We start from the raw sequence: 56,097 nt of genomic DNA on the forward strand, positions 1-56,097 counted from the left end.
CCATGGAGACGAAGCCGGAGCAGTCCTGCCGGTACCCGTCCCGCCAGTAGTCGTCCATGCTGTACGGCACCTGCGCGTCGATCCAGGTCATGGCCCGGCTGAGGATCGCGGCCCGTGTGGTGGCCGGCGCCCGGACGGTGCCGCCGGGCCTCGATGGAAGGGCCGGCTTCCCCGCCGGACCGTGCAGCGGTGTCCGGCGGCCCTGGGGGGTCTCCCCGTGCCCGTCGGCCCGGGGAACGCCGGGCCGGGCGGGCGCGTGCACGGCGGCGACCGCCGGCACCGCGCCGAGGACACCCCCCGCGGTGGCGGCCAGCGCGAGCGCCGCGGAGCTCCGCACCCTTCCCGCCCGGCCGAGGGCCCCGGCCCGGGACGCAGGATGACCGATGGTGCCCGGCGGCCCGAGCCGCGAGGAGAGGGGCAGGACCCGCCGCCAGTGGACACATCCGGGGCAATCGCAGTCACGCGCGGGATCGACTTCCTCGAACACCGGAGTCTCCATGTGGCGCCCCTCACACTCCAGATTGAAATGTCCGCAATTCTGCACGTTCGTCAGTTTCTCAACTGCCGTCGGGCGCCGCACGTTGACGGTCCGAATGATGTACGGGGCCGCCCCGACCTGCCCCGGAGCCGGCCACCCGGTCGAGAGCACCCTCGCCGGTCGGGTAGAGTTTTCTCTGTCAGCAGGCGCCGCTAGCTCAGTTGGTTAGAGCAGCTGACTCTTAATCAGCGGGTCCGGGGTTCGAGTCCCTGGCGGCGCACCGACCGGAGGGCCTCCTCGCGCGAGCGAGGGGGCCCTTCGTCATGCCCCGGCGCCGGTATCGACCGTTTCGGACTTGGCGTCAAAGTGTCTATGAACGACAGCGCTCATCCGCTCTAGGGTGGGCTCAAGTGGTCCGCACCCCAGGTCGGTTGCTCCGGCCCGACCGCGTCCCCCGGTGGACGGGCCCCTGGACCTCCCGCGCCGGCGCCGGGTTACTCCCGCAGCCCGTGCTCCCGCGGTAGAGGACCGGCCCGGTCGGCGGCTTCGGGGGGTTTCGGCCGCCGGCCGGGCCCGGTGACCGCGCGCCGACCGGGCCGGTGACCGTGCCGTCCGCCTTCGGGGCGGGCCGTGTCCACGGTCCGTGGTCCGTGACCGCTGTCCGTGGGCCGTGTCCGCTGTCCGCTGTCCGTGGGCCGGATCAGCCGCGGAGCCGGGACCGGTCCGGGTGCGGCGCGCGGTCGCCGAAGGGCCCGCGCCTCACCGTCCGGTGCCGGTGAGGTACGCCGAGACCACCACGTTCGCCGTGTAGCTGCCGGTGGCGTGGTCGAAGGTCCCGCCGCAGGTGATCAGCCGCAGCTCCGCCCGCCCCCGCTCCCGCACCCCGTAGGCCTGCCGGGCGTCGAAGTGGTCGCGGGGCAGCACCTGCACGTCGTCCACGGTGAACTCGGCGATCCTCCCGTCGTCCCGGGCGACCCGGACGGTGTCCCCGGGCTTGACGGTGCTGAGCCGGTAGAAGACGGCGGGCCGGGTCTCGGTGTCGACGTGGCCGACCATCAGCGCCGTCCCGACGGCTCCCGGCTCCGCCCCCGCCGCGTACCAGCCGACGACACCGGGCTGGTCGAAGGGCGGCGGATCGATGGCGCCCCGGCCGTCGAGCCCACGGGCCACCACGGGCGCCTGCACCCCCATCGACGGGATGTCGACCCGCTGCGGCCGGGCGTCGCCCAGCGGTCTCAGCGCGCGGGGCAGCCGTACCTCCGGCGGCCGTCCGACGGCCGCGATGTCCCCCGTGGTCGGCGCCGACGTCCCCAGCCGGGGATCCGTCACCTCGCGGCCCCACAGCCACAGCCCCAGCAGCAGCACCAGCCAGGCCACGCCGGTCAGCAGACGCCCGGTGCCCTGGGAAGACTCCCGTCCGGCCATGTCAGTCGCGGCCGTCGTCGCCCCGGCGCGCGCTGCGGATCGCCACGGCGACCGCGGCGGCGCCCGCCAGGACCAGGCCGACCACGGCCTGTCTGGTGCCGGGTCCGGCGGCGTGCGCGTCGTGCGCCGCGGCGAGGCGGGCGGTTCCGCCGCCGCCCGCGTTCACGGGCGCGACCGGGGAGGCGAAGGCGGCGACACTCGGGGAGGAGTGCGGCGCCGGGACGGTGACCGTTCCCCTGACCCGGTCGTGGTGGCCGTCGCAGTCGACCCGGACCCCGTAACTGCCGGGCCGCAGCGCGGTCCTGACCCGGGTGTCGCCGACGAGTCCGCCCCCGCCCGCTCCGGCCAGCCGCACGTCCGAGACGAACGCGTCCGAGGCCGCGGTGCCCGTCCGGCCCGCGCAGCCCTCGGCCCGCAGCCGCACGTCGCTCCCCGCGGACGGGGACACCGGGTTCACCGAGACGCCGGCCGGACCCGCGTCGGCCGGACTCGCCTCGGACGCGTACGCGGCGGGCGTGAACGCGGCCGCGGCCATCGCCCCGGCGCAGAGAGTGAGGCGCATCGAACGCATCGTGAAACCTCCAGACATCTGGAGACTCCCCCGCACGGCGGCGGCCCGCATCCCGTGCGGGCCGCCACTGCTCCATACGGGTCCGTGCTGCGCGTCGCCGGTCCGGGTCCGGCGCTCCCGTCCGGCCGCGTCCTCAGACGCGGTCGACGAGGTCCGCGATCGAGTCGACGACCTCCGACGGCCGGTACGGGTAACGCTCGATCTCCTCCGGCGTGGTCAGCCCGGTCAGGACGAGGAAGGTCCGCATCCCCGCCTCCAGACCGGCCAGGACGTCGGTGTCCATGCGGTCGCCGATCATCGCGCTGGACTCGGAGTGCGCGCCGATGGCGTTCAGACCGGTCCGCATCATCAGCGGGTTCGGCTTCCCCGCGAAGTACGGCTGCTTGCCGGTGGCCTTGGTGATCAGCGCGGCGACCGCTCCGGTGGCCGGCAGCGGGCCCTCGGTGGACGGGCCGGTCTCGTCCGGGTTGGTGGCGATGAACCGGGCGCCGCCCCTGATGAGCCGGACCGCCTGGGTCATGGCCTCGAAGGAGTACGTACGGGTCTCGCCGAGGACCACGTAGTCGGGCTCGTGGTCGGTGAGGACGTACCCGATGTCGTGCAGCGCGGTCGTCAGTCCCGCCTCGCCGATGACGTAGGCCGTTCCGCCCGGCCGCTGGTCGTCCAGGAACTTGGCGGTGGCGAGGGCGGAGGTCCAGATGTTCTCCACCGGGACGTCCAGGCCCATGCGCTTGAGCCGCGCGTGCAGGTCACGGGCCGTGTAGATGGAGTTGTTCGTCAGAACCAGGAAGGGCTTCCCCGACTCCCGCAGCTTCTTGACGAAGGCGTCGGCTCCGGGGATGGGCACACCTTCGTGGATGAGGACACCGTCCATGTCGGTGAGCCACGAATCGATCGGCTTGCGCTCTGACATGTGCTGGGTCTCCTGCCGTCCTGGCGTACGTACGCACTCGAACCGGGGCTGCCGGAACGACGCTGTACCGACGCGCCCAGCCTAGTCAGGACGACACGGAGCCGGCCGGGGGCCTGTTGCGGGGGGTGGGCGCAGCCGTTGCTGCCGGGGTCAGCGTCGGCGTGGGCGACTCCGCGGGGTCGACGCGGGCGCTGCTGCCGGGTCGGCTCAGGGCGGTCCCGCGGAGCCGGCTCCGGCGGCTCTCCGGGTCAGCGTCGGCGTGGGCGTACCCGGTGCGCGAGGCTGAACAGCCCCGCTCCGAAGGCGACGAGGGCGAGCGCGAGCGCCGCCAGCGCCGGCCGGTTCGGCCTGCCCGGTCCGGTCCTGGCCAGCTCGTCGGGGGCCAGCACCGCCGCACCGGTCCCGGCGGAGGTGCCGCTCCCCGCGCCGGTACCGGCCGTCGCTCCCGCACCGGCGCTGGGGCTCGCTCCGGCGGACGCCGTGCCGGCCGGGTCCGCCGCCGGGGCGCTCTCCTTGCCCGTCTGCACGTCCCCGTTCCCGTCCCCGGCCGCGCCCTCGATCCGGAACCGGTAGGCGTTCGACTCCCCCACCCAGTCGCCGTCGTCGTCGTGCTTCTGCACGACCGCCGCGTTCGCGACGACGGTGTCCGGGGCGGGCGCGCCGGGGGCCAGCGAGAGCCGCACCTTCACGGTGAGGGTGCGGCCGGGGGCCACGGTGAACCCGGGGAAGCCGTCGTCGAAGGGCCCGACGTTCTCGGCCTCGTCGCTGCGCTCGAACCTCACCGCGTGGGCCCGTTCCCCCTCGAAGAACTCCAGCCGCGCCTGCTCCGGCCGCAGCGTCCGCTTCTCGTCCACGAGGACGACGACCGGATGGATCGCGCCGCACGGATGCGCCGTGGTGTTGGTCAGGTCGATGTACCAGACCGCCGGGTCCCCGCCCGCCCGGTAGGTGTCGGGACCGCCGTGGATCCGGGTCCTGATCGGGAAGTCGTGGGTGTCGGAGGAGACACAGGTGGGACGGGGGTCCAGCGCGTGCGCCGGGACCGGCGCGAGCGTCACGCACAGCGCGAGAGCGGTCGGGACAAGGGCGGTCGGAGCGAGCCGATGGGACGTACGCAGTCGCATGAGGAGCCTTTGGCCGATCGGGAGCGGGCGGGGATCGGGAGGACCGGAAGCGTCAGTCGGTTGCCGGGCAACGGCGCTCGTGACCCTGCCACGTCCCGCCCCGGCCCACGGACCGCCATCCGGGCAGTCGCCCCCGTTCGGCCCCACGAATCCCACCGTCCGGCGGCACCCGACAGCCGGCCGGCCCGCCCAGCCCTGCCCTCACCCGCCCGCCGCCCCCGTGACCTCAGGCGCCTCCGCGCCGGAGGCCTACCCGCGCCGGATGCCTCCCGCGCCGGGGACCTCAGCCCTCCCCACGCCGGGGACCTGAGCCGCCCCGGTCCCCGAACCTCACCCCTCCCCCCGCCCGAACAGCGGGGCCAGCAGTAGTTGAGCCGCGCCCTCGGCCACTCCTCGGGCTCCGCCGGGGGCCGCACGGACCGGTACCGCCGCTTCGCCGCCCTCCCGCCGGGCTCGTTCCTCCAGTACGGCCCCGACCCCCCGGAGGAAGACCTCCTCGTGCGCCGCGACCGTGCGCCCGCCCAGCAGCACGAGGTCGATGTCGAGCAGCCCCACCAGGTTCGCCGCCCCGGCGCCGAGCACCCGGGCCGCCTCGGCCACGGTCCCCCGTGCCACCGCGTCCAGGCACAGCACCTCGATGCAGCCCCGGTTCCCGCACTCGCACAGCGGTCCGTCCAGCTGGATGACCTGGTGTCCGAACTCCCCGGCCCCGGTGCGGGCACCCCGGTGCACGGCCCCGCCGATCACCAGGCCCGCGCCCAGCCCCGTACCCAGGTGCAGATACGCGAACGACCCGCCGCCCGCGGCGCCCACGGGGCCGGGACGGGAGCCGGTGCCCACGGCGACCCCGAGAGCCGCCGCGTTGGTGTCCTTGTCCACGACCACGGGCAGCCCGAGCCGTGCGGCCAGCGCGTCGCGCAGGGCGAACCCGTCCCACTCGGGGAAGCCCGTCACCCGGTGCAGCACGCCCAGGGTGTGGTCGAGGGGCCCCGGCAGCGCGACCCCCACGCCCAGCGGCGTCACCCCGTCGAGCAGGGCCTCGGCCTCCCGGGCCGCCCCCTCGACGACGGCCTCGGCCCCGGCCCCCAGGTCCAGCGGGGCGCGCCGCTCGGCCACCACCGCGCCGGTGAGATCGCAGAGCACCACCGTGAGCTCGTCCCGGTCGAGATGGAGCCCGACCGCGTACCCCGCCCCGGGCACGAGCCGCAGCACCGTACGGGGTTTGCCGCCCGTGGAGGCGCGGCGTCCCGCCTCCGTGGCCAGACCGTCGGCCCGCAGCCGTGCGGTGATCTTGCTGACGGCCTGCGGGGTCAGCCTGGTGCGCTCGGCGAGCTCGAGGCGGCTGATGCCGGAGGTCCCCGCCGTACGGAGGAGATCGAGCACCAGGGCGGCGTTGTGACTGCGCAGGGCGGGCAGGTTCACCCCGGCCGCCCCGGCACCGCCTCCCCCGCCCCCGGGCGCCCCGTGGTGCGCGAAGACCCCGGAGACACCCCCGACCCCGGCCCCGCCCTCGTCCACGAGAACGCCCGGGGTCCGGGGTACACCTGGATTCCCGGTGGTGTCCCGCATCCCGCCCCCACCCGCACTGGTCCTGTTCACATCACCCATTGTCCCCCGCGCTTGCACTTTGGCAACAGCGTTGCGAAAGTAGGACGCATGACAGGCATGACTGGTACCGGTACGCCCCTTCGCGTGGGTCTCGTGGGCTACGGCCTCGCGGGCTCCGTCTTCCACGCCCCGCTGATCGCGACGACCGAGGGACTCGCCCTCGACACCGTCGTCACCTCGAACCCCGAGCGCGAGGCGCAGGCCCGCGCCGAGTTCGGCGACGGGATCCGGTTCGCCGCGACCCCCGACGACCTGCTGGACCGCGCCGACGAGCTCGACCTGATCGTCATCGCGTCCCCGAACAAGACCCACGTCCCGATCGCGACCGCCGCCCTCAAGGCCGGCCTCCCCGTGGTCGTCGACAAGCCCATCGCCGGCACGGCGGCGGAGGCCCGCGAGCTGGCCGCCCTGGCCGACGAGCGCGGTCTGCTGCTCTCCGTCTTCCAGAACCGCCGCTGGGACAACGACTTCCTGACCCTGCGCAAGCTGTTCGCCGACGGCGAGCTGGGCGACATCCAGCGCTTCGAGTCCCGCTTCGAGCGCTGGCGCCCGCAGCTGAAGGGCGGCTGGCGCGAGTCCGGCGACCCGGCGGAGATCGGTGGTCTCCTCTACGACCTCGGCAGCCACCTCGTGGACCAGGCGCTCGTCCTCTTCGGCCCCGCGGCCTCGGTGTACGCGGAGTCGGACGTACGCCGTCCGGGCGCGCTGGCCGACGACGACACGTTCATCGCGATCACGCACGAGAACGGGGTCCGGTCGCACCTCTACGTCTCCGCGACGACCGCCCAGCTCGGCCCGCGCTTCCGCGTCCTCGGCTCGCAGGCGGGCTACGTCAAGTACGGCCTCGACCCGCAGGAGGCGGACCTGCGCGACGGCAAGCGTCCCGGCGACGGCAGCGTCTGGGGCGTCGAGCCGGAGGCCCTGTGGGGCCGCGTCGGCTCCGGCGAGTCCCCGCAGACCGGCGGCGGCCGTCCCGAGCCGACGGTCGCGGGCGCCTACCCCGCGTACTACGCGGCCGTGGCCGCGGCGATCCGTGACGGCGGCCCGAACCCGGTCAGCGCCCACGAGGCCGCCGCCGCGCTGGACGTCCTGGAGGCCGCCCGCCGCTCCGCCCGCGACTCGGTGGCGGTGTCCCTGTGAACGCGCCCGCCGCACCGGAGATCGCCGAGCTGGAGGAGCAGGAACGCCGGCTGACGCTCCAGCGTTTCACCCACGACGACGCCTGGGCCCTCGGCACCCTCCTCGTCGACCTGGCCCGTGAGCGGGAGGCGCCGGTGGCCATCGACATCCGCCGCGGCGGCCAGCAGCTCTTCCACGCGGCGCTGCCGGGTTCCACCCCGGACAACGACGCCTGGATCGACCGCAAGCGCCGGGTCGTGGAGCGCTACGGCTGCTCCTCGCTGCTGGTCGGCTCCCGCTTCCGCGCCAAGGGCACGACGTTCGAGGACTCCTCGCGCCTGGACCCCGACACGTACGCGGCCCACGGCGGCGCGTTCCCGCTCACCGTGACGGGCGCGGGCGTGATCGGCACGGTCGTCGTCTCGGGCCTGCCCCAGATCGAGGACCACAAGATGGTGGTAGAGGCCCTGGAAAAGTTCCTGACCCAGTAGCCCCCGGTTCCCCGCGCCCCGTGAAGGGCGCGGGGAACGGCGCGACGGGCTCCGTCAGGGGCGCGGGGAACTGCGCGACGGGCCCCGTCAGGGGCGCGGGGAACTGCGCGACCAGCCACGACGCACCCGCAGCCGATGAGCGACCCTAGGGGCGCGGGGAACTGCGCGACCGGCCACGACGCACCCGCAGGGACCGCCGCACCCCAGCCCCGCCAGGGGCGCGAGGAACGGCGCGAGCAACCACAACGCCCCCGCACCGAAAGAAACACCCCGACCCCAGCGGACTCCCCAGCGAGCCCAGCGGAGCGCTCACGCCTGGGCAAAGACCTGCCGCTGCCGCCCCAGCCCCTCGACCTCCAGCTCCACGACGTCCCCGGCCCGCAGGAACGGCTTCGGCTCGGGCCTGCCGAGCGCCACCCCGGCGGGCGTACCGGTGTTGATGACGTCACCGGGGTACAGCGTCATGAACCGGCTGACGTACCGGACGACCTCGGCCACGGGGAAGATCTGCCCGGCCGTCGTCCCGTCCTGCTTCAGCTCCCCGTTCACCCAGAGCCGCAGCGACAGCGCCTGCGGGTCCGGGACCTCGTCCGCGGTCACCAGCCAGGGGCCCAGCGGGTTGAACGTCTCGCAGTTCTTGCCCTTGTCCCAGGTCCCGCCGCGCTCGATCTGGAACTCCCGCTCGGAGACGTCGTGCGCCACCGCGTACCCGGCGACTTGCGCGAGCGCCTCCTCGTCGGACTCCAGGTAGCGGGCGGTGCGGCCGATGACGACCGCCAGCTCGACCTCCCAGTCGGTCTTCACCGACCCGCGCGGCACGAGCACCGTGTCGTGCGGCCCGACGACGGTGTCCGCCGCCTTGAGGAAGATCACCGGCTCGGCGGGCGGCTCGGCGCCGGTCTCCCGGGCGTGGTCGTGGTAGTTCAGCCCGATGCACACGACCTTGCCGATCCGGGCCAGCGGCGGTCCGACGCGCAGCCCGTCCGGGTCCAGCTCCGGCAGCTCACCGGCAGCGGCGGCGGACCGGACCCGGCCGAGCGCGGCCTCGTCGGCCAGCAGCGCCCCGTCGATGTCGGGGACCAGTCCCGACAGGTCCCGCAGTGTCCCTTCGGCGTCGAGCAGCGCGGGCCGCTCCGTCCCGGCCGTACCGACTCGCAGCAGCTTCATCGTCACCATCTCCCTCGGTCGCGGGCCGTCGACCGACGGGTGCGGCCGTCAGAGGACCGTGCGATCCTCCAAGCTCGCCGTCCAGTCCGCAAGACCCCGTTCACGGACTGGACCGCCGCCGGAGGGTCGGCAGCGTCAGGCGAGAGCGGCCGCGGCGGGCACCGCGCCGGGCATGTCCCGGTAGAGCACCGCCCGCTCGACCGCGCTCCAGGCCGCGCTGGTCACCACGTACAGCGCGGCGGCCAGCGGGACCACGGCCACGGTGAACAGGGTGAAGAAGGACATGAACGGCATGATCTTGCCGACCGAGGCCAGCGCCGCCGCGGTGGCCTGCTCGCCCTCGCTCCGGCTCTCGTCCGCCACCGGCGCGGCGACGGCGGTCGTCCGCTTCGTGCGCACGTAGTTGAAGCAGGCCACGGCCGTGACGACCGCGAACAGGCCCAGGTAGACGAGGCCGGCCGGTCCGAAGATCCCGCCGTCGCCGAGGGCGTCCGCCCACCGGCCCCCGAGCGGCGCGCCGAACAGCTTGTGACCGAGCAGGGTGTTGGCCCCGCCGCCGATCGAGGAGCTGGAGAACAGGTGGTAGAGCAGGAAGAAGGCCGGCAGCTGGAACAGGCTGGGCAGGCAGCCGGACAGCGGCGACACCTTCTCCTCGGCGTGCAGTTCCATCAGCGCCTTCTGGAACTGCTCACGGTCCTTGCCGTGCTTCTTCTTCAGTTCGGCGATCTGCGGCTGGAGCGCCGCCCGGGCCCGCTGTCCGCGCGCCGCCGCCCGCGACAGGGGATGCACGAGCAGCCGTACGAGCGCGGTGAACAGGACGATCGCCGCGGCGGTGGCCGAGGCGTGGAACAACGGCTGGAGCAGGTCGGCGAGGTGCTCGACCAGGTGCGCGAAGACGGACATGAACGTGGACATGCGGGAGCCCTCCGGGGGTCTCGTCGTGCCTTGACTGCGAGATGCGGCATGACGGCGGACGCGGGTCACCCATGACGAAGCACCACTCGGGGTGGGTCACCGGACGTGCCGGGACTCACCGGGAGTGCGGAGCCGCCCGGGACGGAACGTCACCGGGGTGCGGGAAAAAAGGGGGGTGTCCTACGCGGTCGCCGGGAGGGCGTGTCCGGGCGCCCTGGGGCGTGGCCGTCCACTGGCGTCGGGATCGCGTTGCGGCAGGAAGGCCGTGCGGCGGTCGCGGTCCCGGATGGCCGTACGGATCCGGGTGGGCGTCACGGCGGGCGCGCAGCGCCCCGCGATCAGGGCGCAGGCGACGAACGCCGACCCGGCCGCGGCGGTCGCGGCGACCGCGACGGTGGCGGTGAGGCTGCCCGTGTCGAGCAGTGCGACCTCGAGGAGCAGGAGCAGCAGTACGGCGGCGGGGCGGGCGTCGGCCCAGGTCCGGGTCATCGACCGCTCCTCCTCTCGTCCGTGGTGCGCGCTCGTCCGTAGTGCGCGCTCGTGCGTGGAGCGCGCGCGGATGGAACGCACTCGCGCGTGGAGCGCGTCCCTTCGTTCGTTATACAGGATGGTCCGGCGCGGACCGCCAGGAACCGGACGCGGCGTCCGCCACACCCCCGGGCCGGCGCCCGGCCCCGCCGGCTCCGCTGCCGGCTCCCCCGCCGGCGCCCGTGACGGCTACGCGCCGACCGGCTTGTGCGCGTCCGCGCCGACGGGCTCGCGCGCCTCCGCACCGGGGGATTTCCGGGGGGCGTCGGGGCCGGCCGGCTTCTGCGGGTCCATGTCGACGGGCTCCAGCAGCCGCCTCGGCGCGAGCAGGGCCCGGCTGACCGGGTCCGCCGGGTCCAGGTCGAGTCCGGGGCCGGGTGTCATCTCGACGTCCGGGACGGGCACGACCAGGGCGCAGACAGGGCATTCGCCGTACGGGCCGAGTTCGGTGCCGCACACGGCGTGCCGGAAGTAGCGCAGCCGGCTCTCGCCGAAGTGCTCGCGGCCCCACAGGCCCAGCGAGCGCAGGGTGGGCCACAGCGCGATCCCGCGGTCGGTCAGGACGTACTCGTCGCGCGGCGGCGACTCCTGGTAGCGGCGCTTCTCCAGGATCCCCTCGGCGGTCAGCGCCTGGAGCCGGGCCGCGAGGACGGCACGCGGGATGCCGAGATGCACGAGGAAGTCGTTGTAGCGCCGTACGCCGTAGAGCGCGTCGCGGATGACGAGCAGCGTCCAGCGCTCGCCCACGACCTCCAGCGCACGGGCGATCGAGCACTCCTGCGTCGCGTAGTCCTTGCCCAGAGCCATGACCCCACTGTAGCCACTTTCCGACACGTTGATTCATTGACCGAACCTAGGTGGTACGGTCTGACTCACAGCCAAGGTTCAATGACCGAACCGACCAGTCAGGCGGTACCGACGGTCCTCCCGGGACCACCCGCCCCGCGGCACGGATCCGCCCCCCAAGGGGCCGACCCGCTCCGCGGCACCGCAGGACAGGACCCATCCGGCAGCAACCGACGCAGGGAAGCGAAGGCACGCCATGACCCCGCTCGACCGGCCCGACACCAGGACCCAGCCCGCGCCCCGGCCCGCGGACCCGGCCGGGGCCGTCCAGGCCGCCCCCGCGGCAGCCGCCCCCCGGGCCACCCCGACCCTCGTCCTCACCAGCGCCGCCACCGCCGTGGCCCTGATGACGTACACGGCCCCGATGGTCACGCTCCCCGACACCGCGGCCGCGCTGCACACCTCGGTCTCCGCGCAGGCCTGGCTGCTCAACGGCACCCCGCTCGGCCTGGCAGCGCTGCTCCTGGTCGCGGGCAGCCTCGCGGACGACTACGGCCGCCGCCGGATCTTCCTGGCCGGCACCCTCGCCCTCGGCCTCACCACCGCGCTCGGCGCGCTCGCGGGCTCCACCTGGCTGTTCACCCTGGCCCGGGTGGCACAGGGAGCGGCGAGCGCCGCGATCCTCGCGAGCAGCCTCGGGCTGATCGTGCACGCCTTCCCGACCCCGCGCGGACGGCTGCGCGCGACGGGGGTGTGGGGCGCGTTCGTCAGCGGCGGGATCGCGGCGGGGCCGCTCCTCGCGGGCGCCATCGCGGGCTGGAACTGGCGGATGGCGTACGCCGTCCTGGGCGCCGCCGCCCTGGCCGTCGCCCTCCTCGGGACCCGCGCCCTGACCGAGTCCCGCGCACCGCGCGGCGGCCGGCCCGACTTCGCGGGAGCGCTCACCTTCGGTCTCGCGCTGGTGTCGCTCGTGGCCGCGCTGACGCTGGGCCGCGACGGCTGGCTGCGCGCCCCGGTCGGCCTGCTGCTGGCCGCGTTCCTCGTCCTGATGGCCGCGTTCGTCGCCGTCGAGCGCCGCAGCGCGACGCCCATGATCGACCTCGGTCTCCTCCGGCACCGCCGCTTCCTCGCCTCGTCGGCGGGCGGGCTCTTCACGGGCCTCGCGGTGATCGGGCTGTTCAGCTTCCTGCCGGCCCTGCTCCAGCTCACGCTCGGCATGTCCGCGATGGACACCGCGTGGCTGTTCCTGCTGTGGTCCGGGCTCTCCTTCACCGTCGCCCTCCAGGCCCGCCGCCTGGCCGGCCGGGTCCCGCACCGCCGGCAACTCGCCCTCGGCTTCGCGCTGCACGCGGCGGGCGTCCTGACGATGCTCGGCGCGATCGGCTCCGGCTCCTGGCTCCGCCTGCTCCCGGGCTTCGTGCTCTCCGGGGTGGGCAGCGGCCTGCTGAACGCCGCGCTGCCGCTGCTGGCCGTCGAGTCCGTGCCCGCGACCCGTACGGCGATGGGCTCGGGCGCCCAGCAGACCTTCCGCTACATCGGTTCGTGCGCCGGGGTCGCGCTCACGATCGCGCTGGTGACCACGACCGGAGGACCGGCGCACGGCGCGAACGTGGCGATCGTGGTCTCGGCGGTGCTGGCCGCTCTGGGCGCGGCGAGCGTGCTGGCTCTGCGGGAACGGGCCTGAGCCGCCGCGGCGCGGGACCGGACCTGAGCCTCCGTGGCGCGGGACCGGACCTGAGCCTCCGCGGCGCGGGACCGGACCTGACACCCTCGGCACTCCACGGCCCGCGTCGGCGGGTCCCGGGAACCGGCGCCCGTCAGCGAGGCCCGGAACCCGGCGTCCGTCAGCGGGGCCGCATGGAGGTGAGCGTCCCCCACACCGCCATGCGGTACCGGGAGGTGTACTCGGGGGTGCAGGTGGTCAGCGTGATGTAGTACCCGGGCCGGCTGTACCCGTACGACGGCCGGACGGTGCTGCGCGGCACCGGGCGGATCACCCCGACGTCCCGCGAGGAGGTCTGCGGAAGCGTCCGGTCGACGGTGTACGTGTACACCGCCTCCTTCGTCTCGACGGTGATCGTGTCGCCGCGCCGGAGCCTCGGGAGGTACCGGAACGGCTCTCCGTGCGTGTTCCGGTGCCCGGCGAGCGCGAAGTTCCCGGCCTGGCCGGGCTGCTGGGTCCCCTTGTAGTGGCCGACGTAGCCCTTGTTGAGGACGTCCGCCTTGCTCACCCCCTCCGCGACCGGGACCCGCAGGGACAGCCGCGGGATGGACAGGACGGCGTAGGCCTGGGACCAGCGGGGCCGCGTCCGACCGCTGCCGCCCCCACCCCCACTCCCGTTCCCGTTCCCGTTCCCGGACGAGTCGCTCCGCCCCGCGGTGCCATGGCCGCCGCCCCCTGCCGTCGCGCCGACACCGGATCCCGCGCCACCGCCGCTCCCGGCGCTCCCGGCACTCCCGGTGGCCGGGGTCCCCGACCTCCCCCACTCCCGCTCCAGCGCCTGCACCTTGCGCTCGGCGCCGTGCCGCGCCTGCCGGTTGGTCCACCACAGCTGGTGCGCGACGAGGAGGAGGAGCACCACTCCGACGGTCACGAGGACCTCGGCACCGCTCCACAGGGCTCGCCGGTACGCGGCCCGCCGTCGCCGCGTGCCGTGGTGCACGACTCCCGGAGCCCGCATCCGTACGCCCCTTCCGCCGGGCGCACGATAGGCGCCGCACCGCCAACTCACCAGCCCCGCGCGGCTCCTGTCCGCGCGACCGGGCTTCTCCTGTCCGCACGATCGGCCCCCTCCCGCACGCACGATCGGGCCCCTCCCGCCCGCACGATCGGGCCCCTCCCGCCCGCACGATCGGGCCGGACCGCATCCCGTGCCCCTCCCGGCAGGACTTCCTCCACCGGTTCGGGAAAGGGCTGTCACAACCCTCGACAACCTCAGCCGCCACACCCGATGCTTCCTGTTGGCACCACCGGGACGGGCACGCGCCGGCGGGAAGCGCCCCGGCGTCCGGGTTCGAAGTCGAGTCGACAGTGAAGGCCAACTCCACCGCATATTGCGCGAGTTGAGCCGAGACGGACGGAGAGGTCAGCCATGATGCGACGCAGAACGCTTCTGGCCGCCGCGGGCGGCACGATCCTCGGCGGCGCCCTGGCGACGGGCACGGCCCGCGCCGACGCGACGATCGCGGTCAACCCGGCGTCGACGTACGGGACATGGGAGGGCTGGGGCACCTCGCTCGCCTGGTGGGCCAACGTCTTCGGCGCCCGTGACGACTTCGCCGACCTGTTCTTCACCACCAGGTCGACGACGTACAACGGCACCTCGCTCCCCGGTCTGGGGCTGTCGATCGCCCGCTACAACCTGGGCGCGTGCAGCTGGAACAGCGTGGGCGGCGAGACCATGAGCGCTTCCGCGAACATCCCCGCCTTCAAGCAGATCGAGGGCTACTGGCAGGACTGGAACAACGAGGACCCGACGTCCTCGGCCTTCAAGTGGACGGCGGACGCCACCCAGCGGGCCGCCCTGACCAGGGCGACCGCGCGCGGCGCGACGAGCGAGCTCTTCGCCAACTCCCCCATGTGGTGGATGTGTCTGAACCACAACCCGTCGGGCGCGTCCGGCGGGGGCAACAACCTCCAGTCCTGGAACTACCGCCAGCACGCCTCCCACCTCGCGGCCGTCGCCCTCTACGCGAGGACGAACTGGGGCGTGAACTTCGCCACCGTGGAGGCGTTCAACGAGCCCTCCTCCAGCTGGTGGACGTCGACCGGCACCCAGGAGGGCTGCCACATGGACGCCTCCGTCCAGTCGGCCGTCCTCCCCTACCTGCGCAGCGAGCTGGACAAGCGGGGGCTGACGGGCACGAGGATCTCCGCGTCCGACGAGACGAGCTACGACCTGGCCCGCACGACCTGGGGTTCCTTCAGCTCGACGACCAAGGGCCTCGTCAACCGGGTCAACGTGCACGGCTACCAGGGTTCGGGCGGGCGCCGGGACCTCCTCTACACGGACGCCGTGAAGACCTCCGGCAAGGCGCTGTGGAACTCCGAGTACGGCGACGGGGACGGCACCGGCCTCACCCTGGCGAGCAACCTCCTCCTCGACTTCCGCTGGCTGCACCCGACCGCCTGGGTCTACTGGCAGGTGATGGACCCCACGGCGGGCTGGGGCATGATCAAGTACGACGCGGGCACGCTGACGGCCGGCGCGGTCGAGACGAAGCTCTATGTGATGGCCCAGTTCAGCCGTCACATCCGCCCGGGGATGACGATCGTGGACACCGGCGTGGACTACGCGGTGGCGGCGTACGACGCGAGCGCCCGGCGCCTGGCGATCGTCGCGGCCAACAAGGCCACGTCCGCCCAGACCCTGACCTTCGACCTGTCCCGCTTCACCACGGTCTCCGGCGGCACGAGGGGCCTCGTCCCCCGCTGGAACACCCAGCCCTCCGGCGGCGGCGACCTCTACACCTCCTACGCGGACACCTACCTGAACGGCAAGTCCCTGGCGGTGCCGTTCGCGGCGGGGGCGGTGCAGACGATGCAGGTGGACGGGGTCGTGGTGTGAGGCGGGCGCCGGGGCCCGCGGGAGGGTCTCTGGGGCACTCCCATGTCTCTGGCCAGCAGGTCTCTCTCTTTGGCGGCCCGGCGGCAGTACGGTGTCCCCCATGCGCCCCGACACGCCTGCCGAGAACGTCGACCACACCGCCGAAGCGGCCCGCCTGGAGCGGACCGCCGGACTGTACCCGGAGGACGCCGAGCACCTGCTCCTGCAGGCCGCGGCCCACCTCGAACTGGCCGGCGACCGCCCCGGCGCCACCACCCTCTACGACCGCCTGCTCGCCTCGGACGCCCCTCTGGAGAAGCCGTACCTCGTCCGCGCCCTCAAGGCGTCGAACCTGTGGGAGTACGACCACGAGGCCGAGGCCCGCGCGATCATCGACGGCGTCCGGGCCGCGGCCCCGCGCGACGCGGCCCCCTGGGTGATCGTGGCGGAGGCCCTGGAGTCGCACGACGAGCTGGAGGCGGCCCAGGACACCTTCACCGAGGGAACGACCCTGCTCCTGACGGACGTACCTGAGCCGCCCTACTCCACGCTGCCCCTGCTGTTCGGCCGTCACCGGGTGCGCCGCATGCTGGGCGCGGAGCACGACGAGTGGGACGCGCTGGCCGACACCCTGCACTCGTCGCCGATCTCCCTGGACGAGCTCCACGACCCGAAGCGGGTCTGGTCCCTCGGCTCGGACAACCCGGCGGAGCTCCAGGCCGAGATCACCCGCCTCCAGGCGGAACTGGGCGCCTACCGCGAGGCCCTGTCCCGCCCGTTCCCGGTGGCGGTCCTGCACTGGTCGGCCCCCGAACTGACGGAACTGACCACGGCGTACCCGGACCTCACGACCGAGTACCCCTCGCACGACGAGCACCTGGCGACGATAGAGGCCTCCCTGCGCGAGCTGGCCGGCTCCGGCACCCCGAACCTCGGCATCGTCACGGCCACGGTCCCCTCCTACGAGGCCTTCGCCGCCTCGGAGGCATCCTCCCCCGCGGACACGACCCTGCTCCCCCAGTACGCGACGACCCTGGCGGCCCGAGGCCTGGCAGTGGCGTGGCCGCCGCAGCGGGGGGCGGGGTGCTGGTGCACCTCCGGAACGGCTTATGAGGAGTGCCACGGGTCGTAGACCCCTGAGCCCGGCTCGGAATGCAGGCGGTCACGGCGGCCGGCAACGGAGCCGGGGACTGCCGGCGTGCACACCCGGGCGCCGCGCTCGGCGCCCGGGAACCCACGTCCCGGAGACACACCGGACGTGGCGCCGAGGCGCCGGCACAATACCCCTGTGGCCAATGCTGTTCCCTCCTCTCCCGCGGTGTCCGCTCGCATGAGCCGTCAGGGTTCCCGCGACACCGCACCGGAAATCGCGGTTCGTCGCCTCCTGCACTCCTCCGGACTGCGTTACCGGGTGAACGTTCCCGTGCCGGGCATGCCACGCCGCACGATCGACATCGTGTTCGGCAAAGCCAAGATCGCCGTCTTCATGGACGGCTGCTTCTGGCACGGCTGTCCCGAGCACGCGACCCAGCCCAAGGCCAATGCCGAGTGGTGGCGCACCAAGCTCGGCAAGAACATGACACGCGATCGGGAAACGACCGATCACCTGCTCGCCATGGGATGGACCGTCCTGAGGTTCTGGGAACACGAGTCGAGCAGTGAGGTCGCCAGCACGATCCAGGCCTCACTCGCCGCCCGACAGCCGCCTGCGCGCACGCACCGGCACCCGGAGTCGCGCACACCACCGACAATCAAGAGCAAAAGGGTTCCGAACGGATCAGAAACCCCTCCACAGGGGCACTGAACGTTGAAGCTCGGCAGATGAGACCTCCCTTTCCGCTTATCAATGCCCACCACACGCAATAGTGTGGAGAAGTTGTGTGGGGCACGCCCACTCGCCACTCAGGGCCGCACCCCCACGCGCGGCCGCAGGTGGTGGCCGTGGTGCGGCTCGAGGGAACGAGAGTGGGGGAACGGTCGATACCTGTGACCGACGAATTCGATGACATGTATGGGACGTTCAAGGCTCTCCTGGACGCATTCCCTCCGACGGAAGCGATCAAGCGGCTCGAGCAGTTCGGTATCAGTCCCGAAGTCGTCGAGCAGATCCGTGAGCGGCATGAGCAGCAGACCATCCGCGTCAAGGAACTCGAAGAGCCGCACGCGGTGATTCTGGGCAATCGCGACACCTGGTACACCGGGCCGCAGGCCAGGGACAAATGCTGGCCCGCGATCGTGAAGCTGCTCCGCAAGGACGGCTGGCCCGAGGATCCTTCGATCAGGAGCCTCGACGAAGCCTCGACTCGCATCGTCTCGCTGCTGAACCACCCGAAGGAGAAGGCCTTCTCCACCCGCGGCCTGGTCGTGGGCTATGTGCAGTCGGGCAAGACGACCAATTTCACCTCGGTGGTGGCGAAGGCCGCCGACCGGGGTTACAAGTTGTTCATTGTCCTGGCCGGCATCCACAACGGACTACGGCGCCAGACGCAAGCCCGACTGGTACAGCAACTCGTGGAGCCGAACCCCTCCATGTGGTCCCAACTGACCGGCCTGGAAAAGGACTTCACGCCGCAGGAGAACCCCGCCTCCTACTTCGGCAAGAGCAACAAGACACGTGTGCTGTGCGTCGTGAAGAAGAACGCCACGGTGCTGCGCAAACTCGCCCGTTGGCTCGAGCAGGCGTCCGACTACCTCGAGGACTGCCCCGCCCTGATCATCGATGACGAAGCAGACCAGGCCACGGTGGCGACGAAGTCGATCAACCCTCTGATCCTCGACATCATGGGCTCGCTGCCGAGGAGTGCGTATGTCGGGTACACGGCCTCTCCCTTCGCGAACCTGCTCATCGACCCGAGCGCCGAGGACCTGTACCCCAAGGACTTCGTCGTCAATCTCCCGAAGCCGGAAGGACACTTCGGCACCGAGGTGCTCTTCGGTCGCTATGCACTCGACGGAGAGGATCCGGAAGAGGTCGACGACGGACACGACATGATCCGGTCGATCCCCGAGGACGACGTTCCGTGCGTACGTCCTGAGACCAGAGCCGACGTCGAGGGTTTCGAGCCCGTCATCACCAAGACCCTCCGTACTGCGGTCGAGTATTTCTGGCTGGTCACGGCGGCCCGCCGTGTACGCCGAACCGGCAATCCGCACAGCACGATGCTGATCCACACCAGTGTCAACACGTCCGTTCACAACAGCTTCGAGCGGCCTTTGCGGCACCTGCTCGACCGGTCCGCCCGATCCCTGGCCGACGAGGCCTTCCTCACCCGGTTGCGCAACCTCTGGGAAAGGGAGTCCGGGCGCGTTCCGGCCGAGGAATTCGGCGAGACGAAGGTGGCGTTCGACGAGCTGGTGCAGCAGCTGCCCCAAGTCCTGGACAGCTGTCGCGTCATCATGGACAACTCCGGCAGCGAGGACCGGCTCGACTACGAGAACGGTCCGATCGTGGCGATCGCGGTGGGCGGCAACACCCTCTCCCGAGGGCTGACGCTGGAAGGCCTGTCGGTCAGCTACTTCGTCCGTGCGGTGTCCGCCTACGACACACTGCTGCAAATGGGCCGATGGTTCGGCTTCCGGAACGGATACGCCGATCTGCCTCGAATCTGGATGACCGATGAACTGGCCGAGTGGTTCCGCCATTTGGCCACGGTGGAAACCGAGATGCGCCGCGACATCGACATCTACATGACCGAGGACGAGACCCCCCGGACGTTCGCGGTACGTCTGCGCACCCACCCGAATCTGCGCGTGACCGCCGCCGCCAAGATGCGCGACGCCGTCACGGCGGCTTCGTCGTATGGCGGCAAGCGGATCCAGACCCACTACTTCCACACCAACTCGGACTGGTTGAACGGGAACATCGATGCTGCGCGCGCCCTGGTCGCAGCCTCGGTCGCGAACGCGGTCAAGGTGGAGGACCGCACGGCTCAGGGACGATGGGTCTTCCGGGACGTACCCCACGACGTTGTCGTCGAATTCCTGTCGACCTACCAGTTCCATGAGAAGTCCCCGGAGAACGACGCAGGCCTGATCACGGACTACATCAGGAAGCGAGTGGCGACTGCCGGCTCGCTCCGAAGGTGGAACGTCGCGATTGTGGGAAACCCTCGCGGGGAGAACTTCGACTTCGCCGACAACGTGAGCATCGGGCTCAACCTCCGCGCGCGCCTCGATCTCCCCAACCCCACTCCCGACTTCGCCGACATCAAGACTCTGATGAGCCGGCGCGACGCCGCGGTGGACCTGATGGGTGACACTGCGACGCTGCCCGAGGAAGCGATCATGGGTGAGCGTCGCGTCCAACTCCCGGACACCGGACTGTTGGTTCTGTATCCGATCGACAGGATGTCCGAGCCGAGCCCGTCGAAGAATCGTCGTGCCGCGTTGAACGCCGACGAGCACGTCATCGGCGTGGGCCTGGTCTTCCCCAAACCCTGGGACGAGGACAGCACGGTCAAGAAATACATCTCGGCCGACCTGTCCAAGGTGCGAATCGAGGACGAGGACTACAGCCTGGTCGACGGCGAGGACGCATGAACGACGACGCCCTCCGTGCACTCGTCGAAGAGTGTTGGACCGCGCTCGAGGCCGAGCAGACCACGGGGGAACGACGCCTGCGTGTCGCTCAACTGCCCGGTGCCACCGATGGGGAACCACTGTCCGTGGCCGTCGACCACGACGGCCACCGTCACCTGCTGGTGCCGATTCACTCGCACCGAAAGGTCCGCCCCGGGCTGGACGGTCCGGTACTCAGGCTGAACAGACGAGTACTCGAGGATGAGCAGACCTACCAGGCCTATGCCGACCTGGCATGCCTGCGTGACGACCTCCGCGATCTGTTCACCGAGCTGTGCGTGGACGTCCTCGGTGCAGCTGGTGAGCTGCCCGACAATCAGGTCAAGGCGCTGTATCGCGTTCTTGACAGGTGGAGGGCCCTGTTCAAGTCGCAGGGAGCGCCACTGGGGCCGGACCAGCTCGCCGGCCTCTTCGGAGAGCTCGTCGTCCTCAACCGCCTTCTTTCGGAGGACCCGAGCGCGCATCGACTGTGGCGCGGCCCCGAGGGGCACCGCCACGACTTCTCCGGCGGGGTCAATGCCGTCGAAGTCAAATCGACCACCGAGGGCGAAGGGCGAAGGCCCCGGATTCACGGGTTGGATCAACTCGATGCGCCCGAGGGCGGAACGCTCTGCCTGGCGTGGCTCCGCCTTCACCCCACGACCGCGGCCGGTTCGGGCACGGCCTTCGTGAATATGGTCGAGCAAGCCCTTCACCTGTGCGACGACGAGGGAGCGCTCCTCGAGTTGCTCGCCGGCGCCGGGTTCCACCTTTCCGACTCCGAGCGGTACCAGGACGTGCGCTTCGCGATTCGCGAGGAACGGTGGTACCGGGTCGATGCCGATTTCCCCGGGCTCACGCGCTTGATGCTGAGGGCGGCAGGCCTGTCCGTGTCGGCCCTCGATGTCGAGTACACCATCGACCTGTCCGGCAAGACCCCTGCGTCGTTGCCACCTGACGACATGTCCCGGGTGATCGAGAATCTGATTCGGGAGTCCGTGTGATCAGGCCCTGCTGGTACTCCCAGCCCTATCCACCCGAAGGTGCGAGCGCCGCCGAGGGCATTCGCAACCAACTTGGTCGGCCGGAACTCGATCTCCTCACGATTCTCGTGCGCGAGTCCGCCCAGAACAGCTGGGACGCCCGTGTCAGGGAGTCGGGTCCCCCCGTCGACTACAGGATCGACATGTGGACGGTCGGGCCCGCGCACGCGGGCGCGTGGCGCGAACTGCTGATCGACGGTGCACCCACCGACGCCGAGGCGTTTCCCCTGCGGGACGCCCTGAGGCGCGGCCCCATTCGCGTCCTGGCCGTCTCGGACCGCGGCACGCGGGGGCTGGGAGGACCCACCCGCGCCGACGACGCCGTGGGGTCGGAACGCGACTTCGTCTCCTTCATCCGCAACATCGGGGAACCGCGCGACACCGCCCTGGGCGGCGGCACCTACGGCTTCGGAAAGGGCATCTTCTATCTGCTGTCCAGGCCCGGAACCGTCCTGATCCACTCCCGCTGCCGCACAGCCCGAGGGGGTTTCGAGACGCGTCTCATCGGCTGCACGCTCTGGAAGAGCTACACGGCCGCCGAACCCTCCGGGAGGCGCCGCTACACCGGGCGGCACTGGTGGGGCGACACCTCGGGAGACGTTGTCGAGCCCTTGGTCGGTGAAGAGGCGGAGGCCACCGCTCAAAGGCTCGGCCTCAAGGCCTTCGGGCCGGATGAGACGGGCACGACGGTCGTCGTCGTCGATCCGAACCTGGACGATCTCGACCCCACCGAGGCTGCCGACTACCTGGCGGAGACCATCACCTGGCACCTGTGGCCCAAGATGATCTCGACGACCGGTGCCCCGCCCGCCATGAATTTCACCGTCACCTGTGACGGCGTGCACCATTCGGTGCCGGATCCGCGCGAGACTCGCCCCCTCAACATGTTTGTCGCCGCCTACGAAACGATGACGGGTCCGGACGGCAGTGATCTGCATTGCCTGAGGCCGAAGCGGTACCTGGGACGTCTCGGGCTGGTGAAGAGGATCATGCCGCCGCTGGAACCGACCCGTGCTTCCCGCATGCTCGACATCGAGGACCTCGTCCATCACGTCTGCCTGATGCGCCCCGCGGAACTTGTCGTCGCCTACCACCCCGGCCCGAAGCCTCCCAGCGTGAATCAGGGCTATGCCGGTGTCTTCCGCGCGGACGAGAACATGGACGACATCTACGCGCTCGCCGAGCCGCCCACGCACGACGCCTGGAACCCTCAGTCGCTGGACCGTCCCGAGAGCACCTTCGTCCACACGACATTCACGCGCATCGCCGAGGCGCAGGCCCGACTGCTGTCCCTCGCCGGTGTCGCACGTTCGGGTTCCGCCGGCGTGGCCCTGGGCGCGGCAAGTTCACTGTTCTCCGGACTGGTCGGAGGAGCCTGGGGAATCGGTGGAGCCACGGCGTACACCAAGCCAGGAGGCACGGCCTCGCGAACATCACGGCAGGACGGGGTCGAGCAGGGATCCTCCCCACTCGACCGGCACACCGCAGCATCACCCCGCTCGAGGTCGCTCCCGCAGGTCGGAACGGCCGGCCCGGCAGACATCGAGGTCGGCGGGGGTTCGTTCGCAGCATCACCGGACAGCGGTGGCGCCGGTACGACCCGTCGTCGCCCACGGGTTCAATATCTCGGCGATCCCTACTACGAAGAACGGGGCGAGGCCTCGGTGCTCGTCCAGGACTTCCGGCTGCCCGTACCCGGACTGCAACGGGTGCACATCGACCTCGCCGTGACGCTCCCCGGAACCGGCGGCCGCGAGACCGACCCTCCTCTGGGGGCCGGCATGCCCGTTCTCCTCGGTTGGGAGGACGGCGACGGCCGCCTGCACACCGCCGAGCCGCTCGTGATCGACGGCAGCGAGTCCGTCTGGCGGGCCCTCGTCCGCCCGGCCCCGGACACCATGACCGAGATCGGCATCAAGGTCGAGGCGGTGAAGACCGGATGACTCGGCGTGTTCTGCCGTACCGCGTCCCGGCCGAGGACGTCATGACGGCCGAGAGGTGGTTGTTGGTGACGGAGGACGGCGAAGTCGACCTGCCCGAGGCGCTGCCGGACTGGGACTATCGGATGGACCTGCATCTTCGCAGGACCATTCGTGTCGACCTCGACCGCGCCCGCTCGCAGACGGGCCTCCCGAGCGACACGGCGCTCGTGCTCGCCGTCGTATGGACCGCCACCGGGTCCAACCTGAGCGGACCGGCCCGGCACGTACGACTGACCGCCGACGGGACGGAAACGGTGGAGCTGAATGTCCGCCTGCGAGGCACCGATCTGGGTGGCCTGCTCCTCCTGGACACTGCCCTGGTCCTGGCCGAACGCCGGAGCGACGCCCGCCCCTCGTCGCCCCGACGTGCCGGCTCGGTGCTGTGGAGCGACCGGGAATCCCTGCGTCTTCAGGGAGACGCACCGCAATTTCCCATGGCCGTGATCGACTTCTCCCGGACATCCTTTCCCGAAACCGCGGCGTGGCATCTGCAGATCAGCGGTGGACTGGAGAGCGCCACCATGGGATCGCTGCTCCTGCTGGTCAACGAGAGGAACACGGTCACCGCCACAGCGTTCGAGAACGCCGGCAAGCCTCGCCCGGTCGATCGAATCGTGCTTTCGGCGGTCTACGCGGACGCGGCGCGAACACTGATCGAACACGCTCTGGGTCACGACGACTTCTCCGAGGACGCCGACTTCGCCGACGGCTCCCTCGGCGCCACGCTGTTGAGCCTGTTCGACCAGCTCTTCCCCGGACAGTCGATCAATGACGTCCGGTTGCGTCGACGCCAATCGCCCGCTCTGTTCGCGTCGGACCTGCAGGCGGCGGTCAAGATCTTCGAGGTGTCGTGATGAGCTACCTGTACCCCCGCCTGCTGGCCGAGCAGGCCAGACCGCTCTTCGACGAGTACCGGCACCTGACGACCGTCGAACTGGCCGGTCGCGTCTCGTCGACCCACGAGTCGGCCGTATACGTGGCCACAGGTGGCGACCGGGTCTCCGCACACCGGCTCCAGGAACTGCGTACCGGCGTCCTCGACCTCGCCAGGTCCGCCGGCTTCCCCGACGGGTCCGATCGTGCCCGCAACGCCGAGTTCGACCTCCGGTTGGCGGCCCTTCTGCACGGCGAGATGGGCATGGTGCCCGCCGAAGCCGCCTCAAGGGATGTCTGGGCCTTCCTCGCGCTGGTGCTCCTGCCGGATGTCGCCTTCTGGCGTTATCCGCAGCCCCCAGGGGACCGAGTTCTGGGCACGGACCTCACACGCCATGTCTTCGGCCGGCTGTGGTGGCGGGCTCAACTCGTGCGCTCCTCTGACGCCCCGGAGCCGTACAGCGCGCTCGAGATCCTCGGTGAGGCGGCCTTCGACCAGATCTACGCCCGCCGTGCCGCACTCGGTGGCAGCCCCCACATGGTCCGGGCCATCCTGCGCGTCTGGAAGGACCTCGACCTGTCGGGCCTGAACGAACGCGAGACGCTGCGCGACTTCCTGAAGCGGCTGCTGCGGCTCGCCCCGTTCGTGCTCTTCGACGGCATCGAGGAACGAGCTCTCGACGAAGAGCTGCGGGCAGTCGCAAAGGAGTCGGTCGACGCCCAGCGCTCGGCGCACGCGAACCCCGAGGACCACTCCCCCGGGACCGGACGGGACGCCGATCGGAGCAGCGTCACCGTCGCGCGATCGCCCCTGACGGCGTCTGTCGAACAGCGGCCCGCTCCTTCCGACCCGACGGCGCACGTCGAATCCCGGCGTTTCAGCTCGGTGGAGGTCTGCGCCGGATCCGGAGCGCAGGCGCTCGGGCTCGAACATGCCGGATTCGATCCCGTGCTGCTCATCGACAGCAAGGCCGATGCGTGCTTCACGATCGATCTCAATCGCCCCGGGTGGGACGTAATCTGCATGGACGTCGCGGACTTCCACCCGAACATGCGCCCCGAGGCCCGGGGTGTCGATCTTGTCAGCGGTGGACTCCCTCGGGTGAAGTCCTCCGCCACAACGGGCCGCTCCGAGGACACCGAGGAGCGCGGTGTCCTCAGAGCCGTGATCGGACTCGTACGCGAGATAGCCCCGAAGGGCGTGCTGCTGGAGAACGTTCCGGACCTCGTCGAGAGCCCCGCCTTCGAGGTCGATCGCTCGTGGATCGAAGCAGAGCTGGGCAGCGCGGGCTACCGCTGGAGTTGGCAAGTCCTCAATGCCTCGGACTTCGGCGTGCCGCAGAACCGCAGCAGCGGCTTCCTCGTCGCACTGAAGGAGCCGTACTTCTCTCGATTCGCCTGGCCGGAACGGAGCACGCTGCCTCCCCCGACCGTCGGCCAGGCACTGGGCCCCTCCATGTCCGCGGACGGGTGGCCCGGAGCGGAACGGTGGATCAAGGGTGCCGATCGCGTCGCGCCCGCGCTGGTCGGAGGTTCGGACCGGCGTGGCGGTGCCGACCTCGGTCCCACCGGCAGCAAGAAGGCCTGGGCATCGCTCGGGGTCAACGGCAACAGCCTCGGCGACGCACCCCCCGACGCGACTTTTCCGGCGGACGGGCAGCCCAGGCTGACCGTCGACCAGGCTGCGAGGATCCAGGCCATCCCTGCGGACTGGCGCTTCTTCGGCGGCAAGACGTCCAGATACCGACAGATCGGCCATGCCATGCCACCGCCCCTGGCAACAGCTGTCGGACAGGCCGTCGCAGCTGCCCTCCGAAGCTAAGATCGGCCCATGCACACGTCCCGCCCCCTCGACCCCCGGCCCATCACCGTCCTCGACCTGTTCAGTGGGTGCGGCGGCTTCACTCAGGGGTTTCACGAGTTCCGTCCCGAGGGGGCGAAGGACGGCGGGCCCGTTTTCCACAGTGTCGCGGCGGTCGAGCACGACCTCGCCGCGGCTGCCACCTACGCCGTGAACTTCGGGATCCACCGCCCGGACAAGAGCGTTCCCGAAGCCCACGTGCACCTCGAGGACATCGAGGAGTGGAAGCGGTCGGAGGACGCCCGCGCCCTCCGACCGGACGTGGTGGTCGGAGGCCCTCCGTGCCAGGGCTTTTCAGCCTTGAACCGGAACAAGAAGGGCGTGGAACGCAACCGCCTGTGGGAAGAATACGTTCACATCGTGGCGGAACTTCGCCCGAAGGTGTTCGTCATCGAGAATGTCGATCGCTTTCTCAGGTCGGACGAATTCCAGAATCTGCTCAGCGAGGTGAAACAGGGCGGCCTGTTGAGCGAGTACGAACTGGTCGATCCTCCCGGTCATGTACCGACCGACACCGAGGAGCGCAAGCACAAGCGCTACCTCCTCAATGCCGCCGACTACGGCGCACCCCAGGCCCGGAGGCGCGCGATCGTCATCGGCGTCCGTCGGGACATCGGCGCAAATCGTACGATGTCGTACCCCCCGGTGAGCCACGTGCGACGCCCGAAGGGCGCCGCCGGCCCCTCGGCCCAGCCCCTCGACGGCGTCGAGAGCCGACCCTACTGGCGCTCGGTGGAAGGCGTCTTCGACGAGTCGGAGCGACTCCCCCTGCAGGGGACCGAGCTCCCCGACGGCAAGCAGGACATCGACGATGTGGACGCCGTGGTCCCCGGGATCTTCACGACCCGCGATCTCCATTTCGGACGCAACCCCGAACCGCTTTCACGAGCACGCTACAAAGCGATCCCTCCGGGCGGAAACCGCAAGGATCTTCGCGACAAATGGTTCACGGTGGACGGGAACGGCGAAATCCATGTCTTCGAAACCGGGAATCCTCCGGGCGTGAAGACACCTGTCGAACCCCTCTCCACCGAAAGCTGGGACAAGCACAACACCGGTACCGGGGACGTCATGGGTCGACTACGCATGGGCGAGCCGTCGGTAACCATCCGAACCGAGTTCTTCAAGCCCGAGAAGGGCCGCTACCTTCACCCGACCGCAGATCGGCCCATCACCCACTACGAGGCTGCCCGGATACAGGGCTTCCCCCTCGACTTCCGCTGGTGCGGTTCGAAGACCGACATCGCCCGACAGATCGGGAACGCCGTTCCCATTCCTCTCGGTACGGCCATCGCCTCGGCCATCCACGCCTGTCTGCGCGGCTGACCGACCCGGCTGAGGAATCGCCGCCCGACCGTGCCGCCGGGGCTGTGCCGGCGGACACACTCTCCTTCGGGAGGCAGGGTCGCCTCGGAGCCACCCGCGCGCCCGCTCCGCCGGGGCGGGGCGCTAGCCTCGGGGGACGAACTAGGAGGCAGTGATGGCGAAGGTTCCGGCCGCGGTGGTGGCCGCCGGGGGGCTTGTCGGTGGGTACGGCGTCGCCCGGTGGACGAGGAAGCGGCAGCTCGGCGGGGTCGTGCTCGCCGCCGCCGGGGTCGCCGCCGCGCGGCAGTGGAAGCAGGAGGCCGGAGGCGTGGCCGCCGGGGCCCTGACCGCCGGGTACGTCGCCGCGTTCGCCGGGTCGCACCCCCTGGCCAAGAAGGTCGGCGCCTGGCCCGCCGTCTTCGGTGTCGCCGGCGCCATGGCCCTCGCCTCCTGGGCCGTGGCCGACCGACGCGGCTGATCCGGGCCGGGCACCGCAGGGCAGCCAGGGCTGCGCGGCGCGCCGGAGCCGGGGCGGGCTCGCACCCCCGCCTTACGACGCGCGTTCCTCCGTCCCCCGGAATGCCCTCCGGTACGCGTACGGGCTCGTTCCCACCACTCGTTTGAAGCGGTCGCGGAATGCCGTCGGGGAGCCGAAGCCCGCCTGGGCCGCGATGCGTTCCACCGGGTACGTGGTCGTCTCCAGGAGGTACTGGGCCCGGCGGACCCGGGCCCGGTGCAGCCACTGGAGCGGGGTCGTGCCGGTCTGTTCGCGGAAGCGGCGGTTGAGGGTGCGGGTGCTCATCCCGGCGTGGACCGCGATGTCCTCCAGGGTCAGCTCCCGGTCCGCGTTCTCCTCCAGCCAGTCGAGCAGCGGCTCCATGGCCGTGCCCGCCGGTGCCGGCGGCTGGGTGTGGACGATGAACTGGGCCTGGCCCCCCTCGCGTTCGAGGGGCATCACGGACAGGCGGGCGGCGTGCGCGGCGACGGCGGAGCCGTGATCCTTGCGGATCATGTGCAGGCACATGTCCAGCGCCGCCGACGCGCCCGCCGACGTCAGGACCTGCCCGTTGTCGACGTAGAGCACGTTCGGGTCCACGGTCACCTCCGGGTGCCGGGACGCCAGTTCCGCGGCCGCGACCCAGTGCGTGGTCGCGCGCAGACCGTCCAGCAGGCCGGTGGCGGCCAGGACGAAGGCGCCGACGCAGATCGACGCGATCCGGGTGCCGTTCGCGTAAGCCGATCGCAGCGCCTCCGCTACGCCCGGCGGCAGCGGCGCGGACGGGTCAGCGACGCCCGGAACGACGATCGTGTCCGCCTCCGCGAGCGCCTCCAGGCCGTGGGGCGCCCGCAGCGTGAACGCGCCCGCGCTCACCTCCGCGCCCGCCGTGGCCGAGCACACCCGGGTCCGGTACGCGGGGCGGCCGTCGGGCAGCCGCGCCCAGCCGAAGGTGTCGATCGGGGCGGCGAGATCGAAGGGGATGACCTGGTCGAGCGCCAGTACGGCCACGGTGTGCATGACCAGAGCGTAGGCATCCGACGGGTTCTCGTCACCCGTGCAGGGAGGGTTCCGGGTGGGTACCGGTCAGGGGGTCAGCCGCCGAGTGGGAGTCATGTGTGCTGGTCAGCGGCCTTCCGTCGGGTGCTCGGAGCGAGTCTGCCGGTCAGCCGGGTGGTGGCGGGAATCCGTTGAGGACTGGCAAAAGTGCCACTTCTCGGTGATCCACCGGGCGCCTAACGTCACCCCGTGACCAAGTTCCTCCTCGCCGTCCACGTCATCGCCGCGATCGTCGCCATCGGGCCCGTCACCGTCGCCGCGAGCATGTTCCCGCCCGCCGCGCGCAAGGTGCTCGACGCCCCGGACGACACGAGCGCCCTCGCCACCGTCCGGCTGCTGCACCGCATCTGCCAGGTGTACGCCGTGGCGGGCGTCGCCGTCCCCGTTTTCGGGTTCGCCACCGCGAGCGACATGGGCGTTCTCGGGGACACCTGGCTGATCGTCTCGATCGGGCTGACCGCGCTCGCCGCCGTGGTCCTCGCCGCGCTGGTCCTGCCCCGGCAGAGCGCGATCCTGGAGGGCTACGAGAAGCAGGAGACGCTCAGCGAGGCGGTGCCCGAACGGGCGGTGGCCGACCGCGCGGTGACCGTCCGGCTCGCGATGTTCACCGGGATCTTCAACCTGCTGTGGGCCACCGTCACCGTCTTGATGATCATCCGGCCCGGTTCCACGACGGGCGCCTAGCCGGATCCCGGCGTACATCCGGAGCGGAACCCTCCCCACCCGTTCCGGCCCGTGGCCCGGGACCCTAGGATCCCGCCATGGAAGCCAATCAGCAGCCGTCCGCGGCGAGCACGTACCTGACCTTCGTGGAGCAGCAGTTGACTGCCGACGGCTGTGAGACACGATGGGACGACTGGGCCGGGGTGCCCGTCCTGGTGGGGCGCCGGGGCGAGTTCCGGATGCGGTGGATGGGGACGAAACTGCACCTCTTCACGGTGGCCGCGGCCGTTCCGGAGATAACCGTGCAGGCCATCTCCGGGTTCACCGACCAGGTGATGAAGTACGCCAAGGACAACAAGGGCGGTCTGCCCGTCGGCTTCCAGAACGGCATCGGCGCCTTCCCGCTGCTGGTCAGCGACCGGGTCGACCCGGCGGCCGTGCAGTGGGCCGAGGCCCAGCAGCGGGTGAAGTTCGCCTGCATGACCCGGCCCGTCGTGGTCGACAGTTCACGCCAGTACGTGGGCATGTACCGCGGCAAGCCGATGCTCGGGCGCGTCTACGCCTCGTACTTCAACGAGAAGGGCACGCGGTACTTCTACGGCCAGTAGGAACCGACCCCCGGCCGGACCGGGTCGCCCATCGCGGGACGCCGAGCCGGACCGGGTCGCCCACCGCGGGGCCCCGATCCGGCTCGCCTCTCTCACCACCGGCCGGCCAAGGACAGTTCCTCCTCCGCCGCGTCCACCAGGTCCGTCCTGAACTGCCGTGCTACCGCGCCCGCGACCAGCACCGCGGCCGCTCCGAGCAGCGTCACGGCCGCCCAGGTCAGCGGCCAGGCGTCGGCGAAGCCGTCGGGCGGGCCGGGATGGGTCCGCAGGGACACGTAGAGCAGGACCGCCGGTGGTGCGGCGACCAGGAGCAGGGGCCAGGCGAGCGCGTCCCGGAGCCCGAAGTGGACGGCCAGGAGCAGCAGGACCGCGGCGAGGGCGAGCACGCCCATGCCCGTCACCGGGGTGGTCTCCACGAGGGAGCCGGGTGACGAGGGGCGGTTGCGCAGGTCCCAGGGGAGACAGACGAGGTACGCCGCGCAGGAGAGGGCGGCGCCGAGTACACGCGTCAGCCAGCGTTCCGGCCAGGGGCGCGTTCGCAAGGGGCGGAGCAGTTTCTCGGTCATGCGTACGAGGGTTCCGTGCCCGGCGGGGCCGCGACAGAGTACGCGTACTCAGAAGCCGCGCCCCGCGGGCGAGAACGGACATGTTCTCCCGTACGGCGAACCGGGTCCGGCCGCTCGTACGTGACGGTCCGCCGGATCACGTCGCCTGGGCCGTGGACGTCGACGGCGTGGCACCGGCCTTCCCGGTGGCCGTCGACAGGGGCGCGGCGATGTCCTCCAGGGAGCGGCGCTCGGCCTTGACCGCGAGGAACGCGGCGACCAGGCCCGCGGCGCACATCAGGGAGGCGCCGATCTGGAACGCGAGGACCGTGTCGCCGACGACCCCGGACTTCGTGAGGTCGGCGAAGACCAGCGGGCCGCTGATGCCGCCGGCCGCGGTGCCGATGGCGTAGAAGAAGGCGATGGCCATCGCGCGGGTCTCCATGGGGAAGATCTCGGAGACCGTCAGATACGCGCTGGAGGCGCCCGCGGAGGCGAAGAACAGGACCACGCACCAGCATGCCGTCATCGTCACCGCGTCCAGGGAGCCCTGGTCGAAGAGCCAGGCGGTGACGAACAGCAGCGAACCCGAGAGCAGATAGGTCGAGGAGATCATCACCCGTCGGCCGAGGGTGTCGAAGAGCTTGCCGAGCAGCAGCGGGCCGAGGAGGTTGCCGGCCGCGATGACGGCGAAGTAGTAGCCGGTGGAGCCGGTGGGCACGTCGAAGAACGTGGTGAGGATGGCGCCGAACCCGAAGGTGATCGCGTTGTAGAGGAAGGCCTGGCCGACGAAGAGGGCGAGGCCGAGGACGGCCCGTTTCGGGTACTTCCCGAAGACCGTCTTCGCGATGAGGCCGAAGCCGATGCTCTTGCGCTGCTCGATGGTGATCTCGCCCTCGGCCCGTGGCAGCGGTTCACCCCGTTCCTCCTCGATCTCCTCCTCCACGGAGCTCACGAGTTCCTCGGCCTGCTCACCGCGGCCGTGGATGAACTGCCAGCGCGGGCTCTCCGGAACGTGCCGCCTGACCAGCAGGATCACGAGTCCGAGGACCACGCCGAGGCCGAACGTCAGCCGCCAGCCGATGTCCTTGGGGAAGATGCTCGTGTTCAGCATGACGATCGACAGCAGTGCGCCGCCGATCGCGCCGAGCCAGTAGGTGCCGTTGATGATGAGGTCGACCCGACCGCGGAACCGGGCCGGGATGAGCTCGTCGATCGCCGAGTTGATGGCCGCGTACTCGCCGCCGATGCCGAAGCCGGTGAGGAAGCGGAAGGTGAAGAACCACCAGGGGCCGAACGACAGGGCGGTCAGCGCGGTCGCCGAGAGATACACCGCGAGCGTGATCATGAAGAGCTTCTTGCGGCCGTACCGGTCCGTCAGCCACCCGAAGAACAGGGCGCCCGCGCAGGCACCGGCCACATAGAGCGCCGCCGCGATACCGGTGACCTGCGCCGAGGTGATGGACAGACCGCTGCCGGGCTCGGAGAGCCGGCCCGCGATGCTGCCGACGGTGGTGACCTCGAGACCGTCCAGGATCCAGACGGTTCCCAGGCCGATCACGATCATCCAGTGCCAGCGTGACCACGGCAGCCGGTCCAGCCGGGACGGCACGTCGGTGGTGACCGTGCCGGTGGCAGCGGGGACGGGAGCTGGTGAGGCTGCGGCGGGCATGAGGTTCCCTCTCCGTCGGACGAACCTCGTCCGGGTGCCCACCCCTCGGGCCTTCGGACGAACTCCGTCCGGGTGCCCACCCTTGGGCCGGCTAAGCCCCCAGCGCCCGCGACACCACGTAGATCAGCAGTCCGGCCAGGGAGCCGACCACCGTGCCGTTGATCCGGATGAACTGCAGGTCACGGCCGATGTGCGCCTCGATCTTCCGGGTGGTGTGCTCGGCGTCCCAGCCCGCGACGGTGTCCGTGATGAGCGAGGTGATCTCCTTGCGGTACGTCGTCACGACGTAGACGGCGGCACCCTCGACCCAGCTGTCCACCTTGGCCTGGAGCTTGGGCTCGGTGGCCATCCGGGCGCCGAGGGAGAGCAGCGAGGCCCGTACGCGCAGCCGTAGTTCACTGCGCTCGTCCTCGGCCGCGGACACGATCATCGACCGTACGGCCGTCCACGCGGAGGCGATCAGATCCTGGACCTCGCCGCGGCCCAGCACCTCGCCCTTGAGGCGCTCCACGCGGGCCCGGGTGTCGGTGTCGGACTGGAGGTCGGCGGCGAAGTCGGTGAGGAACCGGTCCAGTGCGCCGCGGGCCGGGTGCGACGGGGAGTCGCGCATCTCGGTGACGAAGCGCAGCAGTTCCTTGTAGACCCGCTCGCCGACCTTCCTGTCGACGAAGCGGGGCGTCCATCCGGGAGCGCCGCCCTGGACGGCGTCCATCACCTGGGCATCGTGGAACACCAGCCAGTCGTGGGCCCGGGAGACGACCAGGTCGACGAACCGTCTGTGGCCGCCGTCCACGACGATCTTCTCCAGCATCTTGCCCATGCCGGGCGCGATCTCCTGGGCGTCCGCGCGACGGGTGATGGCCTCGCCGACGACGGCCTGCACGTCGGAGTCGCGCAGTACGGTCAGCGCGCCCCTGAGGGCGGCGGCCAGTTCGGCGGTGACCCGGTCGGCGTGCTCGGGGTCGGCGAGCCAGACGCCGAGCCTGCTGCCGATGCCCACCGCGCGCAGCCGCTGCCGGACGACCTCCTCGGAGAGGAAGTTCTCGCCGACGAACTCGCCCAGCGAGACACCGAGCTGGTCCTTCTTCGTCGGGATGATCGCGGTGTGCGGGATGGGCAGGCCGAGCGGATGCCGGAACAGGGCCGTGACGGCGAACCAGTCGGCGAGCGCGCCGACCATGCCCGCCTCGGCCGCCGCCGCGACATAGCCCGCCCAGGGGCCGGCGCCCGCGCCCTCGGCCACCTTGGCCAGGACGTAGACGAGGGCGACGAACAGCAGCAGCCCGGTGGCGGTCGCCTTCATCCGGCGCACGCCGCGCCGCTTCTCCTCGTCGGCCGGGCTGAAGGTGTTCATCGCCCGGCCCGGCGGGACGGGGGCCGTCCGGCCGGCCGCGCCCTCCGTGCCGGCCACGCCCTTCACGCCGGCCGCGCCCTCCGTACCGGCCGGTGTACCGCCGCCCGAAGCCCTCCCGGGCTCCCCGGCGTTCGCGGCGGTGGCGGCACGGGCATGCTGTTCCGTGCCGTCCGCGTCACCCGAATTCGTGCGTTCCATTCACTCCACCCGTTCGCAGGCCGGCTCGCGCCCCGTACTCATTGTCCCTTTCTCCCTCACTTCCTCACCGACTCCTGGAACGCCGCGGGAGTTCCCGGCGTCTGTGCGGATGGGGAATCGACCAGGGGGACCCCTAAGGGGCGCACTCCCACGGCGCCCGGGGGGCGCGTCCGAGCCCTCGCACCCCATGACGCATCATGGAGTGATCACAACCGGAGCCTCGGGCTCCCTCGTCCGAGGAGACACGCACCGCATGACCAAGCGTCACGGTTATGCCCTGCTCGCCGCGATCCTTGCCGTGGTCGTGGTCCTTTCCGCAGCCATATACATCGGCGTCGCGGCCGACGACGGCACCGGCGCCAAGGCCACCGTCGCCAGTGGCCACACGTCGCACGACGCCGCCCCCGCCTCGACCGGCACCTGGGTCGGCGCCTGGTCCACCTCCCCGGCCGGAGCCGAGCCCGGCACGGAGCCGGACGGACTCGCGGGCCGCTCCGTGCGCAACGTCGTGCACACGGCCGCCGGGGGTACGAGTGCCCGTATCACGCTGTCCAATCTCTACGGGCAGTCCCCGCTGGTCATCACACACGCCACGATCGCCGTCGCCGCGACCGCGAACAACGCCGCCGCCACGGCCGACACCATGCGCCGTCTCACGTTCAACGGCGTCCCGACGGTCACGGTCCCGGCCGGCGGACAGGTGATGAGCGACGCCGTGCGCGTCCGCATCCCGCACGGCGTGGACGTCCTCGTCACGACGTACTCGCCGACCCCGTCCGGCCCGGTCACCTACCACCCGCGCGCCCAGCAGATCTCCTACGTCGCCGACGGCGACCGCACCGAGGACTTGAGCGCCGCCGCGTACACCGAACAGAGCCCCTACTGGCGCTATCTGACCGCGCTCGACGTCCTCAGCGACGAGGCCACCGGCACCGTCGTCGCCCTCGGCGACTCGCTCACCGACGGCATCACCTCCACCGTCGGCGCCGACCGCCGCTGGACGGACGTCCTCGCCGAACGGCTGCACGCCTCGGCCGGTTCCGGGGACACACCCCGCTACAGCGTCGTCAACCAGGGCATCAGCGGGAACCAGATCCTCGCCGCGGGGTCCGGCCGGCCGGCCGACAACCCCAGCGGACTGAGCCGGTTCGGACGGGACGTGCTCGACCGCACGAACGTCAAGGCCGTCGTCGTCGACCTCGGCGTCAACGACATCCTGCGCAACCCGGCCCAGGTCGACCCGACCACCGTGACCGACGGCCTGCGGACCCTCGTACGCGAGGCGCACGCCCGGGGACTGCGGGTCGTCGGCGCCACCCTCATGCCCTTCCAGGGGCACCGCGGATCCACACCCGCGCGGGAGGCCGTGCGCCAGGCCGTGAACGCGGAGATCCGGGCCGGGAAGGTGTACGACGCCTACGTCGACTTCGACGCGGCCCTGCGCGACCCCTACGACCCGCGCCGGCTGCGTCCCGACTACGACTCGGGCGACCACCTGCACCCCAGTGACAAGGGGTTCCGGCGGATGGCCGAGGTCTTCGACCTCAAGGCCCTGAAGGGACCGGTACCCGCGGACCTGTAGTCCGGCGGGAGCGGCGGCGCCGTCCGGCCGGTGGTGGCGCCTTCCGGGCCCGCGATGCCGCCTGGACCGGCCGGCGTCGCGCGAGACCGGTCCGGCGGCGCGCCGACCGGCGTCACCGCCGGGAAGCTCAGTAGTCCCCGCGCCGCCGGTCCTCGCGGCGCTCTCGGTGCCGCTCCCGGCGCTCCTCGTGGCGCAGCCGGCGCTCCTCATGACGCTCACGGCGCTCCTCGTGCCGCTCACGCATCAGGTCGCGGGCCTCGTCGAGCGCGTCGTACATGTCGTCGAGACCGCCACCCCGCGAGCCCTGCAACTCCTTGCGGGCCTCCCGGCGCTCCAGCTTCTCCTGGCGGCGCTCCTCCTTGATGCGCTGGCGCTCGGCACGGGTGAGCTTGCGCTCCACGCCGACACCGCCCCAGAACGCGAAGCCCGTGACGACCACCCTGGGCGCGCCGGGGTCGCCCGGCCGGCCCTCCTCACGGTGGTCGAAACCGCCCATGATGCCGATGCCGCGGACGACGACCTCGACCCCGGGCGGCACGATCACGTTCAACCCGCCCATGACGGCGACGCAGTTGACGACGACCTCGCGGTCCGCGAAGTTCGCCTCGCGCAGGTCGATCTCGCCGCCGCCCATGAAGGCGAAGCAGTTGAAGCGCTTCGGCATCGTCCAGCGGCCCTTGCGCTCGAAGCCCGACAGCACCGCCACGCCCCACGAGGACGATCCCTCGCCGCCCACGATCCGCGAGCCCCAACTCCCGTCGTCCAGCGGCTGCTTCACCATGGATATCCGAGGGCTCTCCGCCGCGCCGGGCAGATCGCGGGTGATCGGCGTCAACTCCCCGTAGGTACGGGCCGCGTACGTCGCCTCCAGCCGCTCCTCGAACTCCTCCATGTCGAGACGGCCCTCCGCGAGGGCGTCCCTCAGCTGTTCGGCGACTCGTTCACGATCGGCGTCGGAGGCACGCAGCTCCGGGAGTTCGTCGGTCATGGACAGCAGCCTACGAGGTCCCCCGCCCGCGGGCTATCCGGCCCGCCCCCGCATTTGGCCGTCTAAGAGACCGCTTTCCCCGCGTACATACGGCTGATGACCGCCTCGATGTCCGGCTCCCGCACCGACAGGTCCACCAGCGGATAGTCCGCCGCGATCCGCGCCACCAGCGGGGCCGCCGACGTCCCGGCCGGGAACGCCAGCCACTGGCGCGGTCCCTCCACCTTCACCACCCGCGCCGACTCCGCCTCGATCGGCGGCAGTTCGCGCTCCAGGTCCACCACCAGGGTCCGCTCGCTCTCCCCCACCGCGTGCAGCCCGCTCAGCGCCCCGTCGTACATCAGCCGCCCGTGGTCGATGACCATCACCCGCCGGCAGAGCTGCTCGATGTCGGTGAGGTCGTGCGTGGTGAGCAGGACGGTCGTGCCCCGTTCGGCGTTCAGGTCCCGCAGGAACTCCCGCACCCGCACCTTGCTGACCACGTCGAGCCCGATCGTCGGCTCGTCGAGGTAGAGCACCTCGGGATCGTGCAACAGGGCCGCCGCGATGTCGCCGCGCATCCGCTGCCCCAGCGACAGCTGGCGCACCGGCACCTCCAGCAGCTCCCCCAGCTCCAGGAGTTCGACACAGCGGTCGAGGTTCTCCCGGAACCGCGCGTCCGGCACCCGGTACATCCGGTGCATCAGCCGGTACGAGTCGATCAGCGGCAGGTCCCACCACAGCGTCGTCCGCTGCCCGAACACGACCCCGATCCGGCGCGCCACCCGGGTGCGCTCGCGCGACGGGTCGAGACCGGCGACCCGCAGCCGGCCGCCGGACGGGGTGAGGATGCCGGTGAGCATCTTGATCGTGGTCGACTTCCCGGCGCCGTTCGGGCCGATGTAGCCGACCATCTCACCGCGCCGCACGGTGAACGAGATCGAGTCGACGGCCCGGACCTGCCGCCGCTCGCCGCGCAGGAACCCCGTCCTCCTGCGCACGTCGAAGACCTTCTCGACACCGTCGAGCTCGATCAGGGGAGCCTCCGGCGCCGGCTCCCCGCCCGGCGCTGCCGTCTCCCCGTCCGTTGCCATGACCACGACCGTTCCCCTAACTTCCCGTGCTCCGGTAGGCGCGCAGCCCCGCGCGCCAGGCGATCCCGGCCAGCGCGCAGCACAGGGCCGCCACGACCGGGGGTGCGAACGCGACCCACTCCGGCAGGTCGAGCGGATAGGGCCGCCCCAGCACGTACAGCGCGGGCAGCCAGTTGACGAAGGCGAGCGGGAGGACGAAGGTCACCCCGCGCAGCATGTCCTTGGCGAACACGGTCGGCGGGTACTGCAGGAGGGTGTTGCCGCCGTAGGTGAACGAGTTCTGCACCTCGGAGGCGTCCTGGGCGACGAACTGGAAGGCGGCGCCCGCCACGAACACCGCCGAGAAGATCCCGGCGCCGCTCAGCAGCATCACCGGCATCAGCAGCACCTTGAGCGGCGTCCAGTGGATGTCGAGGACGGCGAGGGCGTACCCGACGACGAGCAGCCCCTGGGTGATCCGGCCGAGGCGGCGCAGCGCGAACCGGTCCGCGGCCACCTGCGCGAGCACGGGCACGGGACGCACCAGCAGGGTGTCCAGGGTGCCGTCGCGCACCCGGCGCCCCAGCCGGTCCATCGACCCGAGGGCGAGGTCCGCGAACCCGAACGCGACCCCGGACACGCCGTAGAGCAGGGCGACCTCGGGCAGGCTGTAGCCGCCGAGCCGGTCGACCCGCGAGAACATCAGCAGGATCGCCGCGAAGTCGAGGGCGGTCGCCGCGAAGTTGCCGAAGGCCGTCATCGCGAAGGAGGCCCGGTAGGCCATCGTGGAGCGGATCCACATCGCGGTGATCAGCCGGTAGGCCCGCAGCCCGTCCCGCAGCCGTTCGTACGCCCCCTGCCGCTCGAACGGGTGGACGTCCACCACACGGACCGCCGTCTCGCGGACCGCCGTCCCGCCCGCCTTCACCGGGTCAGCCACCCTGGACCACCACCCTTCGCGTCGCCACCGACTGGACCAGCCGCCCGGCCGCCAGCAGGGCGATGGCCCAGGCGGCCTGGAGCGCGTACGTGCCGAGCGGATCCGCCGTGCCCAGCAGGACGTCCACCGGCGCCTGGATCAGCGACGCCCACGGCAGCACCCGTACGACCTCGCCCAGCGCGCCCGGGAACACGTTCAGCGGCAGCAGCATCCCCGAGCAGAAGATCCCCGCGATCGAGGTCAGCTGCGCCACCCCCGCACCGTCGAGCAGCCAGAACGCCGACAGCGCCACCAGGAAGCGGATGGAGAAGCCGACGGCCACCCCGAGCGCGACCGCGACCAGGAAGGCGAGCCACGTCAGCGGGTCCGAGGGCAGCGCCAGGTCGAAGACGAGCGCGCCGAACAGGAGCGGGACCACCCCGCGGCCCAGCAGATGGAACAGCGCCCGGCCCATGTCCTGCGCCAGCCACCACAGCTGGAGATCTGCCGGCCGGTACAGATCGATCGCGATGTCACCCGTACGGATGCGTTCGATCAGTTCGTCCTCGAAGCCGCCGCCCATCATCGCGACCACCATCAAGAGCCCCTGGCTCACCCACACATAGGTCAGCGCCTGCGCCTGGTCGTAGCCCCCGAGGTGCGGCTTGCTGTCCCACAGCGCGATGAACAGATACGCCAGGATCAGCCCGAAGACGGTGTTGGTGAAGACGCCCGCGGCGGTCGCGACCCGATAGGTGGCGTACCGCCGGAACCCGCTGCCCGCGACAGCCGCGTACAACCGCGCCGTGCCCACAACCCGTCCCTTTCCTCCGCGTTGAGCCAAAGCGCAGGAGCCTAGCCCCGGCCCGGCGAGGCACGCCAGGCATTTTCCGGCGCGACGCGTGCCGGGATCGGCGAACGGAACACATGGTGCGAGACACTTCAATACGGGCGCACCACGCATATGAGGGCGTACAGGACCGTACGGATCGAAACGGGAGTCCGGCGAACAGATGAGCGACGAGCCGCAGCAGCGCAGCCAGGGCTGGGCCTCCAGGGAACCGGGACCGGGCCCCCGCCCGGATCCGGCCTCCCCTGCGGGACCGCAGACGGGCCCGCGGCCGGGGCCGGGAGCGGGGCCAGGAACAGGGCCGGGAGCCGGGCCGGGAGCGGGCGGGCCCGACGGCCCGCGGAAGCCGGCGACGAAGCAGAAGACCAAGGCGAAGTCGAAGCGCAAGCCCCGGCCCAAGCGGACAGGCCTGCGCAGACTCGTCCCGACCTGGCGCATACTGCTCGGCACCCTCCTCGGCGCGGCCCTGCTGATCGTGGGCCTCTTCGCCCTCGGCTACTTCCTCGTCCAGATCCCCTCCGCGAACGCCGCCGCCGTCAAACAGAGCAACGTCTTCCTGTACGCCGACGGCAGCCAGCTCGCCCGCGACGGCGACGTCAACCGCGAGAACGTCGCCCTGGAGCACATCTCCAAGGACGCCCAGCACGCCACCCTCGCCGCCGAGGACCGCGACTTCTACAGCGAGTCCGCCATCGACCCCAAGGCGATGCTCCGCGCCGGCTGGAACACCGTCACCGGCAAGGGCAGGCAGTCCGGCTCGACCATCACCCAGCAGTACGTCAAGAACTACTACCTCGGCCAGGAACAGACCGTCACCCGCAAGGTGAAGGAGTTCTTCATCTCCGTGAAGCTCGACCGGGAGAAGAGCAAGGACGAGATCCTCGAGGGCTACCTCAACACCAGCTACTACGGCCGCAACGCCTACGGCATCCAGGCCGCCGCCCAGGCCTACTACGGCGTCAACGCCCGCAGCCTCACCGTCGGCCAGGGCGCCTACCTCGCCGCCCTGCTCAACGCCCCCAGCGAGTACGACGTGATCGCCCACCCCGAGAACAGGGCCGGGGCCCTCGCCCGCTGGAACTACGTCCTCGACGGCATGGTCAAACAGAAGTGGCTGACCCGGGCCGCCCGCGCCGAGGTCACCTTCCCCGTGCCCCACCAGGCCAAGGGATCGGCCGGCCTGTCCGGCCAGCGCGGCTACCTCGTCCAGGCCGTGACCGCCTATCTGACCTCCCACCGCATCCTCGACGAGGACACGCTCACCCGCGGCGGCTTCCGCATCACCACCACCCTGCAGAAACCCAAGCAGGACGCCTTCGTGAAGGCCGTCAACGACCAGGTGATGGACCAGCTCGACAAGAAGAACCGCAAGGTGGACACCTACGTCCGCGCCGGCGGCGTCGCCATCGACCCCGCCAGCGGCAAGGTCCTCGCCATGTACGGCGGCATCGACTACACCCGGCAGTACGTCAACAACGCCACCCGCCGCGACTACCAGGTCGGCTCCACCTTCAAGCCCTTCGTCTTCGCCTCCGCCGTCCAGAACGGCTCACTGACCCAGGACGGCCGCACCATCACCCCGAACACCGTCTACGACGGCACCGACCAGCGCCCCGTACAGGGCTGGAACGGCAGCGGCTACGCCCCGGAGAACGAGGACGGCGAATCGTACGGCGACATCTCCGTGCGCACCGCCACCGACAGGTCGGTCAACTCGGTGTACGCGCAGATGGCCGTCGACGTCGGCCCCGCCAACGTGGAACGGACCGCCGTCGCCCTCGGCCTGCCCGCCGGCACCCCCGACCTGACCGCCTCCCCCTCCATCGCGCTCGGCCCGGCCACCGCCAGCGTCCTCGACATGGCCGAGGCGTACGCCACCCTCGCCAACCACGGCAGGCACGGCGCCTACACCCTCGTCGAGAAGATCACCAAGGACGGCTCGGAGTCCGTACCGCTGCCCGCCGAGGACAGCACGGCGAGCGACCGGCAGGCCGTCAGCCGCGAGGCCGCCGACACGACCACGGACATGCTCCAGGGCGTCGTCGACGGCGGCACCGGACAGGCCGCGCAGAACGCCGGCCGGCCCGCCGCGGGCAAGACCGGCACCGCGGAGGAGGACACCGCCGCGTGGTTCGCGGGCTACACCCCCGACCTCGCCACCGTCGTCGCCGTGATGGGCCAGGACCCCGACACCGGCGCCCACAAGTCCCTGTACGGCGCCCTCGGCCAGGCCCGCATCAACGGCGGCGGCTACCCCGCGCAGATCTGGGCCCAGTTCACCCAGGACGCCCTGGAGGGGACCGACGTGGCGGACTTCGACCTCCAGCTCCAGCCCGGCGCCGAGGAACCGGAGGAGCCCGCCTGGGACCCGAGCGCCTCCGAGAGCCCCGGCGGCCAGGACGGCGGCACCGCGAACGGCGGCCAGGACGGGTACACCCAGGGCGGCGCCAACGGCAGCAGGCCGGCGCCCACGCACGGCAGGACCCCGGGCCGGGGCCAGAGCCGGGAACCGGACCACGGCCGGACCGGAGGCACGGGCGGCGGCTCCGGAGGCTCCGGGACAGGCACATCCGGCGGCACACACCCGGGCGGCACCCGCACCGGCGGGACCACCACGGGCGGCGGAGCCACCGGACCCACGACGGCCGGAAGCGGCACGACGGGCACCACGGCCGGCCCGGGCACCACCCAGGGCACCGGCACCGGCACGACGACGGGACCGACGAGCGGCCTCACACCCAGGAGCCGGCACTGAACGGGTGAGCGGGCCGGCGCTCCCGGCGGGGCGGCGCCGGCGCACGATGCGTCGGGGCGGGCGCTGGGGACGCACGCCCCGGCCCCCGCCCCGCGGTCAGAACCTCAGGTCCTCAGGTCCTCAGGTCCTCAGATCCCCAGGTCCTCAGATCCCCAGGTCCTCAGATCCCCAGATCCTTGATGATCTTCGCCACGTGCCCGGTCGCCTTCACGTTGTACAGCGCACGCTCGACCTTGCCCTCCTCGTCCACGACCACCGTGGACCGGATGACACCGACGACCGTCTTGCCGTACAGCTTCTTCTCCCCGAAGGCCCCGTACGCCTCCAGGACCGTCTTGTCCGGGTCGCCGACCAAGGTCACCTTCAGCGACTCCTTCTCACGGAACTTCGCCAGCTTCTCGGGCTTGTCCGGGGAGACACCGATCACGTCGTAGCCCGCGCCCGCCAGCAGGTCGAGGTTGTCCGTGAAGTCACAGGCCTGCTTCGTGCAGCCAGGTGTCAGCGCGGCCGGGTAGAAGTAGACGATGACCTTGCGGCCCTTGTGGTCGGCCAGGGAGACCTCGTTGCCGTCGGCGTCGGGCAGGGTGAAGGCGGGGGCGGTGTCGCCGGGCTGGAGTCGCTCGCTCATCGGAACCTCACGTGGCCGGGGGAAGGAATGGATACGGAAAGAGCGTAATGGGGGGTGCCGAGGGGTGCGGTCCGGGACGAACTGACAGACTGTCCGAATCAGGGAGTCACAACACGACCACGGAGGCAGCGCGGTGTCGGATACGTCGAGAACGCCGGATACCAGGACTCCGGCGCAGATCGAGGCGGACATCAAGCACCGCCGCACAACCCTCGCCGACACGCTCGACGAGATCGGCGTACGGGTGCACCCCAAGACGATCGTCGGTGACGCCAAGGCCAAGGTCGCCTCGAACATCGACCACACGCTCGGCCGCGCCTACGTCGGCGTGAACCGTGTCGTCGGCGACGTGAAGGGCCAGTTCGTCACGGAGGACGGGGCGCCCCGGCTGGAGCGCATCGTGCCGGTGGCGCTCGTCGCGGCCGGGCTCGTGGGCCTGCTCGTGATGGGGACGCGACGGCGCAAGGGCTGACCCGACGGCCCCCGAAACGGACCGGGACAGGTAGGTTCAGGGCGTGAGCGCCAACCGTGAAACGCACAGCCCCCATGACGACAAGCTGCCCATCCGGATGCTGCACGACCGGGTGCTGGTACGGCAGGACGCCGCCGAGGGCGAGAGGCGCTCCGGCGGCGGCATCCTGATCCCCGCGACCGCGGCCGTGGGCCGCCGGCTCGCCTGGGCCGACGTCGTCGCGGTCGGGCAGAACGTCCGTACGGTGGAGCCGGGCGACCGGGTCCTGTACGACCCCGAGGACCGGGCCGAGGTCGAGGTCCGGGGGATCGCCTACGTGCTGATGCGCGAGCGGGATCTGCACGCCGTCGCCGCGGACCGCTTCGAGGGGTCCGAGGACTCGACCGGCCTTTATTTGTAGGGCGTACGCGTCCGGAAGGGGCTGGTGACCATGGTCACCGGCCCCTTTCGCCATTCCTTGCTACGGTGGAGGGACCCCGACGAGACGCGCCGTACCGGGCTTCAGCAAAGACGACGCACCCCTGATGCCGTCGTCTCGTCTCCCGGAGGTACCTCCCATGGCCTGGGTCCTGCTGATCGTCGCCGGAATGCTCGAAGTCGGCTGGTCGATCGGAATGAAGTACACGGACGGCTTCACGCGCCCGGTCCCCAGCATCCTCACCGGCGCGGGCATCGTCGCGAGCATGGTCCTCCTCTCCTACGCCGCGAAGTCCCTGCCCATCGGCACGGCGTACGGCGTCTGGGTCGGCATCGGCGCGGCGGGCGCCGCGATCCTGGGCATGCTCGTCCTCGGCGAACCGGCGACGGCCGCCCGCATCTTCTTCATCGGCCTGCTCCTGGTATCGGTGATAGGCCTGAAGGCAACCTCGGGCCACTGACCCGCCCTCTCCAGATCCCTCACGAGGCGTAACCGTCCGATAACCGGTTCGTTAGCCCGTACGAGATCGCGAACGCGCGATCGAGGACGGAGCAGGCATGAGCGTCAGGTACACCCGTGAGTTGCTTGAGGAAGCAGCTCGCGAGACACGGCACATCGACGACGCGGTCCGGTGGTGCGGTGGGAATCCGACACCGGGCAGCCGTCGGTACCTGCGGCAGAAGATGAGCGAGGCCGGCGTCGACATCTCGCATTTCATGACGAGCCGAGTGCGCCACACCGAGGAACGCCTGCGGGCGGCGGTGAGCGTTTCGACCAGTATCAAAGGCGTCGTAGGCCACCTCGGAATCAGCCAGGTCGGCGGCAATCAGACACACGTGGCCCGCAGGATCACCGCACTCGGAATCGACACATCGCACTTCACCCAGGCCCGCCGTGGGACTTCGAAGAGCTCGCCCGGCCTCCTCCTCACCGTTCGGCTCCCGGAGAACGGCAGAGTTCCAGGAAGGAGGCTCCGCCGCGAGTTGCTGCGATCCGGACTGGAGGAGCGCTGCGCCGAGTGCGGCACCGGCCCCGAATGGAACAGCAGGCCACTCACCCTCGAGGTCGACCACATCAACGGGCGGTGGTGGGACAACCGGCCGGAGAACCTGCGTCTCCTCTGCCCCAACTGCCATGCCGCGACGGACACTTATCGCGGCCGCCAGAAGAGTCACACGTGACCGGCTCGAAGTATCCACAGGAGAGGCTGGCCAGGACGGCTGCCGTCTCCACCAGCCTGGTGAACCTGCTGGAACGCCTCGGCGCTCCCCTCGGGAGCCACACTCTGCGCTATGTGAGCGGCAGGCTCGACCACTATGGAATCGACACCTCCCATTTCGTCGACGAGCCCCTGCCCTCCCGCGAGAAGCGCTTCTACACACGGGAGTTGCTTCAGGAGGCGGCCCGCCACTCGCACAGTCTGAGGGAGATGTTCGAGTATCTCGGCCACTCGCCCGACAACAGCCCGTACGGCCATGTCCGCAAGAAGCTCGACCAGTTCGGAATCGACACCTCGCATTTCACCAGCGGCCGCAGATACGGCCCCGGCCTGGTCACGGCAGAAACACTCCTGCCCGCCGTCGCGCAGTCCAGCAGCCTCGCGGGCTTGCTGAAACTGCTCGGTCTGACGGACAACGGTGCCAGTCGGGCACGGGTGAAGCGCAGCGCGGAACGGTACGGCATCTCGCTCGACCACTTCACCGGCCAGGGACACCGGCGAGGGCAATCGTCGCCACAGCGGAAATCCGCCGCGGATATTCTGCGTCGGGAGGCACCTGGATCACAGCGGGCCAAGACCGCTCATCTCAGGCGGGCTCTCGACGACCTCGGCGTGCCGCACCTGTGCACGGAGTGCGGAACCGGGGACGCCTGGCGGGGCAAGCGCCTGGTGCTGGAGATCGACCACGTCAACGGCGACCGGCTCGACAACCGTCGCGACAACCTGCGGTACCTCTGCCCGTCCTGCCACAGTCAGACGAGGAGCTACTCCCGGAGTCGACGAACACGCGACCCGCACCGACCAGTAAAGTGACGGCGATGGGCCCGTACCCCAGCTGGCCAGAGGGCGCCGGTTTAGGTCCGGTGTGTCGTGGGTTCGAGTCCCACCGGGCCCACCGCCGGAAAGGGGCGCGTCGTCTTCGTGACGGCGCGCCCCTCGGCGTACGGCTGGTGCCGAAGCTCAGCCCAACAGCTCCCGCACCACCGGCACCAGTGCCCGGAACGCCTTGCCTCGGTGGCTGATCGCGTTCTTTTCCGCCGGGGTCAGTTCCGCGCAGGTGCGGGTGTCGCCCTCGGGCTGGAGGATCGGGTCGTAGCCGAAGCCGTTCGTGCCGGCGGGCTCGTGGCGCAGGGTGCCGAGCAGTTGGCCCTCGACCACGCGTTCCGTGCCGTCCGGCAGGGCGAGCGCCGCCGCGCAGGCGAAGTGCGCACCCCGGTGCGGGGCGTCGATGTCGGAGAGCTGGGCGAGCAGCAGGTCCAGGTTGGCGAGGTCGTCGCCGTGGCGGCCGGCCCAGCGGGCGGAGAAGATGCCGGGGGCGCCGTTGAGGACGTCGACGCACAGGCCCGAGTCGTCGGCGACGGCGGGCAGTCCGGTCGCCTGGGCCAGCGCGTGGGCCTTGAGCAGGGCGTTCTCGGCGAAGGTGACGCCGGTTTCCTTGACGTCGGGGATGTCGGGGTAGGCGTCCGCGCCGACGAGGTCGTGGGTGAGACCGGCGTCGGCGAGGATCGCCTTCAACTCGGTGAGCTTTCCGGCGTTGCGGGTGGCGAGGATCAGGCGGGTCATGGTCGCCAGTATCTCCGAGCCCGGCCCGGCACCGGTCGCCGGCGGCTCCACAGCCCGGCCCGGCACCGGTCGCCGACGGCTCCACAGCCGGGGCTCGCGCCGGTCCCCGACGGTTCCTCAGCCCCGACCGTCGGCCCCCTCAGCCCCGACCGTCGGCCCCCTCGGCGCCGAGAACCCCTACGGCGTGCACACCTTCGTCAGTTCGCCTGCTGCTGCCGTGACCGGCGTGATGTCGGGGGTGGTGTCGCCGTTCTTGACGGCTGTGCGGACGTTCGCGACGGCCTTGTTCAGTTCGTCGACGGCCTTGTTGACGTCGGCGTTGTCGGTCTTGTCGCCGATCTTCTTCAGGTTGTTCTCGATGGCGTTGAGGGACGCGTCGGTCCCCGACGGGTCGTTCGCCGCGTTCTCGACGGCCTGCTGGAGGTCGGTGACGCTGTCGGCTATCGAGTCGGCGGTCTGCACACAGTCGAGCGCCTTGCTGACGGCGTCGCAGCCGACGACCGCCGGCAGGACGACGAATGCGGCGACGGCGGCGAGTGCGGCGGTGCGGCGGCGGTTGCGGTGGCGCGCGGCCATGGAACGGTCCCTCCCCGTGGGCATGGTGTGGTGCGGCCGCGTCGGCGCACCGCACCGTCCGCTGTGCGGTCGGCCCGATCCGCCCGAAGGGGCCGGCGGGCGTACGGCTGGACCGTACGCCCGTACCCATAAGAACGCGAAGGGTTAACCCGCGGTTGCCTCGTGGACCTCTTCGAGTACCGCGCGCTGGATCGCGGCGAGTTCGTCGCAGCCGGAGACGGCGAGGTCGAGGAGGGCGTTGAGTTCCTTGCGGTCGAAGGGCTCGGCCTCGGCGGTGCCCTGGACCTCGACGAAGCGGCCGTCGCCGGTGCAGACGACGTTCATGTCGGTGTCGGCCCGGACGTCCTCCTCGTAGCAGAGGTCGAGGAGGGGGACGCCGCCGACGATGCCGACGGAGACGGCGGAGACGGTGCCGGTGAGGGGCTTGCGGCCGGCCCGGACGAGCTTCTTGCCCTGGGCCCAGGTGACGGCGTCGGCGAGGGCGACGTAGGCGCCGGTGATGGCGGCGGTGCGGGTGCCTCCGTCGGCCTGGAGGACGTCGCAGTCGAGGACGATGGTGTTCTCGCCGAGGGCCTTGTAGTCGATGACGGCGCGCAGCGAGCGGCCGATGAGGCGGCTGATCTCGTGGGTGCGGCCGCCGATCTTGCCGCGGACGGATTCGCGGTCGCCGCGGGTGTTGGTGGCGCGGGGGAGCATGGAGTACTCGGCGGTGACCCAGCCTTCGCCGCTGCCCTTGCGCCAGCGGGGGACGCCTTCGGTGACGGAGGCCGTGCAGAAGACCTTGGTGTCGCCGAAGGAGACGAGGACGGAGCCCTCGGCGTGCTTGCTCCAGCCGCGCTGGATGGTGATGGGGCGCAGCTGTTCGGGGGTGCGGCCGTCGATTCGAGACATGGCGTCGAGCCTATCCGCACAGGCGTGAGGGGCTGTCCGCCGGTGGCGGAAACAGCCCCTCACGGGTGAGCCGGGGCTCCTGAAGCGGCCGGGCGCGGGGCCGTCGGGGCTTCAGCGGGCCGGGTGGCTCAGGCTCACATCATGTCTTCGATGTCGGCGGCGATCGGGTCGGCGTCGGTGCCGATGACGACCTGGATGGCGGTGCCCATCTTGACGACGCCGTGGGCTCCTGCGGCCTTCAGGGCGGCCTCGTCGACGAGTGAGGCGTCGCGGACCTCGGTGCGCAGGCGGGTGATGCAGCCTTCGACCTCTTCGATGTTGTCGATGCCGCCGAGCCCGGCGACGATCTTCTCAGCCTTGCTGGCCATGTCCTACTCCCTGATCAGAACCGCTTTGTCGCAGTAACCCACAGTTGGCCCAACTTCGCGAGCGGTCATGTCGTAGGTGCCGAAGGATGGCGATCACGACAGAGCGACCCGTCGCGACTGGTCTACACCAGTTGGCGGGCAGTCGCCAAACCGGCCCGCCCGGAGGACGCCCATGAGTGCCGTAAGTGACGTATCGCCAGCGCGCGCTCGCTGGCACAAGGCTTTCCAGGGGCTGCAGAAGATGGGCCGCAGCCTGCAGTTGCCGATCGCGGTGCTGCCAGCGGCCGGCATCCTCAACCGGCTGGGGCAGCCGGACGTGTTCGGGGCGGACGGGCTCGGCTGGGACAACCTGTCCAAGGTGATCGGCGCCGCGGGCGGCGCGCTGCTGGACGGTTCGCTCGGGCTGCCGATGCTGTTCTGCGTGGGTGTGGCCATCGGTATGGCGAAGAAGGCGGACGGTTCGACCGCGTTGGCGGCGGTCGTGGGTTTCCTCGTGTACTACAACGTGCTGCGGGCGTTTCCGAAGACGTGTCCGGGCGGGAGCGTGAAGATCGCGCTGGGCTGCCAGCTGGAGGACAACTCGGTCATCGAGTTCACCTACCAGAATCCCGGGGTGTTCGGCGGCATCGTGATCGGGCTGCTGTCGGCGTTCTTCTGGGCGCGCTATCACCGTACGAAGCTGGTGGACTGGCTCGGCTTCTTCAACGGCCGCCGACTGGTGCCGATCATCATGGCGTTCGTGTCGATCGCGTTCGCGTCGCTGTGTCTGTGGGTGTGGCCGCCGATCGGTACGGCGCTGGAGAACTTCAGCGACTGGCTGGTGGGGCTCGGGGCCTGGGGTTCGGGTGTGTTCGGGGTGGCGAACCGGGCGCTGCTGGTGATCGGACTGCACCAGTTCCTGAACGTGCCCATCTGGTTCCAGTTCGGCAGTTACACAACACCCGACGGCAAGGTCGTACACGGCGACATCAACATGTTCCTGAACGGCGACCCGAACGCGGGGCAGTTCCTCACGGGCTTCTTCCCGATCATGATGTTCGCACTGCCGGCGGCTGCGCTGGCGATGACGCACACGGCGAAGCCGCACCGGCGCAAGGAGATCGGCGGTCTGATGCTGTCGGTGGCGCTGACGTCGTTCGTCACGGGCATCACCGAGCCGATCGAGTACTCGTTCCTGTTCATCGCGCCGCTGCTGTACGCGGTGCACGCGGTGCTGACGGGTGTGTCGATGGCGGTGAGCTGGGGGCTCGGTGTGCACGACGGCTTCAGCTTCTCCGCGGGGCTGATCGACTACATCCTCAACTGGAACCTGGCGACGAAGCCGTGGCTGATCATTCCGATCGGGCTGTGTTTCGCCGCCGTCTACTACGCGATCTTCCGGTTCGCGATCACGAAGTTCGATCTGAAGACGCCGGGGCGGGAGCCGGAGGAGGACATCGAGGACACCACGAAGGCGTAGCGCTTCGCACCCCTGCTCATGGCGAAGGCCCCCTGACCTGCCGGTCCGGGGGCCTTCGGCATGAACGGAACCGGTTATTCCTGTTATGGCCGAGGCCACAAAATTCGGACCTTCCTTATCCGGCCTTCACCGTGCTAGAAACAGGTCTACACCACTGGTGGTGTAGACCACATGGTCGCTGCCGACCCCTGTCGTACCTTCCCGTCCCCGGGCAGCGCCCAGCGCATGGAGGAACTATGAGCACCGCCACCGCAACGGCGGCACCCGCGAAGAAGCGGGGATCCGGCCTGTTCCAGGGCCTGCAGAAGGTCGGCCGCAGCCTGCAGCTGCCGATCGCCGTCCTTCCGGCGGCGGGCATCCTGCTCCGCCTCGGAGTGCCGGACATCGCGCAGAAGCTGCACCTGCCCGACAAGGTCACCGAGGTGTTCGCCACCGCCGGTCACGCGATCTTCGACAACCTCCCGATGCTGTTCTGCATCGGTGTCGCGATCGGCTTCGCCAAGAAGGCGGACGGCTCCACCGCTCTCGCCGCCCTGGTCGGCTTCCTGGTCTACAGCAAGGTGCTCGAGGCCTTCCCGGTCACCGAGGCGAAGATCCAGAAGGGCGCGGACATAGCCGCGACCTACAACAACCCCGGTGTCCTCGGCGGCATCATCATGGGTCTGCTGTCCGCCGTGCTGTGGCAGCGCTACCACCGCAAGAAGCTGGTGGACTGGCTCGGCTTCTTCAACGGCCGCCGTCTGGTGCCGATCATCATGGCGTTCGTCGGCACGCTCATGGGTGTCTTCTTCGGCCTGGTGTGGGAGCCCATCGGCACCGGCATCTCCAACTTCGGTGAGTGGATCACCGGTCTCGGCACGGTCGGCGCGGGTCTGTTCGGTCTCATCAACCGCGCGCTCATCCCGGTCGGCATGCACCAGTTCGTGAACGCCGTCTCCTGGTTCCAGATCGGCGACTTCAAGGACGCCACGGGCGCCGTGGTCCACGGTGACCTCAACCGGTTCTTCGCCGGTGACCCCAGCGCCGGAATGTTCATGTCGGGCTTCTTCCCGATCATGATGTTCGGTCTGCCGGCCGCCGCCATCGCCATCGCGCACTCCGCCCGCCCCGAGCGCCGCAAGGCCGTGATGGGCATGATGATCTCGCTGGCGCTGACCTCGTTCGTGACGGGTGTGACGGAGCCGATCGAGTTCTCCTTCATGTTCATCGCGCCGCTCCTGTACGCGATCCACGCGGTGCTCACCGCCCTGTCCCTGGCGATCACCTGGGCGCTCGGTGTCCACGCGGGCTTCACCTTCTCCGCGGGCTTCATCGACTACGCGCTCAACTGGAACCTGGCCACCAAGCCCTGGCTGATCATCCCGATCGGTCTGGTCTTCGCGGCGGTGTACTACACGGTCTTCCGCTTCGCGATCACCAAGTTCAACCTCCCCACCCCGGGCCGTGAGCCCGATGAGGAGATCGAGGACCTCACCAAGGCGTGAGCCCCTCCCCTACGGCCGAAGGCCCCCGGAACCGTCTGGTTCCGGGGGCCTTCGTGCGTGCCGTGGGCGTCGGATCACGCCGTGGGCGTCAGATCTCGTACGTCGCCCCCGGTGCCGCCAGTTCCACCGGGCCCCGGTACGCCGAGCGGGCGTCCCTCAGGTTGGTGGCGGCGTTCGTCCACGGGGGGATGTGGGTGAGGACCAGGCGGCGGGCGCCCGCCCGGGTGGCGCTCTCGCCGGCCTCCAGGCCGTTCAGGTGGAGGCCGGGGATGTTCTCCTTGCCGTGGGTGAACGCCGCCTCGCACAGGAACAGGTCCGTGTCGCGGGCGAGTTCGTCCAGCACCTCGGTCGCCCCGGTGTCGCCGGAGTACGTCAACGACCGTCCGCCGTGTTCCACCCGGATGCCGTACGCCTCCACCGGGTGGGCCACCCGTTCGGTGTGCACGGTGAAGGGGCCGACCTCGAAGGTGGACGGCTTGACCGTGTGGAAGTCGAAGACCTCGCTCATGGACGAGGCGGTGGGGGTGTCTGCGTAGGCCGTGGTGAGGCGGTGCTCGGTGCCCTCGGGTCCGTAGACGGGGAGCGGGGCGCAGCGGCCGCCGTCGTGCCGGTAGTAGCGCGCGACGAAGTAGGCGCACATGTCGATGCAGTGATCGGCGTGCAGATGGCTCAGGAAAATCGCGTCGAGGTCGTAGAGACCGCAGTGGCGCTGCAGCTCGCCGAGGGCACCGTTGCCCATGTCGAGAAGCAGCCGGAAGCCGTCGGCCTCTACGAGGTAGCTCGAACAGGCCGATTCCGCGGACGGGAACGACCCCGAGCATCCGACGACGGTGAGCTTCATAAAGCAGAAACCTCCGCTGGCGGGTAGCAGCTGGAAACGGGGAGGACGGGGGTCGTGCGGTCCGTCGAGCGTAAGGCGCAAAAGGTCGGGTCGCTCCTCCGCCAGGGGCTGTTGTGGGCGAACTCACCTGTGCTGTCACCGGTTCGGATGGACCTGAGGGGCGGCGTTTGGATCAGTTCGTACGACCTTCCCCGGGACCCGGTATGTACCGCAGAGCGGGCGCGGGTACACGCGCACCGGTACCTTCTGTGCTGTGGACACGTCCTGGTGGCTCGCGTCGGCGGCGGTGGTGCTGCTCGCGCTGGTCGCGACGCTGGTGGACGGCTGGGGGCGCCGCGGGCGCCGTCCGGCCGGGCGGACGCGTCCCCCGGGGCGGGCCCGGGGACCCCGCCGGAGCGGGACGCTCCGCGGCGGGCCGCTGCCGAAGGCCGCGGAGATCTGGTGGGCGAACGTCCCCTACGAGGACAAGCCGGGGGCCAAGGACCGGCCGTGTCTGGTGCTGATGGTGCGCGGGAAGCGGGTGACCGTCGCGAAGATCACCAGCAAGTACCACGACGAGCGGCCCGGAGTGATCCCGTTGCCCCCGGGGGCCGTGGGGGACACCCAGGGACGGCCGAGTTTCCTGGAGACGGACGAGCTGCGCGAGGTGCCGGTCGGCGACTTCCGCCGGCGGGTCGGCGTGGTGGACCCGGTCCTGTGGGACCAGGTCCGCTATCTGGCGCGCTGAGTCGCCTCCGCGGTCCCCGGAGACGCCGAGGGGCGCGCGTCCCCGGTCCCCGAAGACGCCGAGGGGCGCGGGGACCGTCGCCGGTCCGCGCGCCCCTCGGGCGAGCCGAATCCTCGAGCCGTCGCCGGGCTAGGCCCAGAGCTGGCCCTGGAGGGTCTCGATGGCCTCTTCCGTGGTCGCCGCCGTGTAGACGCCGGTCGACAGGTACTTCCAGCCGCCGTCCGCGACCACGAAGGCGATGTCGGCGGTCTCTCCGGCCTTGACTGCCTTGTTGCCGACGCCGATCGCGGCGTGCAGGGCGGCGCCGGTGGAGACGCCCGCGAAGATGCCCTCCTGCTGGAGGAGTTCCCGGGTGCGGGTGACCGCGTCCGCCGAGCCGACGGAGAAGCGGGTGGTGAGGACGGAGGCGTCGTACAGCTCGGGTACGAAGCCCTCGTCGAGGTTGCGCAGGCCGTAGACCAGGTCGTCGTAGCGCGGCTCCGCGGCGACGATCTTCACGTCCGGCTTGTGCTCGCGCAGATAACGGCCGACGCCCATGAGGGTGCCGGTGGTGCCGAGGCCGGCCACGAAGTGGGTGATGGAGGGAAGGTCCGCGAGGATCTCCGGGCCCGTCGTGGCGTAGTGGGCGCCGGCGTTGTCCGGGTTGCCGTACTGGTAGAGCATCACCCAGTCGGGGTGCTCCGCCGAGAGTTCCTTGGCGACGCGCACGGCGGTGTTGGAGCCGCCGGCGGCCGGGCTGGAGATGATCTCGGCGCCCCACATGCCGAGCAGGTCACGGCGTTCCTGCGAGGTGTTCTCGGGCATCACGCAGACCATGCGGTAGCCCTTGAGCTTCGCCGCCATGGCCAGGGAGATGCCGGTGTTGCCGCTGGTGGGCTCCAGGATCGTGCAGCCCGGAGTCAGCCTGCCGTCCTTCTCCGCCTGCTCGATCATGTGGAGGGCCGGCCGGTCCTTGACGGAACCGGTCGGGTTGCGGTCCTCCAGTTTCGCCCAGATACGGACGTCCGCGGACGGCGACAGCCGCGGCAGGCACACCAGAGGGGTGTTGCCCACCGCGGCGAGCGGAGAGTCGTAGCGCATCGGTGACCAGGGTCCGATCAGGCCATGCCGCCGGCGACGGCCGGCAGGATGGTGACGTTGTCGCCGTCGGTCAGCTTGGTGTTGATGCCGTCGAGGAAGCGGACGTCCTCGTCGTTGAGGTAGACGTTGACGAAGCGGCGCAGCTCGCCGCCGTCCACGATCCGGGCCCGGATGCCCGCGTGACGGGTGTCGAGGTCGGTGAACAGCTCGGCAAGGGTCGCCCCGCCGCCCTCGACGGCCTTCTCGCCGTTCGTGTAGGTGCGGAGGATGGTGGGGATGCGGACCTCGATGGCCATGGTTGCGGGCTCCTGTCGGAAGGGAAGTCAGGTCGGAAGACGCGCGGCAGCGCGGGCGGGGCAGGGGGTACGCCGGTTGCGGAGCCGCGGCTCTCCGGCCGTACGACGGCGGCAGGTCAGTGCGTACAGATGGCGCTCTGCAGCCTGCAGAGGTCGACGTGCAGCCGCGCCACGAGCAGCATGCCCGGCGTCTTGTCGCTCACGTCGTTCAGAACCATGGGCTCATCGTATCGATTCCCGGTACGGGTCCCGGAGTGTGATCTCACGTTCTGGACAGTTTTTGACCGGTGGGTGGGATCAGTAGCTCTGGACGACCTTGACCTCCTCCTCCGTGACCTCGCCCTCCACGATCCGGTAGGAGCGGAACTGGAAGGGGCCGGCGTCGTCGGTGTCGGCCGTGGAGACCAGGACGTAGTGGGCGCCGGGCTCGTTGGCGTAGGCGAGGTCGGTGCGGGAGGGGTAGGCCTCGGTCGCGGTGTGCGAGTGGTAGATGACGACGGGCTCCTCGTCGCGGTCGTCCATCTCGCGGTAGAGCTTGAGCAGATCGCCGGAGTCGAACTCGTAGAACGTGGGCGAGCGGGCGGCGTTGAGCATCGGGATGAAGCGCTCGGGGCGGCCGGTGCCGGCGGGTCCGGCGACGACGCCGCACGCCTCGTCGGGGTGGTCCTGGCGCGCGTGGGCGACGATCTGGTCGAACAGGGCCTCGGTGATGGTCAGCATGCTGGTCAGGATAGACAGAAGGGCCGTCCCGTACCGAGGAGTGGTACGGGACGGCCCGTATGCCGGACGTCCTGAGCGGTGGCCCGGGGGCCGGGCGTCCGTGGGGCGGTCAGCCGACCTTCTCGAGCTCCAGCTCGCGGCGTTCGGTGACCTGGGGGTTGCGCGCCTTGAGGATCGCCCAGCTGACGCCCAGGACGGCGGCCCAGACGGCCATCACGTACAGGCAGATGCGGGAGTCGGCGTCGTAGGCGATCAGGCCGGTGACGAAGAGCAGGAACGCGACGGCGATCCAGCTGCACTTCGCGCCGCCGGGGGCGGGGAAGGACGAGGCCGGGAGGCGGCCGGCGTCGACCGCGCGGCGGTAGAGGATGTGGCTGACGAGGATCATCAGCCAGGTCCAGATGCCGGCGGCGGTGGCCACCGAGGTGACGTAGCCGAAGGCCTTCTCGGGGACGACGTAGTTGAGGACCACGCCGATGCCCATGCAGAGCACGGAGACCGTGATGCCGAAGGCGGGCGTCTTCGTGGAGGACAGCTTGCCGAAGACCTTGGGGGCCTCGCCGCTCTCGGCCAGGTTCCGCAGCATGCGGCCCGTGGAGTACATGCCCGAGTTGCAGGAGGACAGGGCGGCGGTGAGGACCACGAAGTTGACGATGCCGGCGCCGGCCGGGATGCCGATCTTCGCGAAGGCCGCGACGAAGGGGCTCACGTCCGGCGAGAACTCCGTCCACTTCACGACGCAGAGGATGACCGTGAGGGCGCCGACGTAGAAGAGGGCGATGCGCCACGGGAGGGTGTTGATGGCCTTCGGGAGGGTCTTCTCCGGGTCCTCGGACTCGCCCGCGGTGACGCCGACGAGCTCGACGGCGAGGTAGGCGAACATGACGCCCTGGAGGGTCATCAGGGACGAGCCGATGCCGTTGGGGAAGAAGCCGTCGAACGCCCAGAGGTTGCTGACGGCGGCGGTGTCACCGGCGGAGCTGAAACCGAAGGTCAGGACGCCGATGCCGATGATGATCATGCCGAGCAGGGCGGTGACCTTGACCATCGAGAACCAGAACTCGATCTCGCCGAACAGCTTCACGGAGATCAGGTTCGCCACGAACAGGACGATCAGGAAGACCAGCGCGGTCACCCATTGGGGCACCGACGGGAACCAGTAGTGGACGTAGATCGCGGCGGCGGTGAGCTCGGCCATGCCGGTGACCACCCACATCAGCCAGTACGTCCAGCCGGTGAAGTAGCCGAAGAACGGGCCGAGGAACTCGCGGGAGTACTCCGCGAAGGAGCCCGAGACGGGCCGGTAGAGCAGGAGCTCGCC

General features: G+C 70.8%; 54 protein-coding genes, 2 tRNA genes, 1 pseudogene and 1 riboswitch (2 of these 58 cut by a window edge). Of the genes and pseudogenes, 27 read left to right on the forward strand and 30 right to left on the reverse strand.

Going from position 1 to position 56,097, the window contains the following annotated elements:
* A protein-coding gene (locus IO36_RS11930; RefSeq protein ID WP_037619139.1) for a peptidoglycan-binding protein crosses the window boundary here: on the reverse strand, positions 1-499 show its beginning. The gene continues 842 nt to the left of window position 1, outside the view; only the first 499 of its 1,341 coding nucleotides appear in the window; it begins with the start codon at positions 497-499; its stop codon lies beyond the left edge, outside the window.
* Between the two features lie 185 nt (positions 500-684).
* Between IO36_RS11930 and IO36_RS11935 the strand changes: the two genes are divergently transcribed.
* Positions 685-758: transfer RNA gene (locus tag IO36_RS11935), tRNA-Lys, on the forward strand.
* 479 nt (positions 759-1,237) lie between these two features.
* Here the strand turns inward: IO36_RS11935 and IO36_RS11940 are convergent.
* The 5 genes from IO36_RS11940 to IO36_RS11960 all read right to left on the reverse strand — a co-directional run bounded on the left by IO36_RS11940 (position 1,238) and on the right by IO36_RS11960 (position 6,119).
* Positions 1,238-1,903 (reverse strand): class F sortase, encoded by a 666-nt coding sequence (locus IO36_RS11940; RefSeq protein WP_037619140.1) that lies wholly within the window; start codon positions 1,901-1,903, stop codon positions 1,238-1,240.
* Position 1,904: 1 nt separating this feature from the next.
* A complete protein-coding gene (locus IO36_RS11945; protein WP_037619141.1) occupies positions 1,905-2,474 on the reverse strand; it encodes a hypothetical protein in 570 nt (189 codons plus the stop codon).
* Between the two features lie 133 nt (positions 2,475-2,607).
* Positions 2,608-3,387, reverse strand: coding sequence for an HAD-IIA family hydrolase (locus IO36_RS11950; protein ID WP_037619143.1), 780 nt, complete (start codon positions 3,385-3,387; stop codon positions 2,608-2,610).
* Positions 3,388-3,635: 248 nt separating this feature from the next.
* Positions 3,636-4,511 carry a hypothetical protein gene (locus tag IO36_RS11955; protein WP_037619144.1) on the reverse strand — a complete coding sequence of 292 codons (876 nt, stop codon included), beginning with the start codon at positions 4,509-4,511 and terminating at the stop codon, positions 3,636-3,638.
* Between the two features lie 330 nt (positions 4,512-4,841).
* Entirely contained in the window at positions 4,842-6,119 is a 1,278-nt protein-coding gene (locus IO36_RS11960) for an ROK family transcriptional regulator (protein WP_245173223.1), read from the reverse strand.
* A 48-nt stretch (positions 6,120-6,167) separates the two neighbouring features.
* Here IO36_RS11960 and IO36_RS11965 point away from each other — a divergent pair, with 48 nt between their 5' ends.
* The gene (locus tag IO36_RS11965; RefSeq protein WP_037619145.1) at positions 6,168-7,259 is read left to right on the forward strand and encodes a Gfo/Idh/MocA family oxidoreductase; all 1,092 of its coding nucleotides are present in this window, start codon (positions 6,168-6,170) and stop codon (positions 7,257-7,259) included.
* Positions 7,256-7,729, forward strand: a complete 474-nt coding sequence (locus IO36_RS11970) for a heme-degrading domain-containing protein (protein ID WP_037619146.1) — start codon at positions 7,256-7,258, stop codon at positions 7,727-7,729. Before IO36_RS11965 ends, IO36_RS11970 begins: the two co-directional genes overlap by 4 nt.
* A gap of 309 nt (positions 7,730-8,038) precedes the next feature.
* On the opposite strand, the gene IO36_RS11975 is transcribed toward IO36_RS11970, so the two are convergent.
* The 4 genes and pseudogenes from IO36_RS11975 to IO36_RS11990 all read right to left on the reverse strand — a co-directional run.
* Positions 8,039-8,896, reverse strand: a complete 858-nt coding sequence (locus tag IO36_RS11975; protein WP_037619148.1) for a fumarylacetoacetate hydrolase family protein — start codon at positions 8,894-8,896, stop codon at positions 8,039-8,041.
* Positions 8,897-9,031: 135 nt separating this feature from the next.
* The gene (locus IO36_RS11980; RefSeq protein ID WP_037619473.1) at positions 9,032-9,799 is read right to left on the reverse strand and encodes a YidC/Oxa1 family membrane protein insertase; all 768 of its coding nucleotides are present in this window, start codon (positions 9,797-9,799) and stop codon (positions 9,032-9,034) included.
* A 192-nt stretch (positions 9,800-9,991) separates the two neighbouring features.
* Entirely contained in the window at positions 9,992-10,300 is a 309-nt protein-coding gene (locus IO36_RS11985; protein ID WP_037619149.1) for a DUF6412 domain-containing protein, read from the reverse strand.
* A 324-nt stretch (positions 10,301-10,624) separates the two neighbouring features.
* Positions 10,625-11,146, reverse strand: a pseudogene (locus IO36_RS11990) (winged helix-turn-helix transcriptional regulator); the annotation flags it as partial.
* 235 nt (positions 11,147-11,381) lie between these two features.
* Here IO36_RS11990 and IO36_RS11995 point away from each other — a divergent pair.
* The gene (locus IO36_RS11995) at positions 11,382-12,809 is read left to right on the forward strand and encodes an MFS transporter (RefSeq protein WP_051900325.1); all 1,428 of its coding nucleotides are present in this window, start codon (positions 11,382-11,384) and stop codon (positions 12,807-12,809) included.
* Positions 12,810-12,969: 160 nt separating this feature from the next.
* Here the strand turns inward: IO36_RS11995 and IO36_RS12000 are convergent, their stop codons facing one another.
* The gene (locus IO36_RS12000) at positions 12,970-13,806 is read right to left on the reverse strand and encodes a class E sortase (RefSeq protein WP_037619150.1); all 837 of its coding nucleotides are present in this window, start codon (positions 13,804-13,806) and stop codon (positions 12,970-12,972) included.
* A gap of 411 nt (positions 13,807-14,217) precedes the next feature.
* Here IO36_RS12000 and IO36_RS12005 point away from each other — a divergent pair, with 411 nt between their 5' ends.
* From IO36_RS12005 to IO36_RS12050, 10 genes are all read left to right on the forward strand, one after another.
* On the forward strand, positions 14,218-15,693 hold the full coding sequence (locus IO36_RS12005; protein WP_037619151.1) for a glycoside hydrolase: 1,476 nt from the start codon (positions 14,218-14,220) through the stop codon (positions 15,691-15,693).
* Positions 15,694-15,793: 100 nt separating this feature from the next.
* Positions 15,794-16,804 (forward strand): hypothetical protein, encoded by a 1,011-nt coding sequence (locus IO36_RS12010; RefSeq protein WP_037619153.1) that lies wholly within the window; start codon positions 15,794-15,796, stop codon positions 16,802-16,804.
* 198 nt (positions 16,805-17,002) lie between these two features.
* The gene (locus tag IO36_RS12015; RefSeq protein WP_078943130.1) at positions 17,003-17,476 is read left to right on the forward strand and encodes a very short patch repair endonuclease; all 474 of its coding nucleotides are present in this window, start codon (positions 17,003-17,005) and stop codon (positions 17,474-17,476) included.
* A gap of 182 nt (positions 17,477-17,658) precedes the next feature.
* A complete protein-coding gene (locus IO36_RS12020; protein ID WP_037619154.1) occupies positions 17,659-20,211 on the forward strand; it encodes a Z1 domain-containing protein in 2,553 nt (850 codons plus the stop codon).
* Positions 20,208-21,233 carry a PD-(D/E)XK motif protein gene (locus tag IO36_RS12025; protein WP_037619155.1) on the forward strand — a complete coding sequence of 342 codons (1,026 nt, stop codon included), beginning with the start codon at positions 20,208-20,210 and terminating at the stop codon, positions 21,231-21,233. Before IO36_RS12020 ends, IO36_RS12025 begins: the two co-directional genes overlap by 4 nt.
* A 107-nt stretch (positions 21,234-21,340) precedes the next feature.
* On the forward strand, positions 21,341-23,215 hold the full coding sequence (locus IO36_RS12030) for a hypothetical protein (protein WP_037619156.1): 1,875 nt from the start codon (positions 21,341-21,343) through the stop codon (positions 23,213-23,215).
* Positions 23,216-23,280: 65 nt separating this feature from the next.
* Positions 23,281-24,108: a hypothetical protein gene (locus IO36_RS47685; protein ID WP_209441186.1), complete on the forward strand. Its 828-nt coding sequence runs from the start codon at positions 23,281-23,283 to the stop codon at positions 24,106-24,108.
* Positions 24,108-25,949: a DNA cytosine methyltransferase gene (locus tag IO36_RS49135; protein ID WP_342455112.1), complete on the forward strand. Its 1,842-nt coding sequence runs from the start codon at positions 24,108-24,110 to the stop codon at positions 25,947-25,949. Before IO36_RS47685 ends, IO36_RS49135 begins: the two co-directional genes overlap by 1 nt.
* A gap of 9 nt (positions 25,950-25,958) precedes the next feature.
* The gene (locus IO36_RS12045; protein WP_037619157.1) at positions 25,959-27,314 is read left to right on the forward strand and encodes a DNA cytosine methyltransferase; all 1,356 of its coding nucleotides are present in this window, start codon (positions 25,959-25,961) and stop codon (positions 27,312-27,314) included.
* 154 nt (positions 27,315-27,468) lie between these two features.
* Positions 27,469-27,771, forward strand: coding sequence for a hypothetical protein (locus IO36_RS12050; protein WP_037619158.1), 303 nt, complete (start codon positions 27,469-27,471; stop codon positions 27,769-27,771).
* A 72-nt stretch (positions 27,772-27,843) separates the two neighbouring features.
* Here IO36_RS12050 and IO36_RS12055 read toward each other — a convergent pair whose 3' ends face one another.
* Positions 27,844-28,809: a GlxA family transcriptional regulator gene (locus tag IO36_RS12055; protein ID WP_037619160.1), complete on the reverse strand. Its 966-nt coding sequence runs from the start codon at positions 28,807-28,809 to the stop codon at positions 27,844-27,846.
* A gap of 228 nt (positions 28,810-29,037) precedes the next feature.
* On the opposite strand from IO36_RS12055, the gene IO36_RS12060 reads away from it, so the two are divergent.
* Both IO36_RS12060 and IO36_RS12065 read left to right on the forward strand, forming a co-directional pair.
* A complete protein-coding gene (locus IO36_RS12060; RefSeq protein WP_037619162.1) occupies positions 29,038-29,532 on the forward strand; it encodes a DUF2269 family protein in 495 nt (164 codons plus the stop codon).
* A 77-nt stretch (positions 29,533-29,609) separates the two neighbouring features.
* On the forward strand, positions 29,610-30,119 hold the full coding sequence (locus IO36_RS12065) for a hypothetical protein (protein ID WP_037619163.1): 510 nt from the start codon (positions 29,610-29,612) through the stop codon (positions 30,117-30,119).
* Positions 30,120-30,211: 92 nt separating this feature from the next.
* Here IO36_RS12065 and IO36_RS12070 read toward each other — a convergent pair whose 3' ends face one another.
* The 3 genes from IO36_RS12070 to IO36_RS12080 form a co-directional block, all read right to left on the reverse strand.
* Positions 30,212-30,685 (reverse strand): hypothetical protein, encoded by a 474-nt coding sequence (locus IO36_RS12070; protein WP_037619164.1) that lies wholly within the window; start codon positions 30,683-30,685, stop codon positions 30,212-30,214.
* A gap of 136 nt (positions 30,686-30,821) precedes the next feature.
* Positions 30,822-32,336: an MFS transporter gene (locus tag IO36_RS12075; protein ID WP_037619165.1), complete on the reverse strand. Its 1,515-nt coding sequence runs from the start codon at positions 32,334-32,336 to the stop codon at positions 30,822-30,824.
* A 91-nt stretch (positions 32,337-32,427) separates the two neighbouring features.
* Positions 32,428-33,888: a DUF445 domain-containing protein gene (locus IO36_RS12080; RefSeq protein ID WP_245173226.1), complete on the reverse strand. Its 1,461-nt coding sequence runs from the start codon at positions 33,886-33,888 to the stop codon at positions 32,428-32,430.
* Between the two features lie 253 nt (positions 33,889-34,141).
* Between IO36_RS12080 and IO36_RS12085 the strand changes: the two genes are divergently transcribed.
* Positions 34,142-35,470, forward strand: coding sequence for an SGNH/GDSL hydrolase family protein (locus IO36_RS12085; protein ID WP_037619166.1), 1,329 nt, complete (start codon positions 34,142-34,144; stop codon positions 35,468-35,470).
* A gap of 127 nt (positions 35,471-35,597) precedes the next feature.
* Here the strand turns inward: IO36_RS12085 and IO36_RS12090 are convergent, their stop codons facing one another.
* From IO36_RS12090 to IO36_RS12105, 4 genes are all read right to left on the reverse strand, one after another.
* The gene (locus IO36_RS12090) at positions 35,598-36,458 is read right to left on the reverse strand and encodes a DUF1707 SHOCT-like domain-containing protein (RefSeq protein WP_037619167.1); all 861 of its coding nucleotides are present in this window, start codon (positions 36,456-36,458) and stop codon (positions 35,598-35,600) included.
* A 62-nt stretch (positions 36,459-36,520) separates the two neighbouring features.
* Entirely contained in the window at positions 36,521-37,531 is a 1,011-nt protein-coding gene (locus IO36_RS12095; RefSeq protein WP_051900351.1) for an ABC transporter ATP-binding protein, read from the reverse strand.
* 16 nt (positions 37,532-37,547) lie between these two features.
* Complete coding sequence (locus IO36_RS12100; RefSeq protein WP_037619490.1) at positions 37,548-38,396, reverse strand: ABC transporter permease; 849 nt, start codon at positions 38,394-38,396, stop codon at positions 37,548-37,550.
* Between the two features lie 46 nt (positions 38,397-38,442).
* Positions 38,443-39,243, reverse strand: coding sequence for an ABC transporter permease (locus IO36_RS12105; RefSeq protein ID WP_037619168.1), 801 nt, complete (start codon positions 39,241-39,243; stop codon positions 38,443-38,445).
* Positions 39,244-39,442: 199 nt separating this feature from the next.
* On the opposite strand from IO36_RS12105, the gene IO36_RS12110 reads away from it, so the two are divergent.
* Positions 39,443-42,034, forward strand: coding sequence for a transglycosylase domain-containing protein (locus IO36_RS12110; RefSeq protein WP_037619169.1), 2,592 nt, complete (start codon positions 39,443-39,445; stop codon positions 42,032-42,034).
* Between the two features lie 160 nt (positions 42,035-42,194).
* Here the strand turns inward: IO36_RS12110 and bcp are convergent, their stop codons facing one another.
* Complete coding sequence (bcp, locus tag IO36_RS12115; RefSeq protein ID WP_037619171.1) at positions 42,195-42,662, reverse strand: thioredoxin-dependent thiol peroxidase; 468 nt, start codon at positions 42,660-42,662, stop codon at positions 42,195-42,197.
* Positions 42,663-42,795: 133 nt separating this feature from the next.
* Between bcp and IO36_RS12120 the strand changes: the two genes are divergently transcribed.
* From IO36_RS12120 to IO36_RS12145, 6 genes are all read left to right on the forward strand, one after another.
* Positions 42,796-43,134 carry a DUF3618 domain-containing protein gene (locus tag IO36_RS12120; RefSeq protein WP_037619173.1) on the forward strand — a complete coding sequence of 113 codons (339 nt, stop codon included), beginning with the start codon at positions 42,796-42,798 and terminating at the stop codon, positions 43,132-43,134.
* Positions 43,135-43,231: 97 nt separating this feature from the next.
* The gene (locus IO36_RS12125) at positions 43,232-43,534 is read left to right on the forward strand and encodes a GroES family chaperonin (protein ID WP_103554526.1); all 303 of its coding nucleotides are present in this window, start codon (positions 43,232-43,234) and stop codon (positions 43,532-43,534) included.
* Between the two features lie 49 nt (positions 43,535-43,583).
* A riboswitch (guanidine-III (ykkC-III) riboswitch) is annotated at positions 43,584-43,654 on the forward strand.
* Positions 43,655-43,691: 37 nt separating this feature from the next.
* Positions 43,692-44,012 carry a quaternary ammonium compound efflux SMR transporter SugE gene (gene sugE, locus IO36_RS12130; RefSeq protein WP_037619178.1) on the forward strand — a complete coding sequence of 107 codons (321 nt, stop codon included), beginning with the start codon at positions 43,692-43,694 and terminating at the stop codon, positions 44,010-44,012.
* A 97-nt stretch (positions 44,013-44,109) separates the two neighbouring features.
* A complete protein-coding gene (locus tag IO36_RS12135; RefSeq protein ID WP_037619180.1) occupies positions 44,110-44,733 on the forward strand; it encodes an HNH endonuclease in 624 nt (207 codons plus the stop codon).
* Entirely contained in the window at positions 44,730-45,584 is an 855-nt protein-coding gene (locus IO36_RS12140) for an HNH endonuclease signature motif containing protein (RefSeq protein WP_037619182.1), read from the forward strand. Before IO36_RS12135 ends, IO36_RS12140 begins: the two co-directional genes overlap by 4 nt.
* A gap of 7 nt (positions 45,585-45,591) precedes the next feature.
* Positions 45,592-45,666, forward strand: a tRNA-Leu gene (locus IO36_RS12145).
* 65 nt (positions 45,667-45,731) lie between these two features.
* Here the strand turns inward: IO36_RS12145 and rdgB are convergent.
* The 4 genes from rdgB to IO36_RS12165 form a co-directional block, all read right to left on the reverse strand.
* A complete protein-coding gene (gene rdgB / locus IO36_RS12150; protein ID WP_037619492.1) occupies positions 45,732-46,334 on the reverse strand; it encodes an RdgB/HAM1 family non-canonical purine NTP pyrophosphatase in 603 nt (200 codons plus the stop codon).
* Positions 46,335-46,511: 177 nt separating this feature from the next.
* Entirely contained in the window at positions 46,512-46,910 is a 399-nt protein-coding gene (locus tag IO36_RS12155) for a hypothetical protein (protein WP_037619184.1), read from the reverse strand.
* A gap of 144 nt (positions 46,911-47,054) precedes the next feature.
* Positions 47,055-47,801, reverse strand: a complete 747-nt coding sequence (rph, locus tag IO36_RS12160) for a ribonuclease PH (protein ID WP_037619186.1) — start codon at positions 47,799-47,801, stop codon at positions 47,055-47,057.
* A gap of 134 nt (positions 47,802-47,935) precedes the next feature.
* Positions 47,936-48,169, reverse strand: a complete 234-nt coding sequence (locus IO36_RS12165; RefSeq protein ID WP_037619188.1) for a PTS sugar transporter subunit IIB — start codon at positions 48,167-48,169, stop codon at positions 47,936-47,938.
* A 172-nt stretch (positions 48,170-48,341) separates the two neighbouring features.
* Between IO36_RS12165 and IO36_RS12170 the strand changes: the two genes are divergently transcribed.
* On the forward strand, positions 48,342-49,628 hold the full coding sequence (locus tag IO36_RS12170; protein WP_037619190.1) for a PTS transporter subunit EIIC: 1,287 nt from the start codon (positions 48,342-48,344) through the stop codon (positions 49,626-49,628).
* A 236-nt stretch (positions 49,629-49,864) separates the two neighbouring features.
* Complete coding sequence (locus IO36_RS12175; RefSeq protein ID WP_037619192.1) at positions 49,865-51,112, forward strand: PTS transporter subunit EIIC; 1,248 nt, start codon at positions 49,865-49,867, stop codon at positions 51,110-51,112.
* 88 nt (positions 51,113-51,200) lie between these two features.
* Here the strand turns inward: IO36_RS12175 and IO36_RS12180 are convergent, their stop codons facing one another.
* A complete protein-coding gene (locus IO36_RS12180) occupies positions 51,201-51,953 on the reverse strand; it encodes an MBL fold metallo-hydrolase (RefSeq protein ID WP_037619194.1) in 753 nt (250 codons plus the stop codon).
* 253 nt (positions 51,954-52,206) lie between these two features.
* On the opposite strand from IO36_RS12180, the gene IO36_RS12185 reads away from it, so the two are divergent.
* Positions 52,207-52,680, forward strand: a complete 474-nt coding sequence (locus tag IO36_RS12185; RefSeq protein ID WP_037619197.1) for a type II toxin-antitoxin system PemK/MazF family toxin — start codon at positions 52,207-52,209, stop codon at positions 52,678-52,680.
* 129 nt (positions 52,681-52,809) lie between these two features.
* Here the strand turns inward: IO36_RS12185 and IO36_RS12190 are convergent, their stop codons facing one another.
* The 5 genes from IO36_RS12190 to IO36_RS12205 form a co-directional block, all read right to left on the reverse strand.
* Positions 52,810-53,760: a PLP-dependent cysteine synthase family protein gene (locus IO36_RS12190; RefSeq protein WP_037619198.1), complete on the reverse strand. Its 951-nt coding sequence runs from the start codon at positions 53,758-53,760 to the stop codon at positions 52,810-52,812.
* Positions 53,761-53,777: 17 nt separating this feature from the next.
* Positions 53,778-54,056 carry a MoaD/ThiS family protein gene (locus IO36_RS12195; protein WP_037619201.1) on the reverse strand — a complete coding sequence of 93 codons (279 nt, stop codon included), beginning with the start codon at positions 54,054-54,056 and terminating at the stop codon, positions 53,778-53,780.
* Positions 54,057-54,172: 116 nt separating this feature from the next.
* Entirely contained in the window at positions 54,173-54,274 is a 102-nt protein-coding gene (locus IO36_RS49140; RefSeq protein WP_339129578.1) for a putative leader peptide, read from the reverse strand.
* Positions 54,275-54,353: 79 nt separating this feature from the next.
* Positions 54,354-54,776 (reverse strand): M67 family metallopeptidase, encoded by a 423-nt coding sequence (locus IO36_RS12200; RefSeq protein ID WP_037619203.1) that lies wholly within the window; start codon positions 54,774-54,776, stop codon positions 54,354-54,356.
* Positions 54,777-54,885: 109 nt separating this feature from the next.
* On the reverse strand, positions 54,886-56,097 hold the 3' portion of the coding sequence (locus tag IO36_RS12205) for an amino acid permease (protein WP_051900326.1). Its footprint extends 240 nt past the window's final position; only the last 1,212 of its 1,452 coding nucleotides appear in the window; its start codon lies off the right edge, out of view; its stop codon occupies positions 54,886-54,888.

It is taken from the genome of Streptomyces aureus (assembly GCF_000725495.1).
Lineage (GTDB): Bacteria > Actinomycetota > Actinomycetes > Streptomycetales > Streptomycetaceae > Streptomyces > Streptomyces aureus_B.

Bases quoted from the DNA above. Each gene is read 5' to 3' on its own strand.
- IO36_RS11940 (WP_037619140.1), bottom strand. From the start codon at position 1,903: ATGGCCGGACGGGAGTCTTCCCAGGGCACCGGGCGTCTGCTGACCGGC.
- IO36_RS11945 (WP_037619141.1), bottom strand. From the start codon at position 2,474: ATGCGTTCGATGCGCCTCACTCTCTGCGCCGGGGCGATGGCCGCGGCC.
- IO36_RS11950 (WP_037619143.1), bottom strand. From the start codon at position 3,387: ATGTCAGAGCGCAAGCCGATCGATTCGTGGCTCACCGACATGGACGGT.
- IO36_RS11955 (WP_037619144.1), bottom strand. From the start codon at position 4,511: ATGCGACTGCGTACGTCCCATCGGCTCGCTCCGACCGCCCTTGTCCCG.
- IO36_RS11960 (WP_245173223.1), bottom strand. From the start codon at position 6,119: ATGGGTGATGTGAACAGGACCAGTGCGGGTGGGGGCGGGATGCGGGAC.
- IO36_RS11965 (WP_037619145.1), top strand. From the start codon at position 6,168: ATGACAGGCATGACTGGTACCGGTACGCCCCTTCGCGTGGGTCTCGTG.
- IO36_RS11975 (WP_037619148.1), bottom strand. From the start codon at position 8,896: ATGAAGCTGCTGCGAGTCGGTACGGCCGGGACGGAGCGGCCCGCGCTG.
- IO36_RS11980 (WP_037619473.1), bottom strand. From the start codon at position 9,799: ATGTCCGTCTTCGCGCACCTGGTCGAGCACCTCGCCGACCTGCTCCAG.
- IO36_RS11985 (WP_037619149.1), bottom strand. From the start codon at position 10,300: ATGACCCGGACCTGGGCCGACGCCCGCCCCGCCGCCGTACTGCTGCTC.
- IO36_RS11995 (WP_051900325.1), top strand. From the start codon at position 11,382: ATGACCCCGCTCGACCGGCCCGACACCAGGACCCAGCCCGCGCCCCGG.
- IO36_RS12000 (WP_037619150.1), bottom strand. From the start codon at position 13,806: ATGCGGGCTCCGGGAGTCGTGCACCACGGCACGCGGCGACGGCGGGCC.
- IO36_RS12005 (WP_037619151.1), top strand. From the start codon at position 14,218: ATGATGCGACGCAGAACGCTTCTGGCCGCCGCGGGCGGCACGATCCTC.
- IO36_RS12010 (WP_037619153.1), top strand. From the start codon at position 15,794: ATGCGCCCCGACACGCCTGCCGAGAACGTCGACCACACCGCCGAAGCG.
- IO36_RS12015 (WP_078943130.1), top strand. From the start codon at position 17,003: ATGAGCCGTCAGGGTTCCCGCGACACCGCACCGGAAATCGCGGTTCGT.
- IO36_RS12025 (WP_037619155.1), top strand. From the start codon at position 20,208: ATGAACGACGACGCCCTCCGTGCACTCGTCGAAGAGTGTTGGACCGCG.
- IO36_RS49135 (WP_342455112.1), top strand. From the start codon at position 24,108: ATGAGCTACCTGTACCCCCGCCTGCTGGCCGAGCAGGCCAGACCGCTC.
- IO36_RS12045 (WP_037619157.1), top strand. From the start codon at position 25,959: ATGCACACGTCCCGCCCCCTCGACCCCCGGCCCATCACCGTCCTCGAC.
- IO36_RS12050 (WP_037619158.1), top strand. From the start codon at position 27,469: ATGGCGAAGGTTCCGGCCGCGGTGGTGGCCGCCGGGGGGCTTGTCGGT.
- IO36_RS12055 (WP_037619160.1), bottom strand. From the start codon at position 28,809: ATGCACACCGTGGCCGTACTGGCGCTCGACCAGGTCATCCCCTTCGAT.
- IO36_RS12065 (WP_037619163.1), top strand. From the start codon at position 29,610: ATGGAAGCCAATCAGCAGCCGTCCGCGGCGAGCACGTACCTGACCTTC.
- IO36_RS12070 (WP_037619164.1), bottom strand. From the start codon at position 30,685: ATGACCGAGAAACTGCTCCGCCCCTTGCGAACGCGCCCCTGGCCGGAA.
- IO36_RS12075 (WP_037619165.1), bottom strand. From the start codon at position 32,336: ATGCCCGCCGCAGCCTCACCAGCTCCCGTCCCCGCTGCCACCGGCACG.
- IO36_RS12080 (WP_245173226.1), bottom strand. From the start codon at position 33,888: ATGGAACGCACGAATTCGGGTGACGCGGACGGCACGGAACAGCATGCC.
- IO36_RS12085 (WP_037619166.1), top strand. From the start codon at position 34,142: ATGACCAAGCGTCACGGTTATGCCCTGCTCGCCGCGATCCTTGCCGTG.
- IO36_RS12090 (WP_037619167.1), bottom strand. From the start codon at position 36,458: ATGACCGACGAACTCCCGGAGCTGCGTGCCTCCGACGCCGATCGTGAA.
- IO36_RS12095 (WP_051900351.1), bottom strand. From the start codon at position 37,531: ATGGCAACGGACGGGGAGACGGCAGCGCCGGGCGGGGAGCCGGCGCCG.
- IO36_RS12110 (WP_037619169.1), top strand. From the start codon at position 39,443: ATGAGCGACGAGCCGCAGCAGCGCAGCCAGGGCTGGGCCTCCAGGGAA.
- bcp (WP_037619171.1), bottom strand. From the start codon at position 42,662: ATGAGCGAGCGACTCCAGCCCGGCGACACCGCCCCCGCCTTCACCCTG.
- IO36_RS12125 (WP_103554526.1), top strand. From the start codon at position 43,232: ATGCTGCACGACCGGGTGCTGGTACGGCAGGACGCCGCCGAGGGCGAG.
- sugE (WP_037619178.1), top strand. From the start codon at position 43,692: ATGGCCTGGGTCCTGCTGATCGTCGCCGGAATGCTCGAAGTCGGCTGG.
- IO36_RS12135 (WP_037619180.1), top strand. From the start codon at position 44,110: ATGAGCGTCAGGTACACCCGTGAGTTGCTTGAGGAAGCAGCTCGCGAG.
- rdgB (WP_037619492.1), bottom strand. From the start codon at position 46,334: ATGACCCGCCTGATCCTCGCCACCCGCAACGCCGGAAAGCTCACCGAG.
- IO36_RS12155 (WP_037619184.1), bottom strand. From the start codon at position 46,910: ATGGCCGCGCGCCACCGCAACCGCCGCCGCACCGCCGCACTCGCCGCC.
- rph (WP_037619186.1), bottom strand. From the start codon at position 47,801: ATGTCTCGAATCGACGGCCGCACCCCCGAACAGCTGCGCCCCATCACC.
- IO36_RS12165 (WP_037619188.1), bottom strand. From the start codon at position 48,169: ATGGCCAGCAAGGCTGAGAAGATCGTCGCCGGGCTCGGCGGCATCGAC.
- IO36_RS12170 (WP_037619190.1), top strand. From the start codon at position 48,342: ATGAGTGCCGTAAGTGACGTATCGCCAGCGCGCGCTCGCTGGCACAAG.
- IO36_RS12175 (WP_037619192.1), top strand. From the start codon at position 49,865: ATGAGCACCGCCACCGCAACGGCGGCACCCGCGAAGAAGCGGGGATCC.
- IO36_RS12180 (WP_037619194.1), bottom strand. From the start codon at position 51,953: ATGAAGCTCACCGTCGTCGGATGCTCGGGGTCGTTCCCGTCCGCGGAA.
- IO36_RS12190 (WP_037619198.1), bottom strand. From the start codon at position 53,760: ATGCGCTACGACTCTCCGCTCGCCGCGGTGGGCAACACCCCTCTGGTG.
- IO36_RS12195 (WP_037619201.1), bottom strand. From the start codon at position 54,056: ATGGCCATCGAGGTCCGCATCCCCACCATCCTCCGCACCTACACGAAC.
- IO36_RS49140 (WP_339129578.1), bottom strand. From the start codon at position 54,274: ATGGTTCTGAACGACGTGAGCGACAAGACGCCGGGCATGCTGCTCGTG.
- IO36_RS12200 (WP_037619203.1), bottom strand. From the start codon at position 54,776: ATGCTGACCATCACCGAGGCCCTGTTCGACCAGATCGTCGCCCACGCG.